General features: G+C 47.1%; 60 protein-coding genes, 4 pseudogenes and 1 riboswitch (1 of these 65 running past the window's edge). Of the genes and pseudogenes, 24 read left to right on the top strand and 40 right to left on the bottom strand.

Going from position 1 to position 57,671, the window contains the following annotated elements:
* Positions 1-490: 490 nt before the first annotated feature.
* Together skT53_RS15300 and acnA are read right to left on the bottom strand one after the other, a co-directional pair.
* The gene (locus skT53_RS15300) at positions 491-1,477 is read right to left on the bottom strand and encodes an NADPH:quinone oxidoreductase family protein (protein WP_200758604.1); all 987 of its coding nucleotides are present in this window, start codon (positions 1,475-1,477) and stop codon (positions 491-493) included.
* A 138-nt stretch (positions 1,478-1,615) separates the two neighbouring features.
* Positions 1,616-4,330 carry an aconitate hydratase AcnA gene (gene acnA, locus skT53_RS15295; RefSeq protein ID WP_200758596.1) on the bottom strand — a complete coding sequence of 905 codons (2,715 nt, stop codon included), beginning with the start codon at positions 4,328-4,330 and terminating at the stop codon, positions 1,616-1,618.
* 292 nt (positions 4,331-4,622) lie between these two features.
* Here acnA and skT53_RS15290 point away from each other — a divergent pair, with 292 nt between their 5' ends.
* The 4 genes from skT53_RS15290 to skT53_RS15275 all read left to right on the top strand — a co-directional run bounded on the left by skT53_RS15290 (position 4,623) and on the right by skT53_RS15275 (position 7,888).
* Complete coding sequence (locus skT53_RS15290) at positions 4,623-5,045, top strand: hypothetical protein (RefSeq protein ID WP_200758594.1); 423 nt, start codon at positions 4,623-4,625, stop codon at positions 5,043-5,045.
* 169 nt (positions 5,046-5,214) lie between these two features.
* Positions 5,215-6,021, top strand: a complete 807-nt coding sequence (motA, locus tag skT53_RS15285) for a flagellar motor stator protein MotA (protein WP_200758592.1) — start codon at positions 5,215-5,217, stop codon at positions 6,019-6,021.
* Positions 6,018-6,752: a flagellar motor protein MotB gene (gene motB, locus skT53_RS15280; protein ID WP_200758590.1), complete on the top strand. Its 735-nt coding sequence runs from the start codon at positions 6,018-6,020 to the stop codon at positions 6,750-6,752. The genes motA and motB overlap by 4 nt, the downstream gene beginning before the upstream one ends.
* A gap of 98 nt (positions 6,753-6,850) precedes the next feature.
* Positions 6,851-7,888, top strand: coding sequence for a peptidase MA family metallohydrolase (locus skT53_RS15275; RefSeq protein ID WP_200758587.1), 1,038 nt, complete (start codon positions 6,851-6,853; stop codon positions 7,886-7,888).
* 44 nt (positions 7,889-7,932) lie between these two features.
* Here skT53_RS15275 and skT53_RS15270 read toward each other — a convergent pair whose 3' ends face one another.
* From skT53_RS15270 to skT53_RS15255, 4 genes are all read right to left on the bottom strand, one after another.
* Positions 7,933-9,519 (bottom strand): PAS domain S-box protein, encoded by a 1,587-nt coding sequence (locus skT53_RS15270; protein ID WP_200758585.1) that lies wholly within the window; start codon positions 9,517-9,519, stop codon positions 7,933-7,935.
* 81 nt (positions 9,520-9,600) lie between these two features.
* The gene (locus skT53_RS15265; protein WP_200758583.1) at positions 9,601-10,140 is read right to left on the bottom strand and encodes a chromate efflux transporter ChrA; all 540 of its coding nucleotides are present in this window, start codon (positions 10,138-10,140) and stop codon (positions 9,601-9,603) included.
* Positions 10,137-10,721, bottom strand: coding sequence for a chromate efflux transporter ChrB (locus skT53_RS15260; RefSeq protein ID WP_200758581.1), 585 nt, complete (start codon positions 10,719-10,721; stop codon positions 10,137-10,139). The genes skT53_RS15265 and skT53_RS15260 overlap by 4 nt, the downstream gene beginning before the upstream one ends.
* A 246-nt stretch (positions 10,722-10,967) precedes the next feature.
* Complete coding sequence (locus skT53_RS15255) at positions 10,968-12,647, bottom strand: thiamine pyrophosphate-binding protein (protein ID WP_226375246.1); 1,680 nt, start codon at positions 12,645-12,647, stop codon at positions 10,968-10,970.
* Positions 12,648-12,908: 261 nt separating this feature from the next.
* On the opposite strand from skT53_RS15255, the gene skT53_RS15250 reads away from it, so the two are divergent.
* The 4 genes and pseudogenes from skT53_RS15250 to skT53_RS18605 all read left to right on the top strand — a co-directional run bounded on the left by skT53_RS15250 (position 12,909) and on the right by skT53_RS18605 (position 16,215).
* Positions 12,909-13,340 (top strand): CocE/NonD family hydrolase, encoded by a 432-nt coding sequence (locus skT53_RS15250; protein ID WP_200758577.1) that lies wholly within the window; start codon positions 12,909-12,911, stop codon positions 13,338-13,340.
* On the top strand, positions 13,289-13,627 hold the full coding sequence (locus skT53_RS15245; RefSeq protein WP_200758574.1) for a CocE/NonD family hydrolase: 339 nt from the start codon (positions 13,289-13,291) through the stop codon (positions 13,625-13,627). The genes skT53_RS15250 and skT53_RS15245 overlap by 52 nt, the downstream gene beginning before the upstream one ends.
* A gap of 112 nt (positions 13,628-13,739) precedes the next feature.
* On the top strand, positions 13,740-15,344 hold the full coding sequence (locus tag skT53_RS15240; protein WP_200758565.1) for an FMN-binding glutamate synthase family protein: 1,605 nt from the start codon (positions 13,740-13,742) through the stop codon (positions 15,342-15,344).
* A gap of 64 nt (positions 15,345-15,408) precedes the next feature.
* A pseudogene (locus skT53_RS18605) lies at positions 15,409-16,215 on the top strand (LysR family transcriptional regulator).
* On the opposite strand, the gene skT53_RS15225 reads toward skT53_RS18605, so the two are convergent.
* The 4 genes and pseudogenes from skT53_RS15225 to skT53_RS15210 all read right to left on the bottom strand — a co-directional run bounded on the left by skT53_RS15225 (position 16,179) and on the right by skT53_RS15210 (position 18,011).
* On the bottom strand, positions 16,179-16,502 hold the full coding sequence (locus tag skT53_RS15225; RefSeq protein ID WP_200758559.1) for an NAD(P)-binding domain-containing protein: 324 nt from the start codon (positions 16,500-16,502) through the stop codon (positions 16,179-16,181). The pseudogene skT53_RS18605 and the gene skT53_RS15225 overlap by 37 nt on opposite strands.
* 38 nt (positions 16,503-16,540) lie before the next feature.
* Positions 16,541-16,789, bottom strand: a pseudogene (locus skT53_RS15220) (alpha/beta fold hydrolase); the annotation flags it as partial.
* Between the two features lie 21 nt (positions 16,790-16,810).
* Entirely contained in the window at positions 16,811-17,449 is a 639-nt protein-coding gene (locus skT53_RS15215; RefSeq protein WP_200758555.1) for an alpha/beta hydrolase, read from the bottom strand.
* Entirely contained in the window at positions 17,418-18,011 is a 594-nt protein-coding gene (locus skT53_RS15210) for an AbrB family transcriptional regulator (protein WP_226375457.1), read from the bottom strand. Before skT53_RS15210 ends, skT53_RS15215 begins: the two co-directional genes overlap by 32 nt.
* Before the next feature lie 137 nt (positions 18,012-18,148).
* Here skT53_RS15210 and skT53_RS15205 point away from each other — a divergent pair, with 137 nt between their 5' ends.
* Positions 18,149-19,162: an NAD(P)-dependent oxidoreductase gene (locus skT53_RS15205; RefSeq protein ID WP_200758551.1), complete on the top strand. Its 1,014-nt coding sequence runs from the start codon at positions 18,149-18,151 to the stop codon at positions 19,160-19,162.
* A 45-nt stretch (positions 19,163-19,207) separates the two neighbouring features.
* Here skT53_RS15205 and phnC read toward each other — a convergent pair whose 3' ends face one another.
* From phnC to skT53_RS15180, 5 genes are all read right to left on the bottom strand, one after another.
* Positions 19,208-20,002, bottom strand: coding sequence for a phosphonate ABC transporter ATP-binding protein (gene phnC / locus skT53_RS15200; protein WP_200758550.1), 795 nt, complete (start codon positions 20,000-20,002; stop codon positions 19,208-19,210).
* Positions 20,002-20,766 carry a phosphonate ABC transporter, permease protein PhnE gene (gene phnE, locus skT53_RS15195; protein ID WP_200758549.1) on the bottom strand — a complete coding sequence of 255 codons (765 nt, stop codon included), beginning with the start codon at positions 20,764-20,766 and terminating at the stop codon, positions 20,002-20,004. Before phnE ends, phnC begins: the two co-directional genes overlap by 1 nt.
* Before the next feature lie 29 nt (positions 20,767-20,795).
* Entirely contained in the window at positions 20,796-21,731 is a 936-nt protein-coding gene (gene phnD / locus skT53_RS15190; RefSeq protein WP_226375244.1) for a phosphate/phosphite/phosphonate ABC transporter substrate-binding protein, read from the bottom strand.
* A gap of 104 nt (positions 21,732-21,835) precedes the next feature.
* The gene (locus skT53_RS15185; RefSeq protein ID WP_226375243.1) at positions 21,836-22,720 is read right to left on the bottom strand and encodes a polysaccharide deacetylase family protein; all 885 of its coding nucleotides are present in this window, start codon (positions 22,718-22,720) and stop codon (positions 21,836-21,838) included.
* Entirely contained in the window at positions 22,717-23,937 is a 1,221-nt protein-coding gene (locus tag skT53_RS15180; protein ID WP_226375456.1) for an MFS transporter, read from the bottom strand. The genes skT53_RS15185 and skT53_RS15180 overlap by 4 nt, the downstream gene beginning before the upstream one ends.
* A gap of 162 nt (positions 23,938-24,099) precedes the next feature.
* On the opposite strand from skT53_RS15180, the gene aepX reads away from it, so the two are divergent.
* Genes aepX through skT53_RS19260 form a run of 5 tightly spaced genes read left to right on the top strand, consistent with a single transcriptional unit; the run spans position 24,100 to position 28,294 of the window.
* Complete coding sequence (gene aepX / locus skT53_RS15175) at positions 24,100-24,999, top strand: phosphoenolpyruvate mutase (protein WP_200758547.1); 900 nt, start codon at positions 24,100-24,102, stop codon at positions 24,997-24,999.
* The gene (aepY, locus tag skT53_RS15170) at positions 24,996-26,159 is read left to right on the top strand and encodes a phosphonopyruvate decarboxylase (protein ID WP_200758539.1); all 1,164 of its coding nucleotides are present in this window, start codon (positions 24,996-24,998) and stop codon (positions 26,157-26,159) included. Before aepX ends, aepY begins: the two co-directional genes overlap by 4 nt.
* On the top strand, positions 26,156-27,280 hold the full coding sequence (locus skT53_RS15165) for a 2-aminoethylphosphonate aminotransferase (protein WP_200758531.1): 1,125 nt from the start codon (positions 26,156-26,158) through the stop codon (positions 27,278-27,280). The genes aepY and skT53_RS15165 overlap by 4 nt, the downstream gene beginning before the upstream one ends.
* 3 nt (positions 27,281-27,283) lie before the next feature.
* Positions 27,284-28,030, top strand: a complete 747-nt coding sequence (locus skT53_RS15160) for a YheC/YheD family protein (RefSeq protein WP_200758529.1) — start codon at positions 27,284-27,286, stop codon at positions 28,028-28,030.
* A gap of 33 nt (positions 28,031-28,063) precedes the next feature.
* Positions 28,064-28,294, top strand: coding sequence for a YheC/YheD family protein (locus tag skT53_RS19260; protein ID WP_404828884.1), 231 nt, complete (start codon positions 28,064-28,066; stop codon positions 28,292-28,294).
* 34 nt (positions 28,295-28,328) lie between these two features.
* Here the strand turns inward: skT53_RS19260 and skT53_RS15155 are convergent, their stop codons facing one another.
* The 3 genes from skT53_RS15155 to skT53_RS15145 form a co-directional block, all read right to left on the bottom strand.
* Positions 28,329-28,934, bottom strand: a complete 606-nt coding sequence (locus tag skT53_RS15155) for a TetR/AcrR family transcriptional regulator (protein ID WP_200758527.1) — start codon at positions 28,932-28,934, stop codon at positions 28,329-28,331.
* Between the two features lie 20 nt (positions 28,935-28,954).
* Complete coding sequence (locus skT53_RS15150) at positions 28,955-29,743, bottom strand: enoyl-CoA hydratase/isomerase family protein (RefSeq protein ID WP_226375242.1); 789 nt, start codon at positions 29,741-29,743, stop codon at positions 28,955-28,957.
* A 130-nt stretch (positions 29,744-29,873) separates the two neighbouring features.
* A complete protein-coding gene (locus skT53_RS15145) occupies positions 29,874-31,178 on the bottom strand; it encodes an MFS transporter (RefSeq protein ID WP_200758525.1) in 1,305 nt (434 codons plus the stop codon).
* A gap of 82 nt (positions 31,179-31,260) precedes the next feature.
* Here skT53_RS15145 and skT53_RS15140 point away from each other — a divergent pair, with 82 nt between their 5' ends.
* Complete coding sequence (locus skT53_RS15140; RefSeq protein ID WP_200761014.1) at positions 31,261-31,575, top strand: Mpo1-like protein; 315 nt, start codon at positions 31,261-31,263, stop codon at positions 31,573-31,575.
* Between the two features lie 20 nt (positions 31,576-31,595).
* Here skT53_RS15140 and skT53_RS15135 read toward each other — a convergent pair whose 3' ends face one another.
* The 6 genes from skT53_RS15135 to skT53_RS15110 form a co-directional block, all read right to left on the bottom strand.
* A complete protein-coding gene (locus tag skT53_RS15135; protein ID WP_200758524.1) occupies positions 31,596-33,149 on the bottom strand; it encodes a class I adenylate-forming enzyme family protein in 1,554 nt (517 codons plus the stop codon).
* Between the two features lie 52 nt (positions 33,150-33,201).
* Positions 33,202-33,978, bottom strand: a complete 777-nt coding sequence (locus skT53_RS15130) for a crotonase/enoyl-CoA hydratase family protein (RefSeq protein WP_200758523.1) — start codon at positions 33,976-33,978, stop codon at positions 33,202-33,204.
* A gap of 58 nt (positions 33,979-34,036) precedes the next feature.
* Positions 34,037-34,627, bottom strand: a complete 591-nt coding sequence (locus tag skT53_RS15125; protein ID WP_226375241.1) for a TetR/AcrR family transcriptional regulator — start codon at positions 34,625-34,627, stop codon at positions 34,037-34,039.
* A gap of 101 nt (positions 34,628-34,728) precedes the next feature.
* A complete protein-coding gene (gene rarD, locus skT53_RS15120) occupies positions 34,729-35,616 on the bottom strand; it encodes an EamA family transporter RarD (protein WP_200758522.1) in 888 nt (295 codons plus the stop codon).
* 52 nt (positions 35,617-35,668) lie between these two features.
* Positions 35,669-36,271, bottom strand: a complete 603-nt coding sequence (locus tag skT53_RS15115; protein ID WP_200758521.1) for a DsbA family oxidoreductase — start codon at positions 36,269-36,271, stop codon at positions 35,669-35,671.
* Between the two features lie 190 nt (positions 36,272-36,461).
* On the bottom strand, positions 36,462-37,337 hold the full coding sequence (locus skT53_RS15110) for a LysR family transcriptional regulator (RefSeq protein ID WP_200758519.1): 876 nt from the start codon (positions 37,335-37,337) through the stop codon (positions 36,462-36,464).
* A 112-nt stretch (positions 37,338-37,449) separates the two neighbouring features.
* Here skT53_RS15110 and skT53_RS15105 point away from each other — a divergent pair, with 112 nt between their 5' ends.
* Genes skT53_RS15105 through skT53_RS15095 form a run of 3 tightly spaced genes read left to right on the top strand, consistent with a single transcriptional unit; the run spans position 37,450 to position 39,255 of the window.
* On the top strand, positions 37,450-38,184 hold the full coding sequence (locus skT53_RS15105) for an HlyD family secretion protein (protein WP_200758517.1): 735 nt from the start codon (positions 37,450-37,452) through the stop codon (positions 38,182-38,184).
* A gap of 34 nt (positions 38,185-38,218) precedes the next feature.
* The gene (locus skT53_RS15100; protein WP_404828882.1) at positions 38,219-38,485 is read left to right on the top strand and encodes an HlyD family efflux transporter periplasmic adaptor subunit; all 267 of its coding nucleotides are present in this window, start codon (positions 38,219-38,221) and stop codon (positions 38,483-38,485) included.
* Positions 38,455-39,255 (top strand): ABC transporter permease, encoded by an 801-nt coding sequence (locus tag skT53_RS15095; RefSeq protein WP_200758513.1) that lies wholly within the window; start codon positions 38,455-38,457, stop codon positions 39,253-39,255. Before skT53_RS15100 ends, skT53_RS15095 begins: the two co-directional genes overlap by 31 nt.
* A 181-nt stretch (positions 39,256-39,436) precedes the next feature.
* On the opposite strand, the gene skT53_RS15090 is transcribed toward skT53_RS15095, so the two are convergent.
* From skT53_RS15090 to skT53_RS18905, 4 genes are all read right to left on the bottom strand, one after another.
* Positions 39,437-40,261: a MetQ/NlpA family ABC transporter substrate-binding protein gene (locus skT53_RS15090; protein WP_200758511.1), complete on the bottom strand. Its 825-nt coding sequence runs from the start codon at positions 40,259-40,261 to the stop codon at positions 39,437-39,439.
* Positions 40,262-40,316: 55 nt separating this feature from the next.
* Positions 40,317-40,985 carry a methionine ABC transporter permease gene (locus skT53_RS15085; RefSeq protein WP_200758509.1) on the bottom strand — a complete coding sequence of 223 codons (669 nt, stop codon included), beginning with the start codon at positions 40,983-40,985 and terminating at the stop codon, positions 40,317-40,319.
* The gene (locus tag skT53_RS15080; RefSeq protein WP_200758507.1) at positions 40,973-41,998 is read right to left on the bottom strand and encodes a methionine ABC transporter ATP-binding protein; all 1,026 of its coding nucleotides are present in this window, start codon (positions 41,996-41,998) and stop codon (positions 40,973-40,975) included. Before skT53_RS15080 ends, skT53_RS15085 begins: the two co-directional genes overlap by 13 nt.
* Before the next feature lie 68 nt (positions 41,999-42,066).
* Positions 42,067-42,189: riboswitch (SAM riboswitch) on the bottom strand.
* Positions 42,190-42,395: 206 nt separating this feature from the next.
* On the bottom strand, positions 42,396-42,524 hold the full coding sequence (locus tag skT53_RS18905; protein ID WP_264175974.1) for a hypothetical protein: 129 nt from the start codon (positions 42,522-42,524) through the stop codon (positions 42,396-42,398).
* Positions 42,525-42,737: 213 nt separating this feature from the next.
* Here skT53_RS18905 and skT53_RS15075 point away from each other — a divergent pair, with 213 nt between their 5' ends.
* Positions 42,738-43,361: a DNA cytosine methyltransferase gene (locus skT53_RS15075; RefSeq protein WP_226375240.1), complete on the top strand. Its 624-nt coding sequence runs from the start codon at positions 42,738-42,740 to the stop codon at positions 43,359-43,361.
* A 31-nt stretch (positions 43,362-43,392) separates the two neighbouring features.
* On the opposite strand, the gene skT53_RS15070 is transcribed toward skT53_RS15075, so the two are convergent.
* A complete protein-coding gene (locus tag skT53_RS15070) occupies positions 43,393-44,865 on the bottom strand; it encodes a transposase (RefSeq protein WP_404828881.1) in 1,473 nt (490 codons plus the stop codon).
* A 595-nt stretch (positions 44,866-45,460) separates the two neighbouring features.
* The gene (locus skT53_RS15065) at positions 45,461-45,622 is read right to left on the bottom strand and encodes a putative motility protein (protein WP_200758505.1); all 162 of its coding nucleotides are present in this window, start codon (positions 45,620-45,622) and stop codon (positions 45,461-45,463) included.
* Positions 45,623-45,924: 302 nt separating this feature from the next.
* Here skT53_RS15065 and skT53_RS19255 point away from each other — a divergent pair, with 302 nt between their 5' ends.
* The gene (locus skT53_RS19255; RefSeq protein ID WP_226375239.1) at positions 45,925-46,371 is read left to right on the top strand and encodes an IS3 family transposase; all 447 of its coding nucleotides are present in this window, start codon (positions 45,925-45,927) and stop codon (positions 46,369-46,371) included.
* Positions 46,372-46,426: 55 nt separating this feature from the next.
* Positions 46,427-46,555 (top strand): annotated as a pseudogene (locus skT53_RS19250) (IS3 family transposase); the annotation flags it as partial.
* An 819-nt stretch (positions 46,556-47,374) separates the two neighbouring features.
* Here the strand turns inward: skT53_RS19250 and skT53_RS15050 are convergent.
* Positions 47,375-49,006: a methyl-accepting chemotaxis protein gene (locus skT53_RS15050; RefSeq protein WP_200758501.1), complete on the bottom strand. Its 1,632-nt coding sequence runs from the start codon at positions 49,004-49,006 to the stop codon at positions 47,375-47,377.
* Between the two features lie 375 nt (positions 49,007-49,381).
* A pseudogene (locus skT53_RS18600) lies at positions 49,382-49,852 on the bottom strand (LysR substrate-binding domain-containing protein); the annotation flags it as partial.
* Between the two features lie 200 nt (positions 49,853-50,052).
* Between skT53_RS18600 and skT53_RS15035 the strand changes: the two are divergent.
* The 3 genes from skT53_RS15035 (at position 50,053) to skT53_RS15025 (ending at position 52,315) form a co-directional block, all read left to right on the top strand.
* Positions 50,053-50,427, top strand: coding sequence for a CidA/LrgA family protein (locus skT53_RS15035; protein ID WP_200758492.1), 375 nt, complete (start codon positions 50,053-50,055; stop codon positions 50,425-50,427).
* Positions 50,424-50,792: an LrgB family protein gene (locus skT53_RS15030; protein ID WP_200758490.1), complete on the top strand. Its 369-nt coding sequence runs from the start codon at positions 50,424-50,426 to the stop codon at positions 50,790-50,792. Before skT53_RS15035 ends, skT53_RS15030 begins: the two co-directional genes overlap by 4 nt.
* A 128-nt stretch (positions 50,793-50,920) precedes the next feature.
* Positions 50,921-52,315, top strand: coding sequence for an MFS transporter (locus tag skT53_RS15025; RefSeq protein WP_200758488.1), 1,395 nt, complete (start codon positions 50,921-50,923; stop codon positions 52,313-52,315).
* Between the two features lie 78 nt (positions 52,316-52,393).
* Here skT53_RS15025 and skT53_RS15020 read toward each other — a convergent pair whose 3' ends face one another.
* From skT53_RS15020 to selB, 8 genes are all read right to left on the bottom strand, one after another.
* Positions 52,394-52,948, bottom strand: a complete 555-nt coding sequence (locus tag skT53_RS15020) for a DJ-1/PfpI family protein (protein WP_200758486.1) — start codon at positions 52,946-52,948, stop codon at positions 52,394-52,396.
* A gap of 135 nt (positions 52,949-53,083) precedes the next feature.
* Entirely contained in the window at positions 53,084-53,398 is a 315-nt protein-coding gene (locus skT53_RS15015) for a hypothetical protein (RefSeq protein WP_200758484.1), read from the bottom strand.
* Positions 53,399-53,400: 2 nt separating this feature from the next.
* Positions 53,401-53,658 (bottom strand): HPr family phosphocarrier protein, encoded by a 258-nt coding sequence (locus tag skT53_RS15010; RefSeq protein ID WP_318978566.1) that lies wholly within the window; start codon positions 53,656-53,658, stop codon positions 53,401-53,403.
* Positions 53,655-54,587, bottom strand: a complete 933-nt coding sequence (whiA, locus tag skT53_RS15005) for a DNA-binding protein WhiA (RefSeq protein ID WP_200758482.1) — start codon at positions 54,585-54,587, stop codon at positions 53,655-53,657. Before whiA ends, skT53_RS15010 begins: the two co-directional genes overlap by 4 nt.
* 26 nt (positions 54,588-54,613) lie before the next feature.
* Positions 54,614-55,765 carry a gluconeogenesis factor YvcK family protein gene (locus skT53_RS15000; protein WP_200758480.1) on the bottom strand — a complete coding sequence of 384 codons (1,152 nt, stop codon included), beginning with the start codon at positions 55,763-55,765 and terminating at the stop codon, positions 54,614-54,616.
* Position 55,766: 1 nt separating this feature from the next.
* Positions 55,767-56,636: an RNase adapter RapZ gene (gene rapZ / locus skT53_RS14995; RefSeq protein WP_200758478.1), complete on the bottom strand. Its 870-nt coding sequence runs from the start codon at positions 56,634-56,636 to the stop codon at positions 55,767-55,769.
* A gap of 178 nt (positions 56,637-56,814) precedes the next feature.
* A complete protein-coding gene (locus skT53_RS14990; RefSeq protein ID WP_200758476.1) occupies positions 56,815-57,288 on the bottom strand; it encodes an 8-oxo-dGTP diphosphatase in 474 nt (157 codons plus the stop codon).
* A 182-nt stretch (positions 57,289-57,470) separates the two neighbouring features.
* Positions 57,471-57,671 carry the final stretch of a selenocysteine-specific translation elongation factor gene (gene selB, locus skT53_RS14985; protein ID WP_200758474.1) on the bottom strand. Its footprint extends 1,710 nt past the window's final position, so 201 of the gene's 1,911 nt are visible here — the last part of the coding sequence; the start codon falls outside the window, past its right edge; it ends in the stop codon at positions 57,471-57,473.

Here is a 57,671-nt window from a genome sequence, read left to right as displayed (position 1 = left end):
TAAAGGGGATATTGTATCCGAAAAATCGTATTGCGCTATTCCCCATTAGTGAAGCAACTCTCTGAGTCTTAAACCAAAACAGACTCTTACATCGTGATCAATACACAATGTAAGAGCCCTTATTTCGTCAGTTTTCTCCAGTCACTGCTCGCTTCATTTATTCAGTTTGTTCATTCATGCACCGTTCACATTCATACATGACGGCTTCTCGCTGCTGGTTCATTTCCGATCCGCAACTTGTGCACTCCGAGATGATTTTCCGAATACCGGTTTGTTGTGTTGTGGTCCAGCCATAGAATTCCGCGATTGACATTTTGGATCCGCCCCTTTGATCTCGTTTCTTGAATTCATTGTACTATAACAGTATTAATTTGTAAACATCTGTATTACTACATATTTGTATAGTTTCTGAAAAATACCTCTTTTTTATGCAAAAAAGTCGCCACGCTGCTGCGTGACGACCCTATCTTCTGTTGTAAATCCCTTTGCCCTACAAAGCGACTATTGTCCGGCCGCGAACGGCTCCTTTTAAAATCTTCGCCACCGTATCGGGCAGTTCGCTAAGACCAATTTCATATCCGATACTGTCTAACAATCCTTCCGGCTTTAAGTCAGACCCCATTCGTTCCCACAATTTTAAGCGGGTTTCCATCGGACAATAAACAGAATCGATTCCGAACAGGTTTACCCCTCGCAATATGAACGGGAACACGGTAGTGTGCAGATCCGCTCCTCCTGTCAAACCACTGACCGCCACGCCACCGCCGTACTTGGTGGTGCTCAATAAATATGCCAATGTATTTCCGCCGACCGGATCGACCGCACCCGCCCATAATTCTTTTTGCAAAGGGCGGCTGGTGTCTGACACTTCGTCACGGCCAATAATTTCTTTTGCCCCCAATTGCTCGAGGTATCCATGTTCGGATGATTTGCCCGTACTGGCAACGACATGGTAACCGCGCTTCGCCAACATGGAGACGGCCGTACTTCCGACACCGCCTGTCGCGCCGGTAACAATCACTTTTCCTTGATCGGGGAGCAGCCCGTTTTCCTCCAATCGCTGCACGGACAACGCGGCGGTAAATCCTGCTGTTCCCAATGCCATCGCCTCTTTTAAAGTAAGCCCTTTCGGCAACGGAACCACCCATTTTGCGGGAACACGAGCGTATTCACTGAATCCCCCGAAATGGGAAACACCCAGTTCATAGCTGGTGACAATCACTTCGTCCCCTTCTTTAAAACGGCTATCGGCAGACGATACAACCGTGCCCGACAAATCAATACCAGGCACAAACGGATACGATCTGACGATTTTACCGTTTGGCGAACAGGCCAAACCGTCTTTATAGTTGACGCTCGAATACGCAACCCGAATCGTTACCTCGCCTTCCGGCAAATCCTCCATTGATAGTTCCTGAACGTTTAAAGTAAAAGAATCTTCCGTCTTATTCACGACCAATGCACGGAACTTGCTCAAAAGAATCCCCCCAAACGAATGGTTGTATGTACAAACACATTGTATCACAGACTAAGGCGCCTGCTGGACGCTTAAACGTAAAAATTCCCATCTTTGACAGATGGGAATTTGGGAATTTTTCATTTCAACAAGCAGAATTTAGGCTTGCTTTGCCAACTGGCGCAATACCTTTTGCAGAATGCCGCCATTTTGGTAGTAATCGATTTCAACGACGCTGTCAAGACGAACGAGCACGTCAAATTCGAATTTCGAGCCGTCCGGACGGGTGGCTGTAACTTTCGCTTTTGCACCCGGTTTAATCGAATCAGACAGGTCGCTAATATCAAACGTTTCATCACCTTTGATGCCGAGCGACTGCCAGCTTTGGCCGTCTGTGAATTGCAGCGGAAGCACGCCCATGCCGACCAGATTGCTGCGGTGAATCCGTTCGAAGCTTTCTGCGATAACCGCTTTTACGCCAAGCAGGAAGGTTCCTTTTGCCGCCCAGTCACGGGAACTTCCGGTACCGTATTCTTTACCCGCAATCACAATCAGCGGAGTTTTGTTTTCCTGATACTTCATCGAAGCGTCATAGACGGACATAATCTCGCCCGTCGGCAAGTACTTCGTTACGCCGCCCTCGGTTCCGGGAGCCACATGGTTACGGATGCGGATATTCGCAAATGTGCCGCGCATCATCACTTCGTGGTTGCCTCGGCGAGAACCGTAAGAGTTGAAATCAACCGGCTTCACGCCATGTTCCTGCAGATAACGGCCTGCCGGGCTGTCTGCCTTAATGCTGCCCGCCGGGGAGATGTGGTCAGTTGTAACCGAATCGCCCAACAGCAGAAGCGTTTTTGCACCATTAATATTCGAAATGCTGTTCAATTGTTCGCCAAGATCTTTAAAGAATGACGGTTCCTGAATATAGGTCGAATTCTCATCCCAGTTGTAGAGCATGCCCTCCGGAGAATCGATGTGATTCCAAATTTCGTTTCCGCTGAACACATTACTGTAGCGTTGACGGAACAGTTCCGGACGAACCGCTTTGCTGATCGCCGCTTTGATTTCTTCCGAAGACGGCCAAATGTCTTTCAGATAAACCGGTTGGTTGTCGGTTCCATAGCCGATCGGTTCATTAGCCATATCAATGTCGACTGTGCCAGCCAGCGCGTATGCAATAACGAGCGGCGGCGAAGCCAGATAGTTCGCTTTCACCTGCGGATGAATCCGTCCTTCGAAGTTCCGGTTGCCCGACAAGACAGCCGCTACAGTCAGATCATTGTCGGCAATCGCTTGGCTGATTTCATCAGGCAGCGGACCGGAGTTCCCGATACAGGTTGCGCAACCATACCCGGCTACATGGAAACCAACCGCTTCCAGAGCGTCCATCAGACCCGCTTCAATCAGGTAGTCGGTAACAACGCGAGAACCAGGGGTTAAGCTGCTTTTTACGTAAGCCGGTTTTTGGAGTCCTTTTTCAACCGCTTTTTTAGCCAGCAGACCGGCTGCAATCAAAACGCTCGGATTCGATGTGTTGGTACAGCTGGTGATCGCGGTAATAACGACCGCACCGTTGCGCAACTTGGATGTTTGCCCGTTCGGATGCTTCACTTCCACTTCTTTCTTCAGATCTGCCTCTGACAATCCAAAGCCGCCTTGATCGACTGGCGTCCGGACCGTTGAGTTGAAGTTTTCCTTCATTTTTGTCAATTCGATGCGATCCTGCGGACGCTTCGGACCGGCTAAAGAAGGAACCACATCTGCCAGATTCAGTTCAATCGTATCGGTGAATACCGGATCTGCCATATCGTCCGTACGGAACATGTTTTGCGCTTTATAGTAGGCTTCCACCAACGCAATTTGTTCTTCATCGCGTCCCGTCAAGCGGAGATAGTTGAGTGTTTCCTGGTCAACCGGGAAGAATCCCATCGTTGCGCCGTATTCCGGTGCCATGTTGGCAACCGTAGCGCGGTCTGCCAAGCTCATGGAGCTGATGCCCGGTCCGTAAAACTCAACAAATTTGCCAACTACGCCTTTTTTCCGCAGCATGTTGGTAACTGTAAGCGCCAAGTCAGTTGCGGTCGCGCCTTCTGCCAATGTGCCGGTCAATTTAAAACCGACCACTTGCGGAATTACAAAATACAGCGGTTGCCCCAGCATACCCGCTTCTGCCTCGATACCGCCAACGCCCCATCCGACAACGCCAAGGCCGTTAATCATGGTCGTATGAGAGTCTGTTCCTACAAGCGAATCAGGGAATACTTGCAGCTCCCCGTTTTCTTCTTTTGTCATGGCCACAGATGCCAAATATTCCAGGTTCACCTGGTGAACAATACCGGTTGCTGGCGGAACCGCCCGGAAATTGTTAAAAGCGGTCTGTGCCCAGCGGAGAAAACGGTAACGCTCTCCGTTTCGTTCAAATTCCAGCTTCATGTTCTGCTCAAGCGCGTCTTTCGAACCAAACACGTCGACCATCACCGAGTGGTCTATTACAAGGTCAACCGGCACAAGCGGATTGATCTTGTCCGGATTTTTCCCCATTTTCTGCATCGCAGAACGCATCGCAGCCAGATCAACGACTGCCGGCACTCCTGTAAAATCCTGCAGAACGATGCGCGACATCATAAATGGAATTTCCTGGTTGAAGTCACGTTCGTTCGCCCAGTTCGCAATTTTTTTAACGTGATCTTCGGTAATTGCTACACCGTCAAACTGACGTACAGCCGCTTCCAGAAGAACCTTGATGGAAAAAGGCAGTTTGGCAATATCACCGAGTTTGTTTTCTTGCAACGCAGGCAACGAGTAGTACGTATAGGTTTTATTGTTTACCTGCAGTTGACGACGAGCAGAAAATTTGTCTTGAGCCGCCATGTCAATACCCCCCTTGATGCAACCACGCATCGCGATTTATTTGTTTCATACTATGAAACGCCGTTTCATTAAATGATATTCCATATGTATTATAGATGATTTTCAATCTGATTTCGATAGCCTTTTTGAAAAATTTTCTGTTTCTCTTTACCGCGCTTCTGCCAATCCACTGCATTGGGCGTCTTTACAGGGTGTCTTTATAGATTGTTTCCCAAGTCCGATTTTTATTGTATCATTTGGATGTAAACTACCTTTGAATTGATTTTAAACATTAAATAGGGAGGATGTTTTCGTGAAACGATTGTTGACATCTGTGCTGCTTCTTACAGCGGTCGGTCTTGCCGGTTGCGCAGGCAGTCAGCCCGCCGCCAACCCGAATCTGTATTGGACCACTCAAAAAGCGGCACAACCCGCACAGACAGGTTCTCCGGTTCAAATGAAAGTCGCCAGCATGCTGAGTTTTATGGCACAACTCTCCAATGCGAACGCCAATAAAGCAGCCGACACCAAATCATACGGGGATGACGTGCAAAAACTTTGGAACGATATTGCAAACGACGTTAAAGCGCAATCCCCTTCCGACTATGAGAAAATCAACGGATTGATTACGAGCACGATCCCCATGGCGCTCGATCCGAAAGACAGGGCAGCGCTTGCCAAGTCGTCAGACGAACTCTCGAAAGCGCTCAAAGAGTTGCAAGGCAAATTGAAATAACACAACAACCGCACATGCTGCGACTGTCAACAAAGCCGACATATAAGTGATATGTCGGTTTTTTTCGTTCTCTTATACCTTTTTTTACCTTTATTTTGTAGGAATATGTATTTTTTTGTCGAATTTAATTATCGGGATCAGCATTTCACACGGTCAAAGGGGAATGAGGATGGACAAATCATCAGTTATTGGTATTATTCTCGGCGTAATTGCGGTCGGAACAGGCATGGTGTTAAAGGGAGCCAGCCTTAGCGCATTGGTGAATCCGGCCGCATTTCTGATTATACTTGTCGGAACAACCGCTGCTGTTCTCATTGCGTTCCCAATGAAGGACATCAAGAAAATCCCTAAGCTGTTCAAAATGATTTTTACGGAACAAAAGCTTCCGGATAAAAAAGCTTTGATTAAACAATTGTCCGAATGGGCTTCTGTTGCCCGTCGTGAGGGCATCCTGAGTCTTGAAGAAAAAGTGCTCGACTATGAAGACCCGTTTGTCAAAAAAGGTATGCAGATGGTGATTGACGGCGGCGAATCTGATTATATCCGCGCCGTGCTGGAAGAAGAAATTGCAGCCATGGAAGAACGTCATGCAGTCGGAGCGCAAATTTTCTCACAAGCTGGCGCCTATGCGCCGACACTCGGGGTGTTGGGGGCAGTGGTCGGTCTGATTTCCGCGCTGGGCAATTTGAAAAACGTGGAACAGGTAGGACATTCCATTTCAGCCGCATTTATCGCCACCCTGCTGGGGATTTTCACCGGTTACGTATTGTGGCATCCGTTTGCCAACAAATTGAAACGGAAATCAAAAGAGGAAATCGAACTGAAGATCATCACCATGGAAGGGATTTTATCGATACAGTCGGGCGAAACTCCGCAAGCAATCGAAGAAAAACTGCTGAGTTATCTGCCGGTCAACGAACGATCATCAGAAGAATCGAATGACGCCGATGCAGTCGCAAAGGAGATTGAAGCATGAGCAAAAAACGGCATCGGCATGAAAATCATATTGACGAGACCTGGCTGCTTCCTTACTCGGACTTGTTGACTCTATTATTGGCCCTGTTTATTGTGTTGTTTGCCATGAGTACGATTGACGCGAAAAAATTTGAACAGATGGTACAATCGTTTGACTCGGCATTAAACGGTGGAACACGAATATTTGAACAGCCTAGTCCGGTTCAGTCACCGAACCCCACCTCTGCACAGCCGCCAGAATCGGCCAAAAACCAGACACAACACCCCGATACAACTGCAAAACCTGAAGATCTTGACAAGTTGAAACAAAAGTTGGACGCTTATATTAAAGAGAATCAATTGACGGGACAGATAGAGACGGTGATGCTTCCGGATGGACTGAACGTAATCATCCGGGATGTTGCCTTTTTCCGTTCAGGCAGTGCGGATATACGACCGGAAACGAGAAAACTGGCTACCACGATGTCTGAGATTTTGGCTCAATTTCCAAGACAAATGGCAGTTTCCGGATATACGGACAACGTTCCTATTCACAACTCGGAGTTCGACTCAAACTGGGATTTGAGCGCCAAGCGGGCAATCAATTTTATGAAAGAATTATTGAAGAATCCCAGGCTGGATCCGAAAAATTTCAGTGCAACCGGATACGGAGAATATCGCCCGGTAACAAACAACGACACCGAAGAAAATCGGGCGATGAACCGCCGTGTGGAATTATTTATCGCGCGTTGACAATCGTTCATTCCATTTAAATATTTTTTAAGGATTGTTTGCCAAGATCATCTATGAACTAGACTAGTTGAATGTTCCGTTGTAAGGAGGCCGATTTTATGAAAGGGTTGATGTTGGCCGGTTTGATTTTTGCCTTTCCGGCACATGGGCAGATTGAATCGGCACCAATCATCCAACAAATACAATATACCCCGCAGCAGATCCAGCAAATCGAACAGCAATTCTGGAATGATTGGAACACTTTACTGAATTCCCTGCTCCAATCCGACCCGCAACAGCAAACGGTGAGCCAGCAATTGGAGCGCGTTCTGAATGATATGGATCATATCAACCAATTGTTGAATGACCAAAATTTGGTGCGTCATTCCGGCATCCATAGACTGCCTTCCGCTCCATCCGGCGGCAGCGTTACGCAGTCGGGCATTGAAATCAGCGCAGGGGATTCGAACGTTTCCCAACAGACGCTGCAATCGGCTGCCCGCATCATTCGTCAAATCTCGCTGCCGATTCTTGCCCAAAATATTTCCGGTCAAACTCCAAATGCAAGCATTGTTCTGTACTCGTCTCGCCGTACCTATAGGGACGCATTGGCACAAGCGGGTTTTCAAGCAAATGAAATTCCCTCTATCGTCGCACAAACAGGCGGTATTACGGTAGGATCGCAAATTTGGATTCCTTTGTATATGTCACCAGATAAGTCTTCTCTTGCAAACGTGCTGACACATGAATTGACGCATGTGGCGTTCAATCAGATGGGGATTGGCGACCAACTGCCGACGTGGATCAATGAGGGAATCGCCTGGCAAATGGGGTTGACCGCTGAAGCGCAGTTAAACAGCGACGCAGTGCAGCGGGAAACAAACGCTCTTAACAGTCAGCTGCGTAAGGCAATTCAAACGGGCAGCCTGCTTCCGCTATCCGCCAGTGAGAGTGATATGCTGAACGCTTCCTACAATGTCGAATGGCAAGATTATCTGGCGGTGAAAAATTTGATCAATACCAGCGGCAGCCAGAATTTCAAACAGTTTTTGAGCGATGCGGTCTCTGTCGGTGTCGACCGCAGTTTTCAAAATATCTACCAGATGAGTTTGCAAGAGTACGAAAACCAATTCAATAGCGCGCTGCAAAATCTGTAAACGCCATTCATGTCCGCGATTTCCGGTAGCGGACTTTTTATTTTTCAGTCAATCGGCAAAAAAACATCGACAATCGTTCCCTGATTGATTTTACTCTGGAATTTAATCTGACCGCGATGATTCTCCACAATCTTAAAACTGACCATCAATCCTAATCCGGTTCCTTTATCTTTCGTTGTATAGAAAGGCTCTCCCAGCTTTGCCAAACGTTCTTCCGAAATTCCCTGCCCCTGATCGATAAACCGGATGCGCACCTGATCGTCACCGTGTCGACAAATTTGTACGACAATCTGCCCGCCATTTGGCATCGATTCAATTCCGTTTTTTAGAAGGTTGATCACAACCTGCTTGATTTGGTTTTCTTCACATCTGACGAGGGGCAAATCCGCTTCCATTTCTGTAACGATCTGCACATTGTGAAGAATCGCTTGAGCGTTCAACAGTATCGTAATGTTATCGAGAATCGTTCCGAGGTCTCTTTTCTCAAAACGGGTGGCCTGCGGCTTGGCTAGCATCAAAAGCTCGCCGACAATACTGTTGATTCTGTCCAGTTCGGACAGCATGATTTCATGGTACTTGTGATATTCACTTCCCATTGACTGCATCAGTTGGACGAACCCTCTGATCGCTGTCAGGGGATTACGTATTTCATGCGCCACCCCGGCAGCCAATTCCCCAATAAAAGACATCATCTCGTGCTTTCGCAAAAGCTCTTCCGATCTTTTCCGCTCGGTAACGTCTGTGGCAACACCGTACACGCCGTTGATTCTGCCATCCTGCAGAATGGGCAGCGCCCTGATTTTCACTTCTATCCGGTCTCCCGACCTGTGCAGGACAGTCACTTCGACAGTCTGCGACCCTCCTTGCATAACCTTTTGAAAATATTCCTTCGCCATCTTCCGCTGCCCGGGTGCCACAATCGAAACACCCGGTCGATTGACAACTTCCTCCGGCAGATATCCGGTGATCTTCGTAAAAGCGGGATTCACGCTGACAAAATTCCCATCGAGATCAATCGAAAAAATGATGTCCGGATTCAGTTCAAACAGCACATGAAGCCGATCATTCTGTTTGCGAAGCAGCAGTTCCCTCTCAATCGAATCGGCGACCGTGCAAAGCATTGTCAGAAGCAAGGGAGTTTGGTGCTCAATCGTTGTCATAATCGTCAGGGCACCCAACAGACGATCGGTTTCCAAGTCTCGTAAAACCACCGAACAACAAACAACGTTGCGCAAACATTCATGAAAGTGATCTTCGCCTACCAACTCTATGGGCCGTTGATATCGAAGCGCGAGCCCTGCCGAGTTGACCCCGCTCAACTCTTCCCGAAGCTGGATTCCTTTCCTGATTCCCAACCGGTTGATCATATGTGTAATGCTCTCGTCCCCGGCCAGACCGAGAACCGTTCCCTGCTCATCGGAAAACACCACGACCAGAGGGGTTCCTTCCATCTGTTCAAGCACCTTTTTAATAAAAAAATCGGTTACAGTCAGAATTTCACGGAAGTTTTCTGACTTCTCCCGAAATTCGTCAACTGAAACTATCCCATACGAAGGAACAGACTGCGGATCCAGGCCCTGTACCGCACATTTTTGTTTGGCTTCTGTGATGTACCATGCTTCTTTACGCATTTTAACGCCCCGAGTCTGCAATATAAAGAATAGTTTTAAATAGAATTTACTGTGTTTAGTATAACTGAAAATATCCGTTGTTTACAAAATCCCGGAAGAAAAAATGCCCCCATACAGGAATGCGGCCACGATGATTAACGCCGGATGGATGCGTCCTTTTGTCATGGCCCATAATGAGATTGCCGCTATAATCAGTGTTTGCAACCATCCCAATCCTTCTATTGAGTCCCGCCCCAACTGCCATGTCAAAATCATCATCATCACCGCAATCACGGGCTGGATCAGCAGCGTCATTCCTTTCACGACAGAAGATTGCCTGTACCGATCAAGTAAACGCAGCAGGAGAATCAAGCCTGCCGCAGACGGAATTACGGTTGCAGCCAGAGCAATTAACAATCCCAACCAGCCGGCAACAGCATATCCGACAAAAGAGGCAATTTTGGTGGCAATCGGTCCCGGCAATGCGTTGCCCAGTGCCAATACGTCAGCAAATTTGGAATTGGTCAACCAGCCGTAATGAGTCACAATTTCTTGCTGCATCAAGGGGATCGAAGCAGGACCGCCCCCGTACCCCAACAGGTTAGCGATGAAAAAACCCCAAAACAAAAACAGCAAACTCATCGGGCTCCCCCTTCCTGTTTACGCTTTTGAATCTGATCCATCAAGCGAAAATGTACGGACCCATAGGCCAGAAACAGAATAATGACGAGAGCCGAATGTACATGAAACACAGCGAGCAGCAAAAATACCAGTAAAAGAAAGCCGATCGTCAAAAATTTGCCGAGCCCTTTCCACGCCTTTTGGGCGAACTCATATGCCATTAATCCGAGCATGACGGCAATCACCGGATCAACCGCATTAATCATTCCCTCGACCACTTTTGAACTGCGGAAGAAGTCCAATAGGCCAAAAAACAGCACCATCGCAATCGAAGTCGGAAAAATATGAGCAAGCACCGCTACCAACGCTCCGGACGACCCCTTCACCCGATACCCCAGATACGCCGCCATTTTAGTTGCAATCGGACCGGGAAGCGCATTTGCCAATGCCAGGATTTCACCAAATTCTTCATCATTGATCCATTTATAGCGGTTCACTGCTTCATGCCGGATCAAGGGAATAACCGATGGACCTCCTCCATACCCTAAAATACCTGTCCGAAACATCCCGTAGAAAAGTTCTTTATAACCTGTCAGGCTCATTTTTTGAGTGGCTCCTTTATGTCGAGAAATAATCAATCAACTGCCGAAAATAAACGCTTCGCCAAAAAAAAGTTTTTTCCTGCCTAATCAATAGGATACATGATATAAATTCCTATCGCCCGCCGAAAACACGACCTTACCGCTCGTCCGACCAGTTTATAACCCTCTGCGTGTAAAAGTCGGCAGATCAAACCGCCGACTCCTTGCAACAAGTTCCAAGCTGAAAGCGGCCTACGATTGGATAGGCTACTGCAAAAAAACCTTGACCGTCCGGTCTATCACACAATCGATTAAAATCGGACGACGCTCTGAAAACGCGTGTTGCAGCGCGTGCTGCAATTCTTCCGGTTTCTCCGCCCGAATCGCCTCAACGCCAAACGAACGGGCACAGGCTGTCAAATCCACTTCCGGTCCCACCAGATCCATGCCCGGATAAACCCCTTTTTGTGCGGCGGAACCGTTCATTCTTTGCAAACCGCCTTTCAGGATCATATAACTGGTGTTGTTCACAATCAGAAACACAACCGGCAGCTGATACTTGGCCGCATTCCACAACGATTGAATATAGTAGAGCGCCGATCCGTCCCCAATGATTGCTACGACCCGTTCATCAGGACGCGCTAACTGTGCTCCCAGCGCGGCAGGCATGCCATATCCAAGTCCGCCGCCTTTCAAGCTGATCAAACTGTTGGGCCGCCGAATATCCAGATAACTGTGCACATATCTCCCCGTTGTCACCGATTCGTCGACCACAAACGTCCGATCGTCCAAAAATCGGTTTAACTGCTCCATCACAAACGCAGGCGAAAGCGGAACCTGATCCTTCGTGTCGGCGGCTTCTTTTTGCAACTGCCGGAAACGCTCCTGCTTCAACTGCTCTATCGCATGGCGACGCTGGCCGATCGCTGCGGCTACTTCGGTCTGCGTACTGATTTTCCCATCCAGGAAACGGTTCAACGCTGCGATTGTGCTTTTAATGTCCGCCAGGATGGCGCAGTCCACGTGCATATTTTTCGCAAGTTCCCATTCACTGCAGTCTATATGAATCACTTTTGCCGTTTCACCCACAAGCGGTTCGGCAAAATAAAGCAACGGCGCTTGGCTGCTGATGCCAAGCATCAACACCACATCCGCATCGGCCAAAATCGTACGGATAAACGGGCCGTTTGGCAGGCATCGCCCCAGATGCTGCGGATGCCGGTAGGGGAAGTTATAGCCGGAACTTTGGTGCTCCCCATACACTTTCGCGCCGGTAAGCTCCGCCAAGCGAACCGTCTCTTCCACCGCATTCATACGTCCCACACGATCTCCGATCAGAAACACAGGGTTGTTCGCCTTTAAAAGCAGCTCGCCTGCCAGCTCCAAATCTTCCCGGGCCGGTGTGTTTCTTTGTCGGATCGTGGTAAGCGGCAATGGTTTGGCATCGACCTCCTGCATCATTACATCGCCTGGCAGAGACAGGAAGACAGGCCCGCGCGGTTCGGTCATCGCCACTTTAAACGCACGCTGCAGGGCTATCGGCAGCTCCTCCACTTTTTGAACTTCCCAACACCATTTTGTATAAGGCTTCACCATCGATACGAGATCACCCCATAAGGCGGGTTCCTGAATCGCCAGTCGGCTTTCATGCTGGCCAGCGGTTATGATCAGCGGAACACCTGCTTTGTACGCATCGTAAATATTCCCAAGGCCATGCGCAAGGCCGGGAGCCACATGCAGATTGACAACTCCCGGTTTACCGGTTGCCTGCGCATAACCAGCCGCCATTCCGACAGCAATGTCCTCATGCAGTGCCAATATGTATTCAATGTCGGGGTAATCCACCAATCCATCCATCACCGGAAGCTCGGTCGTTCCCGGGTTCCCAAACAGATACTTGACCCCATATTCTCGCAGCGCACTCAGAAAAACGTCTCTTCCTAACATTCGGTCTACCCCCATTTCATCCGATTTCTCTATATACAATATTCGGAATTGAGGCAATACTTCCTCCCCACCACCAATAAACTACAGTTTACACCTCTAGCATCTATCGCAATTTTCTAAATATAATAGCGTTGGTAGTTATATCCTACGTATTTGCCGATGCGCCAAACAAACCAGCCCCTCCACAAACACCGCCTGCCAACAATAAGGCGAGTCAGGCCACTGCCTCCTACACTGTCCAGCAAAATCTTGATGGTTCCCATGAGAGATAGAGTCAGTTTGGCAACCGACCTGTATCTTCCTTCCAACGGTGGACCCAAATTCCCAACCCTGGTCATCCGGACTCCGTATGGAAAGCCAAGCAATACAGCTGCCCCTGTCAGCACAGCCGTATATCTTGCCCAACATGGCTATGCGGTCGTCGTTCAGGATGTTCGGGGAAGAGGTTTGTCGGAAGGAATCTATTATCCTTTTACAAATGACGGTAAAGATGGATATAACACAATCGAATGGGCGGCCAAACAGGATTGGAGCAACGGACAGGCGGGAACATTGTCCGGTTACACCGGTCTGCAAACGAAGGGCGATACCGATTTTACAGTCAAAATTACGTATGTCGCTCCAGACGGCACGTCTACAATTTGGAAGCCGGAATTATCAGAGCGAAGTTCCGGAACGGACAGGATAAAATAGAACTGATGAAATCCGGTGAGATTTATCCCGTTACTGTGGACTTGGTCGGAATCAGCCGCCAGTTCAAGCAGGGACACCGGATCCGGGTGGACATCGCCAGCTCCAACTGTCCTCGGTTCGACCGCAACACCAACACGGGACATCGCGAGGGAATTGACGGCCCGAACGATGTGGTGATTGCGCAGAATACGATTTATCATGACAGCGATCATCCGTCCGCCATTTTCTTTCCTGTGCTGCCAGGCGAGGGCATGTTTGGCAACGACAAACCAATTCCGCGCAAATAACAGAGCGTAGCCCCAATATCCCCATATCACCATTTTTAGGTGGCATGGGGATTTATTGTTGGTTTACAATTAAACTGCATGCAAAATTTTCAGGAAAGAGGGGGTTCTTTACATGAACGCTGCAATCCTGATCATCCTGATGGTGGTATTTTTAGTCGGGCCCGCCTGTTTGTTGCTGTTTTTGTACATCGCTTCCCGAAAACCTCAGCATTCTATCATCCGCGCCCATCCGTATTTAGGATGGCTGCGTTATTTTCTGGAGAAATTGGGTCCTGAATTCAGGCAATATCTGTTCGACAGCGACAATGAAAGTCAGCCTTTTTCACGCAGCGATTTTCTCGGTGTTGTCTTTTCGGCAAAATATCGCAATGATTTGGTCAGTTTCGGTTCCAAACGCGATTTTGAAAAATCGGGCTATTTTCTTGCCAACGCCTTATTCCCCTTGCTTACAGAGGAATTGCGCGTTGACAATCAGGAAAAAATTCATGCCATGAAATACAAGATTGATAAAGAGGGTTTGTTTACACGACATGAACATATCGAGGCAGATGAAACAGTCCGCTGGCTGTATCCGGAGGAAGACGCCATCATCATCGGGCCGGAACGCAAACAGCCCTGGAAACTGCGCGGGATGTTTGGCGCTTCTGCAACCTCTTACGGAGCGGTAGGAGAACATTATATTCTGTCCACAGGCAATGGCGTGCAGAAGGCTGGCGGTTCCTGGATCAATACGGGGGAAGGCGGCGTTGCGCCGGAACATCTGCAAACAGGCGCTGACGTCGTAGCCCAGATTGGCCCCGGACTGTTTGGGTTTCGATACGAAAACGGACATTTCTCAATGGAAGAGTTTTTGCAAAAGGCGGCCGAACCTTCCATAAAAGCGTTTGAGCTGAAACTGGCACAAGGAGCCAAAATTCGCGGCGGTCATCTGGAAGGTTCAAAAGTTCTTCCAAAGGTAGCCGCCATTCGGAAAGTGCCGGTCGGTCAAACGATCAATTCCCCCAATCGTTTTTCTTTTCTAAAGAATACAGAGGAACTGCTGCACTTTGTCCATTTGTTGCAAGAAGCGGGCGGCAAGCCGATTGGCATTAAAATCGTGGTTGGTTCCTCCCACCAACTGGATACGTTGTTTCAGACCATGCTGCGGATGGGCATTTTCCCCGATTTTATAACGGTGGACGGCGGCGAAGGAGGGTCTGGGGCGACTTACAAATCGATGGCGGATTCGATGGGGCTTCCGCTGTACCCCGCATTGCTTACGTTCGTAGACGCGGCTTATAAATACGGCGTCCGTGATAAATTCAAAATCTTTGCCTCCGGAAAACTGATATCGGCAGATAAAGTAGCTGTCGCTTTGGCGATGGGAGCCGATGCTGTGAATTCCGCACGCGGTTTTATGGTGGCAAACGGCTGTATCATGGCGATGCAGTGCCATACTGGAAGGTGTCCGACAGGTATCACGACTACTCATCCGAAATATCAGGACGCGCTGGTTCCGGAAGAAAAACAGTGGCGTGTCATGAATTATATATTGAGCATGCGGCAAGGCCTATACGCACTGGCAGCCGCCTGCGGTATCGATACGCCTCGCAAATTCAGCCGGGAGCATATCGTATTTAAAGATGACCGGGGACGGACAATCCGGTTGAGCGAACTGTTTCCGCTCCCTAACGATAGCGGTGGGCACCTAGCCGATGGGAAGGGCATTGTAGGATAACCGAGAGGGGAAAACAGCATGGTGACCATACAGCAGTTACGATATTTTATTGCATTAATCAAACATAAGTTTCTCGAAAGCTGCAGAGGCATTGTTTGTTTCACAGCCCGCTTTGAGCAAACAAATTTCAATTTTGGAAAGAACCCTGCAGATTTCCCTTTTTGAACGAACTTCAAAAGGAATCAATCTTACAGAAAAGGGAAAACAGTTCTATGCGCGGATCGAGCCGTTAATCCAGGAAGTCGATATGGTTTTGGAGGAATTCGTGCTTCCAGAAGAGTTTCGGATTGGCGCTTTGCCAAGCATTTCATCCTATTATTTGCCGACAGTAATGAATCTGCTGGGTTCCATGAAATTAAAGACATTCGTCGAAAACACAAGCGATGAATTACTGGAGAAGGTGCAATCCGGCGAGCTTGACCTGGCAATTGTCCAGGACCGTCATCAATACGGAAACCTGAAGCATCTGTACTTGTTTGAAGAACCGTACGTAGTCGCGCTGCCGGACAATCATCCGCTCGTTGACAAAGAATGGCTGGAGATGAAGGATTTCCATGCGGAATAAATGATTCTCCCGCAATCTCCTTGTGATATCCGCGACCCATTGGAAGCGGGCTTTCAAAAACACGATGTGGCGCCACTCGTTTCTTTTGAAGCACCGCTTAATGAGTCGATTTTGAGCTATTCGGCAAACGGTATGGGGATTTCGTTTGTTCCGGAAATGGTGGTATCCCATGTTTCACTTAAAAACATCGTGTATAAAAAGATTAAAGGGAATCCGGTCACGCGAACCATTCATCTTTTCTCTCGTACGAAGGCTGTTTTTGACAGGTTCTATTCATCCATCCCGAACAAACGAAATGACACATAAAGAATGTATTTTTGAAAGCTCCCACCACAATCGTATCGGGCAGTGTTTTTTGCAATTCTTCGGCAGCCGATGTTCCCCAATCCGTTACCAAAATGGAAAATCACTTCCGAATCCAAAGCCTCCTCGTAGGTCACCGCTTGCACGTTTTTATAATTGTTTTCTTCGATTAATTTGGCCGCCCGTTCAACCGAACGAGACCCCCACCGGATTTCGGACATATAGGGCGACAGCACTTTGACAAGACCTTTTCCCATGCGACCTGTGCCCAGTACACTTACGTTTGCCATACGAACCACCTGCCATTTCATGTAGGATAAATGAATTTTTAAGGCAAATTCAGTTTTGCGATTTCAGCAAGAATCTCGTCTGGCGCTTCAAACGGAACAAAATGTCCCACACCAGGCAGAATGCGAAGCGAAACGTCTGGAAAATATTCCTGCACCCGATCTGACCAAGCGGCTAAAATGACCGGATCGGCCTCTCCCCATAAAATCCGGGTTGGCTGCTTGATGATCATACTGCCCGGATCCGCAGACCATTTCAATCCACGCATCCGCGAGGGATGCGACAGTAATAATGTCCAACGTAAACCCTCCTAATTTCCTTCGCCCTTTCGGGCACCTGCACGAGCTCTGTAGTAGTAAATGCTTTTTGCAAAAGCATCCGGTTTCGCATACATATCGATGATGACTTCCAGTTCTTCCTCCCGCAAAGCGTCCTTTCTGCCGGTCCAATGATTATAAAAATAGGTCAGATAGATTTTTACCGTAGCCCGATTATACCCGACAAGTTGTTCTGCGATTGGCAGATTATGGAAATTTTGATACCAGAACTCTTTTTGCGCGGAAGGAAGAAAACGTCTGTCGCCAATTCCCGGGTAGGGGGGATTCAGCAGGAGCAAGGATTGCACCCGATCCGGATACTCTCTCGCCATTACCTGTGCTACCGTTGACCCAATGTCATGTGCCACGATGATGACCGGCCCAATTTTAAGATGGTCAAGCAGTGCAATCAAATCCTTTGCAAGGACCTGTGGCGTATAAAACTCTGCCGGATCTCCGTTTGGTTTATCCGAGTTCCCGAATCCCCGAAAATCGGGAGCGATCACACGAAACGATTGGGATAATTCCGGAATGATGCGACGCCAATCATACGAAAAGCCCGGCCAACCATGCAAAAGAAGTACGGTTGCTCCGTTTCCTTCACCAACGCTTCCTTCGCAAACATAATGCAAGCGGACCCCGCCAAAACCAGGTCGTAAGAATCGGTGACACTACAAACATGATGATGAACAATTGCGACAGGTTAACCAATGCGGGAGGTACGTGCGGAGCTCCTCCGCCTAACCAGATGGATGCAATCGCTGTTGCCAGCAAGGGGCCGGAAATGTGAGAAGAAGGCAGATGGATTCGCCGTCCTGCCCAAGCCCCGAGGATAGCAATCACCAAATAGAGCGCCACATGAGTGATTGTCGGGAGTGCACTTGAAATCATGGAATACGTTTGGTCTGTAACGGCAGTATCATGCCTGATCCAGTGAACAGCCAGAAAAGGTGCCAGAAAAACGATTGTCAAGAGACGCATGGTCTGCATAAGCGTTACGGCTGTAACATCCACATTTTGAATTTCCTGACTTAACGACACCATCTGCACCAATCCGCCCGGGACATTTCCAAATACGCCGCTGGCAACATTCATCCCACATCGCACGGCAATCCAATACCCCATAGCCACGCTTACAATGACTGTGCCAGTCGTTGACAACATCATGGGGAAAAGTTGGTGCGTGACGGTCAGAATGTGATATTCATCCAGGAAATACCGTAATATTATAGAGGAATAACCAATCGTTATGTCCGCTTGGAAATGATTGTAATAAAATTTCCGGTTTGCTATGATGGTTCCATCATCAAGAAGGTTGAAAGGAGAAAAGCATGTATCGCCCGAAGGTTTTTATCTCGCAGTGGATGCCTCCAATCGGAGTGGACATGATTCGGCAATATTGTGACGTGGATTACTACAACGGAACCACTCCTCTTTCAAAGCAGGATTTTATTTCCCGCGCGAAAGAGGCGGATGCTCTGCTGATCTTTATGTGCGATACGATTGACGGTCAGATTGTTCAATCGATTCCCAATGTACGCGTAATCAGCAGCTTTGGAAAAGGGTATGACAACATCGATGTGACAGCATGCACCGCACAAAATATCCTTGTTACGATTAATCCCGACGCCTTGACCGATTCTACGGCGGATATCGCGATTGGTTTGATTCTTTCTCTGGCCCGCAATATCCTTCCCAGCGACAGTTCTATTCGCAGCGGTAAATTTAACGGATGGCATGCCACCAATTTTTTGGGACGGGATTTTCACCACAGCCGGTTGGGGATTATCGGATTTGGTGCCATAGGGCAAGCGATCGCCCGGCGGGCGAAAGGATTTGATACTGAAATCTGCTACTACGATGTGGTACGGCAAACTGCCGCTGAGCAAGAGTTGGGCGCTGTCTATAAGCCTTTGGAAGAATTGCTGAATCAAAGCGACTTTCTCGTGGTAGCTGTCAATTTACAACCGGACACGATCCATCTGCTAAGCCGTAACGAACTACAACAGGTAAAACCGGGAAGTTTTCTGATTAACATCTCGCGCGGTTCCATAGTGGATGAGCAAGCGGTTGCAGAAGCGCTCGATGATGGCAGGTTGCAGGGATATGCGGCAGATGTGTTTGAATTTGAAGATCGAATGGTGCCGCAGCGACCCTCGTACATTCCGTCCTCCCTACTGGAAATGCGGGAAAAAACGGTGTTTACCCCCCACATCGGCACCGGTACAATAGAAGCGCGCGAACGTTTGGCTGTTTCCAGCGCCAATCAGCTTCTGGCAGCGTTACACGGACAGATTCCATCCGGTGCAGTCAATCGGGTAAACCCGCCAAAGCTGCTGCCCTGAATTAAAAAACCACCATCCGAAAACCAATTCGAGTGGTGGTTCGTTTTATATACGGGACAACAGTTTGATCGCCTTGGTTGTCACAGCCGGATCCACCTTTCGATCCGGTTTATAGATCTGGGCCAACACCGTCTCACTCAACCCCTCCGGACTCCCGTCGTACACCACCTGACCATTGGCAATGCCTATGATTCGGTTGGCATACTGTACAGCAATTTCCACACTATGCAGGTTGAGTATCATGGTAATTCCTTCTTTTTCGTTGATGCTTTTCAAAAGTTCCATGACATCTACAGCCGTAACCGGATCCAAATTGGAAATCGGTTCATCCCCCAGAATCAGTTCCGGTTTCTGGGCCAACGCGCGAGCTATCGCTACACGCTGACGCTGACCGCCGCTTAGTTGATCGGCCCGCACTCGCTTAAACTCCACCATTCCGACGCGTAAAAGCGCTTCTTCCGCTATCTGCAGATCTTCGCGCGTGTACTGCTGCAATAGAACCCGCCACATCGGGGTCGTTCCGAAACGCCCTGCCAAAACATTTTGCAGCACGGAAAGCCGATCGATCAAATTAAAGTTTTGAAATATCATTCCTACCTGCCGCCGATAAGCTCGCAGAGCTTTTCCACGCTTCCCCAGAACCGGCTGATCATGCCACAAAATCTCCCCTGATGTCGGAAGAACCAATTGATTGATACAGCGTATCAAAGTGGATTTTCCCGCACCGCTTAAACCTAGTACGGCAATGAATTCCCCTTTTTCGACAGTCAGGTTAATACCATCCAGAGCCGGTCTGGGGCTTTTGGCATACTTTTTTTTCAAATCCTGGATTATTAACATCAGATCACCCTCGAACGAATAAGCGCGCCAAAATAGTCAACTGCCAAAACCAAAATCATAATCACCAAAACATCCACGGAAACGGCAGCATATTCCCGCAGGTTAAAGTCAATGAACAGCTTGTTTCCAATCCCACCGGCTCCTATGAAACCAAGGATGAGAGATGTGCGTACCCCGACTTCCAACCGGTAAAAATAATGCGAAAATATATTAGGAATAATCTGCGGGATAATTCCGTATAGAATCACCAACAGCCAGCCCGCTCCCGTGGATGCGACAGCTTCCTGCTGCCCTTGTTCGGCCGACTCGACCAACTCGGACAACAATTTGCCAAGCACCCCGACATTGTGTAAAAAAATGGCTACTACGCCGGCAAAAGGCCCCAATCCCAAAGTCGGCACAAATAACAATCCCCATACAATTTCGGGCACAGACCGTATAAAGCTTAAAATCGTTCGCATGACGTTGTATACCACAAGATTCGGCGCAGTATTCCAAGCTGCCAGAAACGCAAGCGGCAATGCGACAACGACTGCAAAGAACGTGCCCATGATAGCAATCTGAGCGGTTAACACTCCCAATCCAGCAGCTTCCTTGAGAGTTGACCAATCGGGCGGAAACCATTTATCCGCAATGAATTTGAATGTCAACCCGATGTCTTGCAAACGGCGAGGATCGCTTTCCGTCCCAATTGCACTCCATAATATGATTAACAATACAGCGATGAGTATAACCCATCGCTGTACTTTCCGTCGTAAGTCCATTGTAAATCCTCACTTTAACGGTTATTGCCTTATTGTTTCGGCTTAATGCGACCGTCCGCAATAGCAGCCTTGCGGATCGAATCATAATCTTTGTCGCTGGCTTTTACAAAACCATCTGCGGCAAACGATTTTAAGATATCCGGATCTTTCAGCGATATAAAAGCATCTTGCAATTTGGCAATCGTGTCATTGTCGGTTCCTTTGCGAATCACAAACGGATATTGGAACAAATCTTCCGATGTCCAGATAATCTTGTAGTCCTCTCTTTTCGCTTTGCCATCTCGAATCATCGAGTCAAAATAAGCACTGTCGATGGCACCCGCATCCACTTGCTTGCTGGCAACTGCGACAGCTGTTACATTATGGGCGCCGGTGAACGTCACTTTCTTGAATTTGCTGTCGTTTGGTCCCTTGTAGACGCCCAATTCCTTTAATTTCATGCTGGGAACCAAGGAACCGGAAGTGGAGTTGGGATCCCCGAAGGCGAACGAAATTTTTCCCGCATTCGCCACAAGATCATCAATACTGTTATATGGAGAATCTGCCGGCACAATAATTAACGAATGATAAAACGGTTTGCCGTCATAGGTTTTGGCCAAAATCGCCTGAGCGCCGCTTTCATTGTGCGCCATCACATAAGTAAGCGGCCCGAGGTACGCCAGGTCCAGCTTGCCGTAGTTGAGCGCTTCGACAACCCCGTTATAGTTCGGGTAGGTACTGGCTTTTACCGGTCGGCCCAATTTTCCCGTCAAATAGGTTTCCAGTTTTTTCAAGACATCGTCGCCAATTTTGGTTTCGGCCGGAATAATGCCAAACGTAAAGGTACTATTGTTGTTTTGCAGTGCAGCTTGTTTATTTTGGTCGGCCGGGGCGCCTGCATTATTGCCTCCGCCGCAAGCAGTCACTACCATAGCCAATAAGAAAGCAAAAATAAAACCAAGTGATAATTTTGCCTTTCTTTTCACGTTTCTAACCTCCGTTTAAAAGTTGATTATTCCACTATTAATTTCCCATAATTATAAGCATCATAACTATTTGTTGCAAGAGTCTAAAATACAAAGACCGGCGATTACATCGCCGGTCTGATGTTTAACATTTGCGGAACCGTTAGAAACGTATACCCCTGCCGCTTCAATGTGGCAATGATTTGAGGCAATGCATCGATCGTATTCTGCCGGTTGTCATTTTTGCCACCCGCGCTATGCTGTAGAATAATACCGCCAGGACGCAGTTCCTGGTGGATATAGGCGAGCATCTGCGCCGGCGGTGTGCCTGCCCAATCTCTTGTATCGACCGACCAGTCGATGATTTTATATCCCATACCGCCAATTTCATTGACTATTGCTGGATTCGTCAAACCGTAAGGCGGACGGAAAATAGACGGTCGATACCCCACTATCTGCTGTAAAACCGTTTCCGCTTGATTCACTTCACCTCGCACCTGATCAGGTGTCAGTTTGATCAGTTTTGGATGATCCCATGAGTGATTTCCAATCGCATGTCCTTCCCGTACAATCCGCCTGACCATTTCAGGGTGTGCGCTGGCCCGATTGCCGATCAGGAAAAATGTCGCAGGAACCCGATTTTGCTTTAGAATATCAAGAACTTGAGCGGTCGTATGCACATCTGGACCATCATCAAATGTGAGCGCCACATGTTTGCCAGGACCTGTTCCCGAATGGAAAAGAATACCCGGAATGGTTACTGATAATCTGCGATCTACTGTCCGATTCTCCGCTTCTGAACCACCTGCCAGATCGGGCGTGACTGCCGCCTGGTGGCGTATTTGCTGATTGCCATTTTTTGGGGTGGGCGCAGATGTTGTAGCACACCCCAATAACAATACGCTGACAACAGCAATCGAAATGTACGTACGTGATTTATGCAGAAAAACTCCCCCTTCACAACAATTCATGCCTATTGTTTGTAAAGGGGGAATTTTCATGCAGATCATTTCGCTTGATACCAACCCACAGCCAAAATCGCCATGATTCCCGTGGTTCCCCAAATGATCATAGACACCCCCGCCAAACGCTCAGCCGCGTACCCTAAAAATGGACCGAGTGCCGCTCCGGTATCCATAACGACCGTGTAAAAGGTCATGATCGCGATTTTAGAAGAACCCTCCGCAAGATCTGAGACGAACGCGTCCATTACGGTCACCAGCATACTGGCAACCAAAAGTATGGACAATACAACCATCAACCACATAAGAATCGGCATCGTAACCGGTACCAACCCCAGAAACACAGATGACAAACCGAGCAACATTACCAAAATCCGTTTCCGTCCCACCCTCCCGTCCGTAACTTTTCCGATCCACGGTGAAAGCCATGGTCCCAAACACCATCGAACCGCTTGCAGGCTCCCCGCCACTGTAGCAGCCCCCAGTGCCATTCCCGCAATTACGAGATTCGGATAATACACTTCTATGATGTGGCTCAAAGTGGCTGTAACCATTCCATCCAGCGACATGCCGACCAGAAACACGGTCACAAAAATCCCTAACAGACCTCTATTCATCAGGGGCCTGTCGATCTCTCCAATAACAGCGGCAGTTTCGGGAGATTCCGATTCGTTAAAGTGGGACAGGTATCGAAACACGCAAGGCACTGCCAAAAAAGCAAGTATCCCAAAAACGGTTGCCACCAAACGAATTCCGTAAATGTCTGCAAGCACACCCCCGGCCAGCATGCCAATCAGACTCCCTATCCGGTACATCCCGTTATAGGTTCCCATCCGTTCTCCCCGATTTCGGTCGGTCGACAGCTTCAAAATTGACAAATAGGCTCCCAATTTGAAAAACGACCACGCCAGCCCCCACATGGATCGCAAAACGATCCATAACCAAACCCCTTTGGCATATCCGTATAACGTGGTTGTGATTCCCGCCAGCACAACCGCAAACAAAATTCCATTTTTAAGACGGATCCTTTTATAAAGAAATCCAATCAGCGGATTTAAAGGCAGCCGCACAAACCGGTTGATGGATAAAAGCACCCCTACTTCCAACAATGACGTCAGCCCTGCCTCCTTCCAATGCGTGGGCAACACCACATACAACATAGAATCCCCCAGCAAACAAACAGCGGTTATCAAGGCAAGGGCTACCACAGATTTTTTGTTTTTGTCTCCCCTTATCCCACTTGGCCTAAGAAAAATCGGCTCCATCTCCTCTCTGTTACAGCCAGAACGCCCCATTTGACTTATGTTATGCACGATTTTAACCTTTTTTTTCTTTAATCAACATACGCCTTTCCAACCATGGGAGAAATTCATATATGTAAAAAAAGGGATATAGAGCCAAGTTAAGTTACAGAAGGGATGCATGCAATGAAAAAAACAGCTCAATTGAAGCGGTTGATCCATTCGCAAGACCTTGAGTTTTTAATGGAGGCCCATAACGGTTTGTCGGCAAAAATTGTGGAAGAGGCCGGATTTAAAGGGATTTGGGCCAGCGGATTGTCAATATCGGCGTCAATGGGTGTAAGGGACAACAATGAAGCTTCGTGGACGCAGGTGCTGGATGTATTGGAGTTTATGAGCGATGCGACGACGATTCCCATTTTGTTGGATGGAGACACCGGATATGGAAACTTCAATAATGCGCGACGATTGGTGAAAAAATTGGAGCAGCGCCAAATCGCAGGGGTATGTATTGAAGATAAGCTCTTTCCGAAAATAAACTCTTTTATTAATGGCGAAGCCCAACCCCTTGCCGATATCGATGAGTTTTGCGGCAAGATTAAAGCGATGAAGGACTCCCAAATTGATGAAGATTTTATAGTTGCAGCAAGAGTCGAGGCCTTTATTGCGGGCTATGGCCTGGAAGAGGCAGTGAAGCGTGCAGAAGCTTACCGGCAGGCAGGTGCGGACGCCATCCTGATCCACAGCAAAAGGTCGGACATCACGGAAATTGAATCATTTATGAAAGAATGGAACGGAAGACATCCCGTGATCATTGTGCCTACCAAATATTATTCCACTCCGACAGGCCGATTTCAAGAAATGGGGGTCGCTGTTGTAATCTGGGCCAATCATAATTTGCGGGCATCCATTGACGCCATGCAAAAGATATCTCAAAAAATATTTCGAGATGAAAGTTTGGTAGATGTAGAAGGCCGCGTTGCAACCGTGGAAGAGATTTTTCGGCTGCAGCAGGCGGAGGAGCTTCAAGCGGCAGAACGGAAGTATCTCCCTTACACGAAAAGGATGCAAGGTGATCGCCTATGATCCATACAAAAAGATTCGGAGAAGCATTGCAAAAATTAGGGTTTACGTTTTATACCGGGGTACCGTGCTCATTTCTGAAAAACCTGATTAATTACGCCATCAATGAATGCGAATATATTGGGGCGACTAACGAGGGGGATGCGATGGCGATTGCGTCTGGAGCCTTTTTGGGAGGAAAAAGACCGGTTGTTCTGATGCAAAATTCGGGTCTGACGAATGCGGTTTCACCTTTGGTGTCGCTCAACTATCCGTTTCGGATTCCGTTACTCGGATTTGTCAGTCTGCGCGGCGAACCGGGTGTGCCTGACGAACCGCAGCATGAATTAATGGGGCAAATTACAACGCAGATGTTGGAACTGATGCAGGTGCAGTGGCAGTTTCTGTCTTCCGATTTGGCGGAAGCGAAGCAGCAACTGGTACACGCCGCACATGTGATAGAGCAGAATCTCCCTTTTTTCTTTGTGGTGAAAAAAGGAACATTTGAACAAGAGATATTGCAAAAACAGGAACAATTCCTGACACCGAATCAAGTTAAACAAGTTAAAAACAAGGCGGACCAATTGCCTTCCCGCTATGAAGCACTGTCTGTGATTAATGCCATGAAAGACAGTACAACTGTCCAGCTTGCCACAACTGGAAAAACCGGGCGGGAATTGTATGAAATCGAAGATGATAAAAGCAATTTTTATATGGTGGGTTCCATGGGGTGTGTAAGTTCCCTTGGACTGGGTCTGGCACTGACCCAACAAAACACCGATATCGTCGTTATTGATGGAGACGCTTCCCTGCTTATGCGCATGGGGTGTTTAGCTATAAACGGATACTATCACCCCCCCAATATGCTTCATATTTTGCTTGACAATAACGCCCACGATTCGACAGGCGGACAAAAAACGGTTTCGCACAATATCGATTTTGTGGAGATTGCCGCTTCCTGCGGCTACATGAAATCCATTTACGTTCACAGCTTGGAAGAGCTGGAAACCTCCATCAAGGAGTGGAAAACAACAAAAGGGTTGACCTTCCTCCATATGAAGATTGCCACAGGTTCCCGTGAGTCGCTCGGTCGTCCTGGCATAAAACCACATGCGGTGAAAGAACGGCTGCAGATGTTTTTGCACAGTAAGTCCCCCAGGTTAAGAGGGGTGGACCAAACATGAAGAAGATAAAAAGAAACATTTTGCTCAATCCTGGTCCTGCCACAACGACGGATACCGTAAAATACGCCCAGGTGGTTCCGGATATTTGTCCGCGCGAAACGGAATTTGGCATTCTGATGGAATACGTATCGACGGAGTTGACCCGGTTTGTTGCAGATCCGGAGCATTATAGCGCCATTTTGTTGGGCGGTTCGGGAACGGCGGCCGTTGAATCGATTTTAAGTTCTGTGGTCGATGAGGATGTCGTGGTCATTATTAATAATGGCGCGTATGGAAAACGGATGTGTGAAATTGCGGCCGCATACGGTTCGAATTTCCTTGAATTTCGCAGCCGACCTGATGAAGCGATCGATTTGGCCGCTTTAGAAAAATTGATCCAAAATACCAACCGAAATGTATCCCATCTCGCCGTAGTTCACCACGAGACCACTACCGGTCTATTAAACGATATCGAGTCGATTGGAGCACTGTGCAAAAAACATCACGTAGATCTGATCGTGGACGCGATCAGCTCATATGGGGCCATACCTATTCAAATGGAGAAAATGAACGTCAGTTACATGGCTGCAAGCTCGAACAAAAATCTTCAAGGCATGCCCGGGGTTTCGTTTGTCATCGCGGACAAAAGCAAATTGGAAAACGTACGCCACAACAAACCGAGAAATTATTACCTGGATCTGTACACCCAATACAAGTATTTTTCAGAAAACCGCCAAATGCGCTTCACACCGCCGGTACAAACCCTGTACGCCCTGAAACAGGCCATCGAAGAATTAAAACAGGAAGGTATAGAAGCAAGATACGCAAGGTATGCAAAGTCATGGAAAACCTTAACCAACGGTATCGCTCGCTTTGGATTGCAACATATAGTTTTGGAAAAGCACCATTCCAAACTCGTTACTTCTGTTATCGAACCGGATTGCGCCGGTTATGATTTTCAGAAAATGCATGATTATTTTTACCACAGAGGTTTTACGATTTATCCGGGCAAGCTTGAGAAATTAAATACGTTTCGGATCGCCAATATCGGAGATATAACTTACAAAGATATCGAAGCTTTTTTGGAGTTGCTGGAACAATATTTGAGAGGCATCGGGTATCCATTGCGAAAGGGCGGCTGACTGATGAGAAAATCGGCCAGAAGAAATAAATGGCTCAAATACAAGTTCATGCGCAGTTTCGAAGAATTAGCTCCTTACCTTCCGGAAACCGAATTGATGACGAAAAGCTCTTTCTGGCATTTTATGGACAAATATGGGCGGGCAGTCGTGAAACCGACACGCGGCAGGCGGGGGCGCAACGTAATTCTGGTATCAGATCCGGGAAACGGTAAATACAAGTTACACGTCGAGAAAAGAAAAATAAAACTGCGTGGCAAGCGTCGAACGTATCGCTATTTAAGAAAAAGAATGGGGATCCGCAGCTATATTGTCCAACGTTGGATTTCCCGTGCGAAAGTTGGGCGCCGTCCTTTTGACATGCGGGTGATTGTTCAGCGGAAAAGAAACTCTAATTTATGGAAGGTCACTGCAAAAGTGGCCAAAGTAGCCGGTAAAGGTTACATCGTCTCAAACATTGGAAGGAGTAAAGGAACGCTGCTGCGAGTGAAAACTGCCCTTAAACGCTCCTCTTTAAAAGATTTTTCCAAACGAACCTTGCAATCGAACGTTAATAAGGTAGCGATACTGTCCGCCGAGATACTCAGCAAATTATTCCCGCGCCATCGTATCTACGGATTGGATATGGCGCTTGATCGAAAGGGCCGTGTCTGGATCATTGAAGCGAATCTTTATCCATCGATGTCCCATTTCCTCAAGCTGAAGAGCAAAAAGATGTATCGTCGAATTTTGGCTTACAAAAGGAGTCGTTAATGCCGAAAGGTGGCACTCATAGGCAGAACAAAAATGAAAAAACACAAATGCTTAATAGGATCGAAACAATTAGCCCCACATGTGCCGGAAACACGCTGGATGACGCGAAGCAACGTTTGGGCACTTATCGAGAAATCTGGCCAGGTGATCCTCAAACCTCTCGGTGGCAGCCGTGGGGTTGGCGTAATTCAGGTATCCTCGATTGGAAACGATGATAAGGATAGGCAACGGCCCCGAAAAAGTACGGGGCTGTCTCAAAAGTAGTAATATCCTTGAGGGACAGCTCCCTCTTTTTTTCCTACCAAATGGTTTCACATTGCAGCAGTGTCTGAACGTATTTCTTCAAATGATCCACCGCATCCCGCATGTATTGCGGGTCTACGTATAACCGGCTCAGCATCAAAGCCCCTTCTAACATCGACACAAAAACGGTCGCAACAGCTTGCCCATTTACTTCTGGACGGATTTCCCTTCTTTGGATTCCTTTTTTTACGGTAGACTCGATCAGCGACCGCAAACCATCCATGGCGTCCCGCGCCTCCTTACACAAAGCAGGGTGCGCATCGTCAGATTCGATGGCCACATTCATGATGGGACAGCCGCCCGGTATAGGACGATCTTCGGCCAAATCCTGAAAAACGGTTATCACCGCCAGCAAGCGATCTGCCGCTGTTTCTTTTTCTTTTATCGTATTTCGGATATGTTTGCGAATCTGATCGACAGCAAACTGAAACGTTTGCCGGACCAATTCTTCTTTGCTCTCAAAGTGGTTGTAGATGCCCCCTTTTTTCAATCCGGTTTTTTTCATCACATCAAAAATGGAAGATGCCAAGTACCCTTGTTGGTTAAACAAACTCACCGATTCCGCAAGGATCATTTGTTTGGTTCGTTCGCCTTTTCGCATTGTTATCCTCGGGCGTACCGTCACTCACCGCGAAATACCGGACGGCGCTTTTCCAGAAAAGCCTGTACTGCTTCACGTGTGTCTCCGCTGGCAAAACATTTGTGAATCGAAGCAAGTTCACGCTTCAGTTGGGTTACCAGATCTGCGTCCTGCGCTTCCGCCAACATCCGCTTGGAAAGAGTCATTGCGATCGGCGGGCCTGCCGCCAGCGTTTCCGCAAACCGGCGAACGCCTTCTTCAAATTCCTCCTCCTCAAATACAGCATTCGCTAGCCCCAGCCGTTCCGCTTCCTCCGCCAAAATGTCTCTGCCCGTCAAAATCAACTCGGTTGCTTTCGCCAATCCTACCAGGCGCGGCAAAAAATAGGTCATTCCCGCATCCGGACTCAGGCCGTTTCGAATATATCCAGTGGTAATCTTGGCACTTGCTTTCAGCACTCGAAAATCACATGCCAAAGCCATCGCCAGCCCCGCTCCTGCCGCCGCACCGTTAATGGCAGCAATAACCGGTTTGTCGTTATGTACAATGCTTAACGTAAGGCGCCCTACCCATTCGAGATCATCAAGACGCTCGTGGCGGCTTTTCTGCCTGCTCGTCAACTCGCTTACAGCCGTCAAATCCAACCCGCTGCAAAATCCTCGTCCTTCTCCCGTGATGACAACAACACGTACTTCGTCATCGGCAGACGCCTGCTGCAACGCATCGATCAATTGAGAGCTTAACGGAGAAGTGAAAGCGTTCAGCCGTTCCGGACGATTGAGCCGCAGTGTCCGAATCCCGTTTTGTGTTTCAATCATTAATTCTGACATAGACAACCCCCCGGTTTATAAGATTCCTTATTCTTACTCCAATCACAACCCCATTTCCTGCTTCTTTGTAAAAAAGTCCTATCCTAAGACCATCCGGTCTTTTAATTATATATGCGATGATTCCGAATTGCTACCCAACGGGATTCTCCCTCCTTCCAGGCTTCACAAACATCATCGCGATCATGCCAATTGCAGCGGCAACCGCAGCGGCAACGAACATCGCCTGATAACCGCTGCCTGCAACGAGTCTGCCTGTCAAAGTCGGTGCTACAACGGTTGCAATATTTGTAAAGAAATGAGTAACTCCGCCAAATGTCCCCGCTTTTGAAGGCTCCGTATCGACAATGACCGTCCAATAAACCGAATTCGGCAAGAAATTGAACGCATTTCCAACAGCCATCAAAAGTAAGACGGCTCCCACACTGTGAACAGTTGGAATCAAAAGAAAACAGATCGCAGTTAACAAAAGAGAAATAACCGCAAGCCCGGATCTGGCAACCCGTAAACTTCCTGTACGGCGGCGCAGAAAATCAGAAAGTCTGCCGCCTAACAAAACAGTAAAGCACGCCCCTATCCAAGGAATCATTCCTAAATACCAAAGGGAGGCCAATTTGAAATGGAACGTATCCTGCAGGTATTTGGGTGTCCAGGTCAAAATCAAAAAGTTAACATACTGGAAAGCAAAGTACCCCACCGCATTCATAATCAAAGTGGGATTGTTAAAAAAGTGATACCACGGAACATGAGCTCGGTTCGACTGTTCCAACGTCACCTCAGTGTTTAACAATTCTTTTGACGAACGAATTTCCGCTACTTCTTCTTTGGAAACGCGCGGGTGATTTTCGGGTAAATCGGTAAACATACGGGACCAGATCAAAACCCAGAGGAGACCGGCAATACCCAGAATGATAAACATCGTTCGCCAATTTACAATCGACAATAGAGCGACCGCAATCGGGGCTGTTAACAGCGCCCCGAGCGGCGTTCCCAGGAGCCCAATCGATGCGGCAAACCCACGTTCTTTCGGAGCTGCCCAGTTCGCCATCGTCCGATTGATCGTTGAGAAAACAGGACCCTCTGTCAACCCGAACAAAATTCGAAACAGCGCAAAACCGGCCAACGCGCTTCCGCCAAACAGGGCCATCCCAATATTTCCAGCATAAGCTGTCCCGATTTCAAAAATCGACCACAACGTCCCCGCCAACAGCCATACAAATTTGGGTCCCTTCTTATCCGCCAAGGCCCCGCCAAACAATGCTCCAAACATATAGCCGTATCCGAAGTAACCTAATACATCTCCCCATGTTACCGGATTTAGGCCAAATTCTTTAATAATCGCTGCCTGCGCATAGGAAATGGCGCCGCGATCCACATAATTAATAACGGTCATCAATACAATCATACCCATGATCACATAACGAAACGGCCTGTTCATATAGTTGCTCCTTTAATAGTGGATTCCTGAGAAATTCTTATTTCATTCAACTTTATTGACCTAACCAAAAAGAAAACCGTTTATACATTATGTTTCACAGCATCTTAAATTCGCCACTCGACTGCTGCATTTTGTCGGTACAACCTGCGTATATCTCTGCCTGATCGCAGCATTTATTACTCATATATGGTGGTTTGTTATGGCTGCACCGGTAATCGTCTATGGATTTGCCTGGTTTAGCCACTTTGTCTTTGAAGGAAATAAGCCTGCTACTTTCGGACATCCCTGGTGGTCTCTGCGGGCCGATTTTCAAATGTATGGCTACATCCTGACAGGCCGCATGGGAAATGAGATTCGCAAATCAACGATTGTCCGGAAACCAGGTACAAGCATCTAGTTTGGCAGTGGGAAAAGCCACTAGATTTTTCTCTGTTTCCCTTCCCAGTAAGGATCCCGGAGTAAGCGCCTTACGACCTTGCCTACAGCACTTTTGGGCAGGGATTCTACAAACTCCACACTGGACGGTTTTTTATACGATGCCAGCCGTTCTTTGCAAAAAGCGATGATTTCGTCTTCCGACACTGTGCTTCCCGGTCGAAGCACGACAAATGCCTTGACCGATTCGACCCATTTTTCATCCGGTACGCCAACGACCGCCGCTTCCATAACAGCAGGGTGTTGATACAACACCTCCTCCACCTCACGGGGATATACATTAAACCCACCGGTAATAATCATGTCCGATTTGCGGTCAACGAGAAACAAATATCCATCCTCGTCTAGATACCCCATATCCCGTGTATACACCCACCCGTCCCGGATCGTATCAGCCGTCAATTCCGGAGCTTTCCAGTACCCGACCATCGCCTGGTCCGTTTTCACCGCAATTTCACCAGTCATCCCGGTTGCCACCGGCTCCCCGTCCTCCCCAACAATTTTTACAAGTGCGGAAGCAACCGGGCGACCGCAAGACAGCAGCCGTTGTTCTGTTTGTGCGTCATCCCCAAGATGCTCTTTTTTCCCCAGCAGCGTCAAAATTAAAGGTGCCTCCGTCTGTCCATAATACTGTATAAACTTGGGACCCCAGAGCGCCAGTCCTCGCCGTAACGCTTCTCGCGGCATGGGAGATGCTCCGTAGATTATATTTCGCACCGATTCGAAAGAATATTGTTCTATGTTCGGAGTGTTTAATAGCATGACAATCATCGTGGGAACAAGGTTGAGTGTTGTCGGTTTCTGATGGTGGATACATTCAGCGTACTCTTGTGGGTTAAATCCGGGTAGGACGGCGTTAGTAGCACCACGAACCCAGTGCGGCAGCACGAGTGTGCCGGATGCGTGCGTCATCGGTGCCGCATGCAGCATGATATCCCCTTCCATGATGTCGAGTGAGGACAAAATGTTATTGCAAATCGCAGACCACGTCTCTTGCGTATGTACAGCCGCTTTTAGCTTCCCTGTTGTCCCTGATGTATACTGTATGGTGGCCAGATCCTGTTCACCCACGATTATGGGCGGTTCATCTTCCGTGCTGCCTTGGACGAGATCAGCTGACCCTGTCACCCAAGACAATCTGACAGAGCCATTCGTCTGGCAAAAAAGATCCACACCTGGGAGCCTTAGCTTAAGGGCTGTTACCCGTTCCAGGAACTCTTCCGTAAATAGAATCGCCTTCGCCTCCGTCTCGTTGATCATATGAAAATGTTCGTCCTCAGACAGCCGCGTGTTCAGCGGAACCCGCACGAATCCGGCCAACAGCAGTGCGAAGTCAATTTCCACACTTTGCACAGAGTTTGCAAGCAAGAATGCCACGCGATCCCCTTTTTTCAGCCCTAACCGCAAAAGCCCATTAGCCAACCGGTTGCTGTTTCTCAGCACTTGATCAAATGTGAGCGTTTCACCTTGGTAGGTGACCGCTTTATGATTCGGAAAAGATTTTCCCCCTCGTTTGATCAGTTCGGCTGCGTACATCCTACATTCCTCCCCATGTAATTTTTTGTAACAAAAATCCCTACAGTGCAAATTAGAACTCCCCATGCCTGCCTTGTCCATCTGAAAATCGCTTGGCGCCCTCCTCTGTTTGCCCGCTCCGGATCGAATGCAAGCCTAACATGAACTCCAACTGCATTGCCTTGCCAAAGTCCATGTCAAATCCACGATAGACCGCCTCTCGGTCACTTCGCATACAAATCTGAGGAAATTCCGCAATTTGGGCAGCTAACGTTTCCGCCTCTTTCCTTGCCGTACCGGGGTCAACTACCCGGTTGGCCAACCCGATTGCAAGCGCTTCTTCTGCCCCGACCGGTCTGCCCGTTAGAATCAAATCAAGGGCGCGGCTCATGCCGATCAGTCGAGGCAGGCGCTGTGTGCCCCCGTCGATCAACGGAACACCGAAACGGCGACAGAACACTCCAAATACGGCGTCACGATCAACTACACGCAGATCGCACCAGATCGCCAATTCCAATCCTCCGGCTACCGCGTATCCCGAGACCGCGGCGATGACCGGTTTGGACAGATGCATACGGGAAGGCCCCATTGGCCCATCCTTTAACATGTCTGGCTCCAGCCTGTTCCCACCATCTTCCGACAATTTTGCAACTTCCTTCAAGTCCGCGCCGGCACAAAACGTGCCACCCGCGCCACAGAGCACTGCTACGTTCAACTCCTTGTCCGCTTCAAATACGCGAAATGCGTCCGCGAGCTGTTGCGCCGTTTCCCGGTTGACAGCATTGCGTACCTCAGGACGATTGATGATAATCGTACAAACTTTTCCTTTTTTCTCAACGAGGATTTCCATTGATTGACCTCCTTTGGGTAGTATGTCGATTCATTGCGGCGCCGTGCTGTGCGGATGGTCAGTCAATGTATCTGCTAATGAGGTCCTTTAGACTTACGTCCATCTCCTCAATTGAAAATGAGTTGCGATCGAGCGTCCACATGATGCCGAGTCCCATTCCGAGCGCCAAAAGGATCGTAGGAAGATGCCAGAGTCGGACATCGGCAAAGGTGCCGCCGGTTAAATCAGTTGATAAATACCGGTTGGCATAGGATGTAAGGTTACTGAGAAACTTGGTGACGATCTTATGAATCTCAGGGTTATGAGGAGCCTGGCCTAAGTAGTTGAGTAACACAATGTAAAAATCGGGGTTCTCTTTCGGAACAGCGTTAATGTTCTCCAGGTGTTTCAACAGCTTTTCCCTGGATTGCCGCAATGGCTCCACCGTATCCATCACTCGTTCGTGCGATTTGCGAAAGGATTCTTTAAGCACCTGCAGCAACAAATCCTCTTTATTTTTAAAATAGTGGTATATGATACCCGTACTGACCCCTGCTTCCACAGCAATATCCTTCATTGACATCTGGGAGAGGCCTTTTTTCACAATGCAACGCATAGTTGCCTCGATCACTTGTTGCTGACGCACTTCCTTCATACCAACCTTTGGCATCACGTTCTCCTTCATTTATTTATAATGAATGTTCAATATAAAAATATCCTGAGTCGGGCCTTTGATCAAGTCCCAATTTAATACCCGACATAATGTCCCCGTTAAACACCCGTTGCTTCTATACGATGCGTTGCTTGTTTTCGTGTCATTTGGAACATATATACTACCAATGCAATCCAAATAAGTCCAAAACTGAGGATATCGGTTTTCGTAAAGTCTTCATGGTACACAAACAAACCTAATAGAAGAGTAATAGTTGGTGATAAATACTGAATAAATCCTAGCACAGACAATGGTAATCGTTTCGTAGCTTCTGCAAACCACAAGAGAGGCAAGGCTGTCGCAACCCCAGACAAGAGAAGCACAATCATTTGCCAGCCGGACAATACATGCCACCCGGTTCCTCCATGTTCGAATCCAATCAAATAAATCAAAGCAAGCGGAAATACCACAATGGTTTCAAGGGTTAAACCAGCTATTGTATCGGCCCGAACCTTCTTCTTGGCTAATCCATAGAAACCGAACGAAAAAGCTAACGAAAGCGCGATCCACGGAAAGTGTCCGTAGCTGAACGTCAGGATCAATACACCCATTGTCGCCAGACCGATCGCACCCCACTGCAGTTTCCGTAACCGTTCCCGCAGAAAAAATACACCAAGCAAAACACTAACAAGCGGATTCATGTAATATCCAAGACTGGCTTCCACCATATGTCCGTTGTTAACTGCCCAAATGTAAGTGACCCAGTTTGCGCTAATAAGAATCGAACTTATCATAACGAGTCCCTTGCTTTTCCAATCCGGAATTGCTGCTTTAATTGCATTCCGTTTATTTAAAACAGCCGCAAGCAACAGAACAAAAACCACCGACCAGATAATGCGATGGGATAAAATTTCCCATGCGCTGACTTCTGAAAACAGTTTCCAGTACATGGGCAGCACCCCCCAAATCGCATACGTTAAAATGGCATATATATAACCTGCATTCACCCAGATAACCCTCTTTCCAAGCAAATATGTTAAAAAGGCGGAATTTCCGCCCTCATCTGCATCGCGCTATTTCTTCATCAATCACTTTCTCTAACTGCTCTTTCGGAAGAAGTCCCGGAATCTGATACCGCCCGATAATAAATGTGGGAACGGCTGTAATCTGTACTCCCTCATACGCATGTTGCAATTCCTTTTGGTGCGCTTCTTTATATTTTCGTGTTTCCAACGCATCACGAAACTCTTTCTGATCGAGCCCAATTTCACCAGCCAACCTGGTAAGCACATCAATTTTTCCAATATCCAGTTCATCCTGGAAAAAAGCTGTGAACATACGATGGTTGTACTCATTCCCCTTGCCATGCTCTTTCGCATATTGAAAGCCCTCAAATGCTAAATGCGTATAAGGTTGCGGGGATACCTTCGGCAATACAATCTTCACGCCAAAACGTTCAGCGGTTGGATACACATTGTTTTCCCATCCCTTTTGTAAATACTCTCCTTCCGGACGAAGCGTTTCATTTGGATAGGGACGCAGTTCAAATGGCATCCATTCAACTTCCACGTCTTTTCCCTTAATTGCCTCCTGCAGCGGAAACTCCGCTATAAAGCAGTACGGTCAGACATAATCGGAATATACTTGAATTTTTAGTGTCATTATGATTCCTCCATACATGCAACATGGATCCTGTTGCCCATTTTTGAACTTGATGACTCCCATCCTCGCGCTTGTAATATCTTGCCCTTTTTAAAATTATCCCATTAAAAGGCTGGTAATAAAAGACTGTTGTGGTGTTATCTTGGATTTTGAACCCCTGGGGATTTACACAGCGATTTAGACCTTAAAGCTAGAAATAATTTGTCATAAAATGATAAAAAGCTTGCGCCGCTTTGGATAAATAACGCCCTTTTAATCGCGCCACGCCAATGGTTCGTTGACAATTTGGTTCAATGATTCGCAATACATGCAATCTGTTTTGCAACAGGTCAGACACTCTCCTCCACGTCAGTTCAGAGACAAAAGACACTCCGAGACCTAAACTAACCATTTCTCCAATTACTAACGGGTCGTTTCCTTCAAGTGTTATGTTTGGCGTAAAGCCTGCTTCTAAACATTTATCTGTGATATCTCGAATGTCATAACTGGTATGCATATTGATGAAATTTTCATTTGCAACCTCACGGAGATATATTTCACTTCTGTGAATAAAACGGTCCTCTCGCGGAACAAGCAATAAAAGTTCTTCCGTTACCAGTTTTTTCCATTCAATATCAGTACCTTCTATAGGTGTATTGGAAATACAAAAATCAACCTCTCCATTCTCAAGTTGGCGCCTCAGAATTAAGGGTGATTGAAGGTACTGACGGAAATGAACTTCCGGGTGTCGGGCCAAAAACGAACTTAATAATGCCGGCAGTATACTTGCATTCGTTATACCGATTGAAACAATACCCTGATCAAGTCCTGCCAAATCCCGAATTTTACGTTCCGCTTCTTCTAATTCTGCAAAAGCTCTTTCCAGGTGGCTAAGAAATACTTTCCCGAATGAATTCAGCCGAATTTGACGGCCTTTCCTGTCGAATAAATGAACCCCAAGATCTTCTTCCAATCGAGAAATTGTCCTGCTGAGAGCCGGTTGTGTGACGTTCAGTTCATCGGCTGCTTGTGTCATATGTTCCAGTCGGGCAACAGTTTGAAAATATTGCAGCTGGAGCAGTTCCATAACTAACGTCTCCTTAACCATTCTTTTTATATACTGTAAGTAATCATTTTATGATCAATTATAAATTAGATATTATGTAAAATAAAGCTTATGATGAAAATAGGAAAACGTGATGGGAGCAGGTGGAATACATGAAAAAAATACTGTCATCATTCTTATTTTAACGATAGCTCTTTGTTTAGGAAGTCTCGGTTTGTGGATAGGCGGGAAGGACGCCGTTTCTTTGGCCTTAGAGCAAAAAGGAAGTATTCTTACCGCTGGGCAGGTCAATGTGTCCTTCCAGCAGGTAAGTGGGAAGGTAGCGGATGTGAAAGTCCAGGAAGAACAAAGGGTAAAAAAGGGCGATGTTTTAATGACGCTTGACCCAACAGATATTGATTTACAAATCGCGCAACTCAAATCCAATATCGAGTCGACAGATATTAAAATTAAACAAACAGAGGATTCAATCCGGGTTGATCAAGAAAAAATCAGAACGCATGCGGCTCAAGCTGAGCTGAATATTGCTACGGCTGAAAGTAACGAGAGTAAGGTATTACAGGGGCCTAGAGAAGAGGATATGGAAAAGCAAAGATTAGCGGTTGAAGCAGCAAAAGAAACATTCAATAATGCGCAGTTAAATTACAATCGGACAAAAGCATTGTTCGATAGTGGAGCGGTTCCTAAAACTACATTGGATTCTGCCCAACTGCAACTGACCTCAGCTCAAAATACGTTGCAGCAACAAGAAGCAACCTATCAACAATGTCAGCCGGCGCTCAGCAGCAGGATAAAGACCAGGCACATCAAGCCACGGAAAAAGTCAGGCTGGGGCTCGATGCTGTCGCACAGGCGCAGGGCGATTTGAACAACAATGCCATGAATATCAACTTGTTGTAAATGTGATTCCAAAGGTTTGGGAAAATGTGTCAGCTGGTTCTCCCGTTATCGCATTAGAGACAAATCAAGTGTACTATGACTTTTATGTCGATGAAAAACAGATGAATAAATTTAAGGTAGACGGCAAAGTTACCGGACATTTAATTTCTGCCAACCGGGATATTGACGGAAAAGTAAGGTTTATTACGGCAGCTCCACAGTTTGCAAGTCTGCGAATGAGCCGTGAGATGAAACCTATATGGCAGTGTTATATCTTCCACATGGATTAGAACAAAATCGTTATCAGGGGAAGCCTAGCAATATCGGTTTCTTGGTGGACTATACAATCCCTTCGGCAACCAGCAATTTAAGGTCTGCGCTGGTGGAAGGCCTAGCTGCTGAAAATTCCAGCGCTCCTGCACTGGGAAAGTTGAAAGCCATGGGGATGTCGAACGAACAGATCGGAGGTATGGTATCAAGCCTTACCCTACAACAACGCTTGCTGTTTAATCCCACGAACGACTATATAAATCTTTTGGATATCGGGTATATCAGCATTCTCTCACTAGGTATTTTATATGGAGGTACGATCACCATCGTGCCTCGTTTAAGGGAAGAAGGAAAACTGGCAGAGGAAATCATGCGTCCTGCTGGCCTCTTTTTGAGAGTGTTGCCATACACCTTTGTCTATCTGATTTCGATGATTTTGTCGTTAGCAGCCTTGAAACAAGTAGAGGGCTTGCGTTTTGTCGGGAACCCGTTAGCGTTTATGATTCCGTTGGCATTATTTTGTTTGATCAGCTCCTTGTTGGGGCTTGTAGTGGGCTGGAATGCTCCCAATCAGTTCAAGGCCTCAGGACGAGCGCAATTGTTAGTCTCTCCCGCCTTCTTGTTATCCGGGGTGATTTCTCCTATTGCGCTGTTCCCTGAATCGGTTCAAAAAATCAGTGACATCATTCCCGTAACATGGTATTTCAAGTTTTTTAGGGGAATGGGATTACGCGGGGGCAGTTTGCGTTATTTTTGGGTAGATTTAAGTGTTTTATGCGGATGCTGGTGATTATTCTGTCATTTTTAATGATTTTGGTTTTCAAAGAAGCAAAAAAACAAAAAGATCAGAATCCTTTATCAACTGCTGAAAGTCGCCGTTTTCTGCCAACAGCGCCGATAATCTTACCACGATCAAAAAAGCCATAGCCCGGTTGAATACCGAGCTATGGCTTGTGCTTGATTTAAGATGATTAGAATGCCGGTACAACCGCTCCGTTATATTTCTCTTGAATAAATTTCTTTACTTCCGGACTGTTCAAAGCTTTTGCCAACTTCTGGATGCCTTCCGAATCCTTGTTATCCGGACGGGCAACCAGGATGTTGACATAAGGAGAATCACTGCCTTCAATCGCAAGAGAATCTTTTGTCGGGTTCAGCTTGGCTTCCAGCGCATAGTTCGTGTTTATCAGCGCAATATCCACATCATCGAGCGCCCTCGGCAGCATCGGAGCTTCCAACTGTTTGAATTCAAGCTTCTTCGGATTGTCAGTAATATCCTTGACTGTAGCGGTAATTCCCGCGTTTTCCTTCAGCTTGATCAGACCCTTTTTCTCCAGCAGCAGGAGGGCGCGACCGCCGTTGGTTGCATCGTTCGGAATGGCTACTTTCGCGCCTTCTTTCAGTTCATTAAGATTTTTGATTTTCTTCGAGTAGACTCCAAACGGTTCTACATGAACACCTATTACTTTCACCAGATCGGCTTTGTTTTTCTTATTAAAGTCATTCAGATAGGGCTCGTGCTGGAAGAAGTTTGCGTCCAACTGCTTTTCCTGAAGCTGGACGTTGGGCTGCACATAGTCGGAGAATTCCTTAATCTCAAGATTTACACCCTGTTCCTTTAATTTGTCTTTTATGGATTTCAAAATCTCAGCATGTGGTACTGCAGTAGCCCCCACTTTAACGGTCACTTCTTTTTTGTCCGCACCTTGAACCGGAGCTGCTGCCTCTTTCTTGCCGCATCCCGCCAGAGAGAATGCAAGTGTTAAGGACAATGCAGGCACAAGCCATTTTTTCATGTTCTGTTTCCCCTTCCATTTTAATTCAGTTCTGCCAAACTTATACTTTGGTGGATCATTTTCTGCTGAATCGCAGCACCAACCAATCGCCAAATGTCTGTATCATCTGAACCAACATCAGCAGAATAATCACCGTGACGACTGCCACATCAGTCTGAAAACGCTGATACCCGTATCGGATTGCAAGGTCCCCGAGACCGCCTGCCCCCACTGCACCCGCCATTGCCGTGTAAGAAACAAGGGCGACAGTAGTCATTGTAATTCCCGCAATCAATCCTGGTCGAGCTTCCGGCAGCAACACTTTCCAGATAATCTGCCAGTTGGTGGCGCCCATCGATTGGGCTGCTTCCACGACTCCCCGATCCACTTCACGCAGAGAGATTTCTACCATTCTAGCGAAGAACGGAGCCGCTCCTATCACAAGCGACGGGATGGCTCCCTCGACTCCCATCGAAGTTCCCATGATGATTTTGGTAAAGGGAATCAGCAAAATCATCAGGATGATGAAGGGTACGGACCGCAAAATATTAACAACGATGGAAGCGATCGAATAAAACGTCTGGTTTTGCAGCAGTTGTCCACGGGAAGTGAGGAACAGTAGCACGCCCAGCGGCAATCCGATGACGATTGCAAAGAATGTCGACCAAACCAGCATCGAAAGGGTATTTACCGTTTCTGTGCCGATCTCTAGCCAGTCCAGATTCTGAAAACTCAGCCAGCCCATTCGATCACCTCCACATCGAGTCCGTGCAAACGAAGCATTTTCACTGCGTTTTCCACCCTGCTTTCGTCGCCTTCCAGTTCAGCTACCAGTTGTCCATACGGTGTATCCTTCATGCGGGAGATCGTCCCCTGCAGAATGCTGAACGGCACATCGGTTTCCTTCATCGTCTGGAACAAAATGGGCTGGTAGGTTTGCTCACCCAGGAAGGTGATCCGGACAATCGTACGCTGTTCGGCTGATTTTTCCCGTACCACCGCTTCCTGCAAATCCGCAAAATCCGCCACCTGTTCAATAAATTCACGGGTAGTGGAATGCTGCGGTTTAAGGAAAACATCAGCCACCTTTCCCATCTCTACAATTTTCCCGCCGTCAATCACCCCCACGCGGTCACATATCGATCGGATGACATGCATTTCATGCGTAATCAGCACGATGGTAATGTGAAGTTTTTTATTGATATCCAGTAACAAAGTCAGGATCGAATTTGTGGTCTGGGGATCCAGAGCGGAAGTCGCCTCATCACATAATAAAACTTTGGGGTCGTTTGCCAATGCCCGGGCTATCCCCACCCTCTGCTTCTGCCCGCCGGACAACTGCGCAGGATATTTATCCTGATGGGCTTCCAGCCCCACAAGTGCAAGCAGTTCGTTCACCTTACGCCGGATTTCGACCTTTGGCCGTTTCGCCAGTTCCAGTGGAAACGCGACATTTTCGGCAACTGTGGCGGAGGACAGCAGATTGAAATGCTGGAAAATCATCCCCATATAGCGCCGTTGCTCCTGCAGACTGCGGGCATCCAGTGAAGTCAGGTCGACACCGTCTACAATTACTTTTCCAGATGTCGGCCGCTCCAAAAGATTGATACAGCGAATCAGTGTACTCTTCCCTGCGCCCGAATGACCGATTACACCGAAGATTTCGCCTTTCTCTATATTCATATTAATTCCTGTCAGAGCCGGAATTGAGTGTTTCCCCGCCCGGTATTCCTTATGAAGATTCTGTAACTGAATCAATGTTCCACCCCCTTCAAACGAAAAAACCCCTTTTTTCGCAAACGAAAAAGGGGATATCTTAACGTCCCTTCTCATCTGCCAGAACCTCAGGTTCTGAAGGAATTGGCACCATCATACCCTTCACGCTGATTGCCTGCAGGGCCGGTTGCCGGGCTTCATTGGGCCTGTCCCTCCGCCTCTCTTGATAAGAAGAAGTAACCAAATCTATTTGGTTTTACATCTCGTTTAATCAACCGCAGTATATATCAATTACCAACAAAACTCAACAAAAAATTTTAATGCTATCTCTATTTTGAATTGGATCGAATTCGACCTTTTGCTTGATCGGTTGATAATATAATGTACCTTGGTGACAAATGGCGGTTCTTCGTGATGTTTTGATCCATGATTATATGGGTCACCCTGACTGAATTTTCGCCCGTTTCCACAAGAAACGCACGACCTGTACAATCTCGTCACCTGCTCCTTCATCAACCACTCCAAAAACGCCTTCCTGGTGCAGCGAAAAACCTGCATGAAATAACATGCCCCTCTTGTGAAAAAAGAAAGTTGGAAACCTTTCCGGTCATTTATTAAGAAGAGACGACCACTAAGACACACCTCACCAACCTCTCGGGTCCATTTCGGGAATTTTGGAATCGTAAGAAAAAACGAATAGGGCAATTCGAATATTCTCGAAGGTACAAAGATGCTTGCAATACAATTAGACGCAATCAGGCAGTGATCAACTGGTCGCTATTTGAAACTGACATTCGTAAGTTTGATTTTTCTCCTTACGCTGAAAAAAATAAATCTACTAGCAGGCGGTCCGCCATGTCAACCTTTTTCCATTGGCGGTAAACATCAGGGATACCTAGATGAAAGGGATATGTTTCCGGAAATGATTCGAGCCGTTCGAGAAATACGGCCGGAAGTTATCTTGATTGAAAATGTAAAGGGTTTGCTTAGGAAATCATTCAGTACATATTTAGAGTACATTTTACTTCAAATTACATATCCGGAAACCGTCCTGCCTAATCCTGAATTTGAGGACATTGGCAATATGATTCCTAACCATGAATATCGACCCGGTGCGAGAGTATACCCAGGGCATACAGGAAGTTTATTGGACGAACCTGCTAAGACATTGAAGGCTGGGGATCATGGGGTTCCCGGTGGAGAGAACATGTTGGTTCGTTTGGATGGCAGTGTACTTTACGACCCAGGGAGTGGCCGATACAACCAGAAACGGTCTCTTTGGGATGTAATACATCCTGGTAGATCTTGGGCTTTAAAACTTCAAGACCGCAAAGATCGATGCAAGAAATACTTACAAAAATCGAACAGTTCCTCGATAAGTAAACTATATGCTTTCAAAGAGTAGCATTTAGACTTTAGACATACGAGGCTATGTCCTAGAAGTCCGGTGAAAAATGCCGGTTTACGGTGTGGAATGGCCTTATGCACGAAAAAATAGCTGAACATAACCTGGAAATGGCAGAGGTTAGAGTTTCTTCCCTGATCACGGATTCCGGATTTTGGCATGCCAAACTACCGGTTTGAGGTCGTTTTTTCTTAAACCGGCATAACCTTTTCAGATTTTGGACGATGGCGGTCAGCAGTGTCTGCTCTTGCATATTCTCCAGACCCCTACTCCGTGCACGATCCAGCCCGTGCACCGTTTTTGCTTCTGCAAAGGCATGTTCGCAACGAGTACGCCTTTTTTGGATCTGTCGATACTTGCCTTCCAGTTGGATTCGTTTGGCTTTGTTTTTGATCAGAACTTCTTGTACTTTGACCTCTCTTTTTTGCTGTTTTTCCGCCTCATGGGTTTGTCTCTTCCAGGTTGGGATCGGTTCCAGTTCCAGATTCCGAAGCGAAACGAGCGGAATCATCCCTTGTGCAAATAATGCGCCAAGATATTCCGGGGTTCCATATGCTTTGTCGGCGGATACGGTGCGAATCCGAATCGTCGGATGTTGAAAACGAAGGGCTGTCAGTTGTCGAAGGCTGATCTCCCGTTCCGCCGTGCCCGCCGCAAGACTTGCCTGCGTTGACAAAATGACGCCGGAAGTCACATCGACGACGTTATGGACCAAATAGCGCAAATAGGCTTCCTGCCCTTTGCTCTTCTTGTATAACCGGGCGTCCGGATCGGTTACGCTTCGGTGTGTCGCATTGGAAAACTTCTTACCGTGAAAGTCTTCATGGACAGCCTCTTCTTGTAAGCGTGTCGTCTCTGAAGCGGACCTTACGGAGGACGACGGAGGGGGATCGGAATCCTCCTTTTTCGGGTCCACAGGCATTTCGTCTTGATCCTGACGAGCTAATTCTGACAAGTACTCCTCAATGGAATGCACCGGGGCCAATGTGATTTCCTGCAGACTGTGAACGGATGCGTTGGCTCGTACCTGCGATCCGTCCACCCCTGCGTGGACGTCCGGTTTTACCAAGCCAGCCGCAATGCACTGATCGACAACATGGATCATCATTTGCTCGAAAATCCCATGCTTTCGCCACAATTTGCGGGTCTTAACCAAGGTCGTTCGATCCGGAAGGGAGGGGCGGTTCGGACTCGGTCGCTGAACGGATTCGAAATCCAGCCCGCAAAACCACAAATAGCCCGCATGCATAGATAGCAATTGATACAATTCCCGTTCGGAGTGGTTGAACAGGTAGGAAAGCAGCATCAATCGAACCATCCGCTCCGGGTCAGCCGCCGGGCGGCCGGTACGTTCCGTGTACAGCGGCGCCACCCAGTCATGGACAACGGAAAAATCAAGCGCTTCGTTCAGTTGGCGCAGGATATGCTTTTTGGGCACCAGTTCGTCCATGTCCACAAATTGGAACATCTGAGGCTGGATGGCCGATGACTTACGAGCTTTCATGTTCAATCACTCTTTCGATGGTTTGTTATAGTATCAATTCGGCAAACCCGTGGTAAAAGCCTGCTAAGGCGGGCTTTTTCACCGGACTTCTAGTAGTCTCGGATTATGAAAAAATCCCCGGACTAAGTCGTGAGCCATACCGCTTTGCTACCTTGCGCGATACCGTATCTTGGTGTGACTGGCGATTATACGGTAATATGGGCTTGCATAGGTATGGTTTTTCTTGGTATAAGCGCTTGCTTTGTGAGTTGAAACATGGGCTGCATTTATGTACTTGTGCGATGTTTTAGGGGATTGAACGGCTCCGCTGACCCCGAGCAAGTCCGAGAATGCCAGAAACAATGAGACTCCCACATGCAACCACCACATATTATCACCCTCCCCCAAAACCGGCAGTGGAATTACAATCCACCCGAGGCTTTTAATCACGCTATTCACAGCTCTTTCCTTGACTTGTACCTTTTGTTGGAGAACCATTTCATCGTAATTCTTTGTTGCACGTCTACTGAACTATATACCTTTGTTGAGTATGAAATACCTGCAAAATAAAAAGCACCGCTTTCACGATGCTGTCATTTCGCAGTACGTCTTGTTTTTAAATTCGAATATCGACATTTTGTCCTTTACCAGGTTCGTTTATCGATACAGTCTGCGGCAACGCTGCCAGTAGATTTTGCATGTTTGTTGTTTCCATATTCATAGCCTTTTTCTGCAGCAACAGTTGAACTTGAGATTGGAGTGACGATATGTCCATCATTTTCACCGCCTTTTGTAAATCATTCGCTGCTATTTTCCAAAATCCTGCTACAGATTTTGTTTCGCCTCTTTAAAAGGTAATATTTGGAATAAAATTTTATTTTAATAAATTACTCAACTTTCGGTGCGACCAGGCCTAGGTTGTGAAGTTTAGCAGGAGGAGTACTTTTACAATTATGAAAAAACAGAGCAATTGCTTTGTCGTAAACTATGAGGTGAAAAGGAGTTAGAAATTGCCATCTCGCGTGATCTCGTAAAAAAGAAAAACCCTCACTTGCTGACAGACTTGAAAATAGCGCATAAGTGGATCACGGACGGGTACAGTGTTTCCATCGTACTCCGCATTGTGGGGTTTCTCGATCCACGTATTATAACTGGTTGCAGCCGCCGAAGAAGAAAGAAAAACACGATTCGAAACCCGTCGGTCGCCCCATTCCAGGATATTGTTTCACAAAACAAGGCAAGAAAGTCAGTGATGAACAGATCAAGGAATGGATCATGGAAGCGATCGCAGGTGACGGATATTCCTATGGATATATGAAACCCACACATCATTTACGACAGGAATATGGCCTTGTCATCAATAAGAAACGAGTCTATCGACTCTGTAAAGAGCTGGATATTTTAAAACCCCAACGGGAAAGGAAATCCATCTATCCAGGAACCGAGACATTACAGCCCCCAATCAGCTATGGGAAGTGGATATCAAATATGGATATATCACAGGGAGGCATTTCATCGTTGGTTTGAGGAAGACTGTTTATCTCGATACGAATTTCAAACGTATTAAGAAGCATATCGAGCCGTCGTAGAATACAAGGAGTATTATAACAATCGGCGAATTCACTCAAGTTTGCATTATTTATCACCTAAATCGTTCTATCAGCAGCATATAGAAAATGGGTTGATGCCAGTAAAAGCCATACGAGTGTAGGTTGAGTTGGGCGTAGCATACCATTTACGGTCAGAACGATCGAGTATACTCGCACCTGCCGGTGCGTCAAGAGAGTCCTGAGTTCAAAACATTCGCATCGACCTTGATTTCGGGAGGCTCACCGTCAATGGCCAACGACAGGGAGAAAAGCTTGATACGAAATGTAACGAAAATGACTCAAAATAGAAGGTATGTCCAAATCTCGCGGCAGCGGTCTACCTTAGGTACGTTCGTGTGTAATTGAGCAGCCATCTTGGGCACACTCAGGCCCTCAGCATCAAGCAATATCATACGAGCACGTTCAGCGTGACAAACTTGGGCGGTTCGAGATTGACTGATTTGTCGAAGCATAGTCTGTTCTTCTTCTGAAAGTACAAGTACAGGTTTTTTATAGTAGGCGGCCATTGGTATCCTCTCCCGACTGGATCTTATACCAAGGATATCGTATTCTGGCATAAACTTATAGTATTTTCAAAACGTTTTACTAGACAATAAACGTTTCCTTCAGCCATTTACAGAAAAGCATCTAACTCATAGAGGTCGTCCTACAATCCCGAGTACGGTTTAGGTCGAAGCCGGTATAGGGGCTTTGTCGGCACTAAACCCTGGATAGGGTTCGGAATATGGGTACATAATCTTAGAAGAGCTGCCCAATTGCAATAAAGCATAAAACGGAAATAAGAGTAAAATCCGAACCCCCGAATAATGGGACAACAACCAATCATGCGCTTACTGCGCTAAAAATACGAAACAAATTTCAAAGAGGCTGACCTCCGCCAACCTCTTTGAAAGTGCGCTTTTGATTTCTTATTCCACTGCTTACAACTTAAATTTTTGTACTACTTTCTGCAGTTCTTCCGCCATTTTTGATAGGGTACTCGCAGAAGAGGCAATTTCCTCCATTGAGGCTAATTGCTCTTGGGACGTCGCCGATATATTCTGGATACCGCTTGCTGATTCTTCCATAACGGTTGTAATCCGGTGAATCGTTTTTACCAATTCTTCGGCTCCTGCTGACATTTCTTGTACAGCAGCAGAAACTTCCTGAATTTGGGTGGTCACCTGATTCACGGAGTCTTCAATCTTATCGAAAGAATCACCCGCCACCTGGACCACTTCAATCCCCTTCGCAACTTCCTGTGAGCCGATTTCCATACCGCGAACCGCACTTTTGATTTCGTTTTGGATTGTACCAATTAAATCTTCAATTTGGTGAGCGGACTGCGCGGATTGTTCTGCCAGTTTTCGTACCTCGTCGGCAACCACTGCAAATCCTCTGCCATGTTCACCTGCCCTTGCCGCTTCAATCGCAGCATTTAACGCCAGCAGATTCGTTTGTTCCGCAATCCCTGTAATGGCCCCGATAATATCCCCGATTTGATCGGATCGTTCGCCCAACCCTTTGACCACGTCGGACAACCCGCGTACCGTGTTGCTGATCGAATTCATTTGTTCCACTGCACTGTTGATTGCGATATGACCTTCTTGCGCCATATCTGATGCTTGGATTGCAGAAGTTGCAACATGATTGGCATTGACTGAAATTTTCTTCACCACCGATGCCATTTGGGCAACGGTTTGATCGGTGTCCTCGATCGAACGGGTGATTTGCTCGGATCCTACTGCCATTTGCTGAATTGTAGTAGCCGCATGCTCCGTTGCCCTAGTGGTTTGTTCCGACCCAGCCGTCAATTCTTCCGAGGATGCCGCGACCTGTTCCGCACTGGTTGCCACTTGCCGAATTATCTTTTTAAGGGATGTCAGCATTACATTAAAATCTCTTGCCAAACTGCCGATTTCATCCCGATTTTTTACTTCTACAGGTTCAATTGTTAGATCACCATTAGACACCTGTTCCACTTGCTTCGCAATTTGCAGAATGGGCGTTGTAATGCGTTTTGCAAATACCCATGTGATCACGGCCCCGACAATTAAGGAAACGCCAAGGACAATTAACAAAAAATATAATATTTGGTTGGCTGCACCGTTGTAGTCTGTCAAATAGGAACCGGCACATACAATCCATCCCCAATGCGGGTCCATTTCGGAATAAGTAATTTTAATGTCAGTTTTGTTTGGATTGGATGCGAGAGGCCACTCGTAAGTTGTATAACCTCCCCCGTTCGAACCGGCCTTAATCACGTCCTGTATAAAAAACGTGCCATCTTTCGCTTGCGAACTCCATAAATTTTTCCCTTCGGATGTTGGACTTGCAAGCGACATCCCTTGCTTATCAAGTACAAAAAAGAATCCGTTTGCCCCGAGATCAAACCGTGTATTGATCGGTCGATACCCATTCGCCGGTTTCGCACCCAAAATTTCTTGTTTGACGAGTTCCTGGGCATCCTCGAGCTTTAAATTTCCGCTGTCAACCTGGCGATTGAGAGCATCAATCATGGAAATCACAAGCCGAACGTCATTTTTCAATTGTACGCGTCCGGCTTGATCCAATCCATTTTTTGCCTCCTGATATCCAATAGTTCCCACAACGATGCTTGGAATTGCAAGAAGAAGAAGACAAACAAAGATAAATTTAGTTCGTAATGAGTTCATACCTAGCCATTGCACTGAAAACATCCCACCTCATCAATTGTAGTTTCCCTAGCTGTCGAATGGAATATTCTGTCATACCTCCTATAACGACTCTGATATCGCCTCCTTCTTCCACTAATTAAAGAGCTAAAATTATCCTAAGTCAACAAAAAACGACAAATAGTTACAATTATTTACAATGACCTCCGGGTTTGTATACTAACTTTTAAAGATCAATACAAGGCGCGGATGCAGCCATATACATTGGCTAGCACAATTATTTCTATAAAGGGTCTAAGACGATATTGGTTGTTCCAGCAGAGAGCGTGTTACCTTAATGAATTCCTTGGTAGTGAAAGAAACATATTGATTTTTTGGCCATATCATGCATAAATTCCAAGGAATGGAGTCCAGCAAGGGAATGATCACGACTTCCTTGTCAGAAAGTTTCTTGCAAATGATTTCGGGCAGCAATGCAATGCCAAGATCGGCAGCCACCATCTCTCCAATAAAATCCCATTGAGAACTTTTGCATGCCACTTTTGGGGTATAGCCCAATTGAACACAAGCGTTGATAATCCGATCATGCAAAGCAAAATCCTCACGGAATCAAATGAATGACTTGTTAACTAATTCAGATAAAGAAACCTCTCTTTTATCCGCTAAACGGTGGTTTGGATGAACCAGCAGCATGAGGTTTTCACTGACAAAGGAGAACGAATCAAACATGGCGTCATTTATCGGCATCAATACAACTCCCAGGTCAAATTTCCCTCTTCCACACCCTCAGCTACGGCAACAGCTCCCTTGCTTTGCTGTTTCAATGAAATAATTCAAGTGGTGAAGATCCAAGAAAAGCCCCCTCTCAATCCATAGATTTTTTGCATAATTTATATTCTATATATGTATTTTACGTATCTATCATCCCTTCGTATACTGATGCTATTCACGAAGGGATGATCGAAATGAGGGGATTTATTAAAGTTATCGTGCAAGTCTTGGGATTGGTTTTATTTTCGTGCCTTGTAAATTATATAGCGCATAAAATCAATTTAAAAATTCCAGGAAGTATACTGGCACTGATTTTGGTATTTATTCTGCTTAAATTAAAAATTGTTCGGTTGGAATGGCTCGAAGCGGGAGCGAATTGGCTTCTTGCAGCATTACTTTTATTCTTCATTCCATCTTCTGTTGGAATCGTACAATACGGAGAATTATTAACGACTGAGGGTTTTAGACTTTTAATTGATATAGTGTTTAGTACTCTAATTGTTATGACACTCACAGATATAATAACGGAATTTCTAATGAAGCATCGTAAGGAGGCGAACTCCAAATGATAGGGATTATAAGTCTTATTACCACCATAGCGGTTTATTATGCAACCATAAAAATCTATCGCCGTTGGTCATTTGTCTGGTTGTCACCAATGATTACAAGCGTATTCATTTTGGTGCTGTTTTTGTCTGTTACCCACGTATCCTATACTGATTATTTGTCGGGAGCTAAGTGGTTAAACGACATGTTGGGTCCGGCAACGGTTGCTTTCGCTATTCCATTGTACAAATACAGTCATTTATTGAAAAAATATGGCACTGCCATAGTAGCAAGTTTGTTGGCAGGCGCATTCATTGCCATCATTTCCACTGCTTTATTGGGAAAATGTGTCCATCTAAGTCCTGAAATCATTCACATCCCGAAATGAGATGTGGGATTCAATCTCATAACCTAGAAAATGCCCCTATAATGGGGGGTTCTTATTTGTCAATCCTTTTCTTATTGTTTAAAAAATTCTATTATGTAATTAAAATATTTTCTCTAGGTGGTGGTTTCATGCAGGCAGAATCCGTTTCATCGCGTATGGATCGTCTTCCGATTAGTCCTGTACACAGAAAAGCCATGTTTTTGATTGGAATTGGTATGTTTTTCGATCTGTATGACATTTTTCTGTCAGGTACACTGGGCTCCGTTTTGACGAAACAGTTCCATGTGAGCAGCGCACAGCTCCCTTTGTTATTGGGATCGAGTTTCCTCGGCATGTTTATCGGATCCATTGTGCTAAACAACCTGGCCGATCGCGTCGGCCGCAAAAAAGCGTTTATGATCAATCTTGGCATTTATTCGATTTTTACATTTCTTGGTGCATTTAGCCCCAACGCGACTTTGCTGATTCTGTTCCGCTTTCTGGCTGGTCTTGGACTCGGTGCGGAACTGCCGCTCAGTGACACGTATTTAAGCGAACTTCTGCCCGCCAAAAATCGCGGTCGTTACATTGCTTGGGCGTATACGTTTGGGTTTCTCGGAGTTCCTTGTATCGGGTTCCTAGCGCGTGGATTGGTGCCCATGCAGCCAATGGGATTCGACGGCTGGCGTTGGCTGTTTGTAATTGGAGCAATCGGAGCGGTGATCATCTGGCTGCTTCGCGGCAGTCTTCCGGAATCTCCCCGTTGGCTGGAATCGGTTGGACGTGTACAGGAGGCCCATCAACTGGTCGATCAGTTTGAGAAGAACAATCGGTTGACTTCTTCTGGCGCTTCCCGCGCATCTGCTGTTTCCGAAACTCACCGGGCAACGTCCGTTCCGACCCGTCTGTTGTTCAGTCCGACTTATCGGAAACGAACGGTGATGTTATGGATCTTCCAAATTTTGCAAACCATCGGATACTACGGATTCGGTTCACTGGTTCCGATTGTTCTGGGCCAAAAAGGATACACGATTGTCAGTTCGCTGGAATTTACCGCTTTGACCTTTATCGGCTACCCGATCGGTTCGTTCCTTTCTCTGTTTGTGATTGAGCGAATCGACCGCAAATGGTTAATTGTTTTTTCCGCGTTGGGTATGGCGGTGTTCGGTCTGTTGTTCGGGTATTCCACTTCAGAAAACAGCATTGTTCTGTTCGGATTCCTGTATACGTTAATCAGCAACGTGTTTTCCAATGGGTTGCATACCTACCAGGCTGAAATTTTCCCTACTTCGATTCGCGCTACGGCGGCTGGTACCGCTTACAGCCTGAGCCGTTTGACAAGTGGTTTGATGCCGTTGGTAATGCTGCCGGTACTGAAAAATTACGGGGCAACCAGTATGTTTGGTGTGGTCGCAGCCGCCATGGTTCTGATCATGTTAGACATTGGCATTTTAGGACCTCGTACGACCGGACGGTCACTGGAAGCTGTCAACCAGCCTGGCGAAGCGGACTCTGCAGCTTCCGGCACTTCCCGCTCGCTGTAATATCCGATCTAAATGGGACAAGAATAGAGAGAGTCGCCCAAACTGGCGGCTCTTTCTATTCTATTGTCTTTCCGTCCTTTATCGGTTTAATACCCGGAAGAATTCCCGCATGAATCCTGGCAAATCCGGCCATGCGAAAGCGGAAACCAACTGTCCGTCCACATGCACACGGTCATTTACGTAAGTGGCGCCGCAAGCTTCCACATCCGGTTTAATACCGATCACGGCACTCACCTTACGTCCCTCCAGATACGGTTTTACGACCGTAAATACTTGAGCGGCATGGCAAATGGCTCCGATCGGTTTATTTGCTTCAAAGAAATGCGCGATGATCTTTGGCAGATTCGGATCGAGCCGGATGTATTCAGGCGCCCGTCCGCCCGGGATAATCAGACCGTCATAGTCAGCCGGATTCACATCCCGAAATGAGATATGGGAGTCAATTGCATAACCCGGTTTTTCCGTAGATGTTTCAATTCCTTCCGTGCGATCATGAACAACGGTATACAATTTTTTCTTGTTGGGAGATGCGATCGTGACGTCGATGCCTTCCTCCAAACAACGGTAATACGGATACATCAATTCCAATACTTCCACTGCGTCCCCCGTAACAATCAACACTCTTTTGCTCATTTCATTCCCTCCCCCTATGGAATCCGCAAATTCATCCCCAGTTTATCACAAAGACACTGTTCATTCCGTAATCCATCTTCCATTTTTGTACTCATACAAAAAAGCATGCTGTTTTTCGCATGCCAATCGCTTGCTTTACCCTTCGGAATTTTGTTTTTCCCACTCTTTCAGAAACGCTTTTTCCCGTTCTACCAGGTCCGGATGTGTGTCCAAAAACCAGCGAAGCTGCTTCTCTTCCCACGCATCCCGATCCACGCCCCGAATGATTTCCGGGTTCAACCAGCCAATCTCCCGGTCGTACAAAATTTCCTGCTGCCTGGCTTGTCCGTTTTCCACAAACCGGGACACCTGCATAAAAATTTTTTCCCGGCCTTCTTCGTCCTTACCGATATACATCATCATTTCGTTGTCATCCCACGCATGGGTCCAATCGAGCGGATTCATAACCATCCCTATTCTTCCCGGCTGATCATTTCAGCCAACGTTTCAACTGCCTGTTCTTCATCCGATCCGTTTGCCCGAATAATAACGGTCGATCCCTTTGCAATAGCCAGCGACATAATTCCCATAATGCTTTTCGCATTAACCGGCTTACCTGCTTTTTCAACCACAATCTCACTAGAAAAGCGATTTGCTGCCTGCACGAACAGGGCCGCCGGACGTGCATGCAAACCTGCCCGCAGGTTGACCTGGACGCTTTTCTCTATCACACGGATCCCTCCCTTAACTTCTCAGCCATTTGTTCCAATTTGCGCAATCGATGATTGACTCCCGATTTTGAAACATTTCCCGCCAGCATCGAACCTAATTCTTTCAAATTGATGTCTGGATATTTTAATCGGAGTTCCGCCACCTCTTTTAAGTGCGGCGGTAAATTTCCCAGACCGATTTGCTGCTCAACCAATCGGATATTCTCGATTTGGCGGACAGCGGCATGAATCGTCTTGTTCAGATTGGCCGTTTCACAGTTGACTAACCGATTGACTTGATTTCTCATGCCTTTTAAAATACGGACATCCTCAAACCGCAGGAGTGCCTGATGCGCTCCTATAATATTCAAAAACTCAATAATCTTCTCGCCTTCCTTGATGTACACCACGTGCACCCGTTTCCGTTCGATCAGTTTGGCGTGCAGATCGAATTCATTGACGAGTTCCAACAATGAATGCGCATACATGGAACTGTTAAGGGCGATTTCCAAATGGTAGGAATTGCTCTCCGGATCATTGACCGATCCGGCGGCCAGAAAGGCCCCTCGCAAATAGGAACGCTTGCAACAGGATTTTGCAAATAATTCCTGATCGATTCCCTGTTTATATTTTACACCGTTTTCGGCAATTTTCAATTCAGAAAGGATCTCCTGCACCCGAAACGGTACTCGGACCATGTAGATGTTGTTTTTCTTGAGGCGCATTTTTTTGCGGACCAACACTTCTGCGTGAACGTCGAACATCTTTCGCATCAACGTATAAATTCGCCGCGCAATGGCAGCATTCTCCGTTGATATATCCAAAACGGGGCGTCGACCTTCCGACAGTTGCCCGTTTAAACGGACCATTGCTGACAACTCCGCTTTCTGACAGCATACTTTTGTCTCCAGCTGGGTCAGTTCCTTTTTTGTTCGAGATGCAAATGACATAGCTGCCTCCTGGGTGCCGTCATTTCTTATATATTCTTCGTCAAGATAGACAATACCTGTTCACTGATCTGTTTCGCGTCGTGACGGGCATAAATTGCGTAATGCAGAAAATTTCGCGCGACAACTTGCAGGCCCATCTGTTGCAGATTCCAAGTATCCGCCTCTACAGGCGCCGCCCGTTTTTCCCGGTATTGTTCAATAACGGCAGGCGGTATCGGAGCGGAGTTGACAAACACATAATCAAACAAGCCGCTTCCCACATGATCATGGATCGCTTTTAGATGCATCGAGGCTGTATAATCGTCTGTTTCACCCGGTTGTGTCATCACATTGCAGATATACACTTTTTTCGCTTTGGAAGCACGGATTGTATCCGCCATGCCGGGGACCAACAGATTCGGCAGAATGCTGGTGTAAAGACTGCCCGGACCGACCAGAATCGCATCCGCCTGTTGTAACGCATGAATCACTTCCGGAAGCGGGCTCGCATCAGCCGGCTCGATTTCTACTTTTTCAATCTTTTTGCCCACATTTGGTATTTGCGATTCACCGGCTACGATTGTTCCATCCGTCATATGCGCTTTCAACACAATCTCCTGCCCGGAAGCCGGCAGCACGCGCCCGCGAACAGCCAACACGCGGGATGTTTCCCGGATCGCCGTTTCAAAGTCACCCGTTACGTCCGTCATGGCGGCAATGAACAGATTTCCAAAACTGTGTCCCGCCAACCCTTCACCCGTTTGAAATCGCTGCTGAAAAAGCTTTTCCAGCAACGGTTCTGTGTCTGCGAGAGCCACCAGGCAGTTACGGATATCGCCCGGCGGCGGGATACGCAAATCGGATCGAAGCCTGCCGGAAGACCCGCCGTCATCCGCCACGGTTACTACAGCCGTAATATCCACTTCATATTCTTTTAATCCCCGGAGCAGGACGGACAACCCGGTGCCGCCCCCGATTACGACAATCTTGGGACGCCCCAGCTTTGCCAACAGTTCCTTTCGCCCAAGCTGTTCATCCCGCCACCAACCGAGCGACAACAGTCCTGATCCAACCAGCAGACAGGCTAATCCGATTACCGATGCCTGCCCCGTAACCGATTTAAGTCCCGCTCCCGCCGTGATCAGACCCAGGCCAAACACGCACAGTGTCCAGGCAAGCAGCCACCACTTTTTTATCATCTTATCGTTCCTTTTCACAGTCGCGGTGAATCACGACGACCATCCCTTTTTTTTGCAGATGATTGTATAGCAGTTCTGCAATCGAAACAGAACGGTGTTGACCGCCCGTACAGCCGATTGCGATCACAACCTGCTGTTTGCCTTCTTTCTCAAAATGGGGCAGTAAAAAGTCCACCATATCGATTAATTTTTCGACAAACTGTTGAGTAACCGGCCATTTCATTACATAGTCGTACACTTCCTGATTTTTGCCGGTTAGCGGGCGCAAGGATTCCACATAATGCGGATTCGGCAGGAACCGCACGTCAAATACCAGATCCGCATCAATCGGAACCCCATGTTTGAACCCAAACGATAGAATCTGTATGTTCAGCTTGGATTCATCCGCATAGGAAAACCGTTCAATAATCTGATTTCGCAGCTCGGTTGGCTTCATCCTGCTGGTGTTTATGATCCAGTCCGCACGGCCACGCATTTCTTCAAGTTTTTTGCGCTCTCTTGCAATTCCTTCTGTAATCCGCCCCTCCGGCGCCAGGGGATGCCTTCGTCTCGTCTCTTTGTAGCGGCTGACCAGCGTTTCATCGTCTGCTTCCATATAGATCACCTGGCACGTAATTCCGCTGTGTTCCTCTAGCTCTTTCACCGCGTCAAACAGTTCTTTATCAAAGGCACGTGCCCGCAAATCGCAGACAAGAGCCACTTTTGCCACTTTCCCGTCCGATTGATAAACCAAGTCTCCCAACTTTGGAATCAAAGCGGGCGGCAGATTGTCAATACAGAAAAATCCGAGGTCTTCGAAACATTGCAACGCGACCGATTTTCCCGCCCCGGAAAGTCCTGTCAGAACGAGAATTTTAACAGATGTATGCATGTGTACCACCCCGCCTTACACCTTTTAATAGTAGTATAACATAAAGAAAACTTGGCTTCGTCAAGCCGTTTGCGAGGCGGAAGCCAAGTGTACTGATACTGCCGCATACTTCGAAATATGCTTCCTATAGTGAAAATAAAAAACGCCATATACAACTTATATGACGCTTCCGTTTTAATCATCGCAATACAGGCAACGGAGATTCCTGATTCCAATCGATCAGTTGATAATCCGGCGTATATATAAACTTTCCGGTTAATAAAGAGTTTTCCCGCAGGACGTGTCGGAGGAAGTACCGATCGCCTTCCGCCATCGGCCGCTTGTTCAGCGAATTCACAGCCACCCACTCCAGATGCCCTTCTTCGCTCTCTTTATGAAGCTTACCTTGAAAGGACTCGGCATAAAAGGTAAACAGCATCCAGTGATTCATCATTTGTCCGTTTTCTTCCAAAACAATCGTGAAAACACCGCGCAACTGAGGTTCCAACAGAGTTAATCCGGTTTCTTCTCTAAATTCCCGGACAACCGTCTCTAACAACGACTCGCCCGCCTCTACCTTTCCGCCTGGCGCAACCCACCAGCCGCGTCTCGGTTTCTGCAGCATTAAAATCCGATCGCCTTGGCGCAATATGCAATTCGCTACCATCTGCATAGCTTTAATCAACTCCTGCTTTTCTAGCATATCATGCCAAAACGATCAAAACAACGCAAAAAAAGAGTGACGTGACTTTTCACTCACGCCACTATATGAAAAAGGGGGTCAAATGTGTACGTTCTCAGTGTATCCCAGTTTTATTAATTTTATATAAGGAAAGGGTTACAAATTTGTGAACCTTATTTTTTAAGCAGAACGCGTCGATCTTCTACCCGTTTTGTAACCTTCGTACGGTCCAGATACTCAAGCAGCCCTAAGGCAAATTTTCTTGATGTGCCGACCCGATCACGAAATTCCGCCACCGTGAATCCTGCCTCCGTGCCAATCTCGGATAGTATTGTCGGCGCTTGTTCAATCGCTTGACGGCTGAACAGCAATCC

The sequence above is a fragment of the Effusibacillus dendaii genome (genome assembly GCF_015097055.1).
Taxonomy (GTDB): domain Bacteria; phylum Bacillota; class Bacilli; order Tumebacillales; family Effusibacillaceae; genus Effusibacillus; species Effusibacillus dendaii.
Note: the sequence above shows the minus strand (reverse complement) of the source record. Positions and strands in the feature narration are given on the sequence as shown.

Bases quoted from the DNA above. Each gene is read 5' to 3' on its own strand.
- acnA (WP_200758596.1), bottom strand. From the start codon at position 4,330: ATGGCGGCTCAAGACAAATTTTCTGCTCGTCGTCAACTGCAGGTAAAC.
- motA (WP_200758592.1), top strand. From the start codon at position 5,215: ATGGACAAATCATCAGTTATTGGTATTATTCTCGGCGTAATTGCGGTC.
- motB (WP_200758590.1), top strand. From the start codon at position 6,018: ATGAGCAAAAAACGGCATCGGCATGAAAATCATATTGACGAGACCTGG.
- skT53_RS15275 (WP_200758587.1), top strand. From the start codon at position 6,851: ATGAAAGGGTTGATGTTGGCCGGTTTGATTTTTGCCTTTCCGGCACAT.
- skT53_RS15270 (WP_200758585.1), bottom strand. From the start codon at position 9,519: ATGCGTAAAGAAGCATGGTACATCACAGAAGCCAAACAAAAATGTGCG.
- skT53_RS15265 (WP_200758583.1), bottom strand. From the start codon at position 10,140: ATGAGTTTGCTGTTTTTGTTTTGGGGTTTTTTCATCGCTAACCTGTTG.
- skT53_RS15260 (WP_200758581.1), bottom strand. From the start codon at position 10,721: ATGAGCCTGACAGGTTATAAAGAACTTTTCTACGGGATGTTTCGGACA.
- skT53_RS15255 (WP_226375246.1), bottom strand. From the start codon at position 12,647: ATGTTAGGAAGAGACGTTTTTCTGAGTGCGCTGCGAGAATATGGGGTC.
- skT53_RS15250 (WP_200758577.1), top strand. From the start codon at position 12,909: ATGAGAGATAGAGTCAGTTTGGCAACCGACCTGTATCTTCCTTCCAAC.
- skT53_RS15240 (WP_200758565.1), top strand. From the start codon at position 13,740: ATGAACGCTGCAATCCTGATCATCCTGATGGTGGTATTTTTAGTCGGG.
- skT53_RS15225 (WP_200758559.1), bottom strand. From the start codon at position 16,502: ATGGCAAACGTAAGTGTACTGGGCACAGGTCGCATGGGAAAAGGTCTT.
- skT53_RS15205 (WP_200758551.1), top strand. From the start codon at position 18,149: ATGTATCGCCCGAAGGTTTTTATCTCGCAGTGGATGCCTCCAATCGGA.
- phnC (WP_200758550.1), bottom strand. From the start codon at position 20,002: ATGTTAATAATCCAGGATTTGAAAAAAAAGTATGCCAAAAGCCCCAGA.
- phnE (WP_200758549.1), bottom strand. From the start codon at position 20,766: ATGGACTTACGACGGAAAGTACAGCGATGGGTTATACTCATCGCTGTA.
- skT53_RS15185 (WP_226375243.1), bottom strand. From the start codon at position 22,720: ATGATCTGCATGAAAATTCCCCCTTTACAAACAATAGGCATGAATTGT.
- skT53_RS15180 (WP_226375456.1), bottom strand. From the start codon at position 23,937: ATGGAGCCGATTTTTCTTAGGCCAAGTGGGATAAGGGGAGACAAAAAC.
- aepX (WP_200758547.1), top strand. From the start codon at position 24,100: ATGAAAAAAACAGCTCAATTGAAGCGGTTGATCCATTCGCAAGACCTT.
- aepY (WP_200758539.1), top strand. From the start codon at position 24,996: ATGATCCATACAAAAAGATTCGGAGAAGCATTGCAAAAATTAGGGTTT.
- skT53_RS15165 (WP_200758531.1), top strand. From the start codon at position 26,156: ATGAAGAAGATAAAAAGAAACATTTTGCTCAATCCTGGTCCTGCCACA.
- skT53_RS15160 (WP_200758529.1), top strand. From the start codon at position 27,284: ATGAGAAAATCGGCCAGAAGAAATAAATGGCTCAAATACAAGTTCATG.
- skT53_RS19260 (WP_404828884.1), top strand. From the start codon at position 28,064: ATGAAAAAACACAAATGCTTAATAGGATCGAAACAATTAGCCCCACAT.
- skT53_RS15155 (WP_200758527.1), bottom strand. From the start codon at position 28,934: ATGCGAAAAGGCGAACGAACCAAACAAATGATCCTTGCGGAATCGGTG.
- skT53_RS15150 (WP_226375242.1), bottom strand. From the start codon at position 29,743: ATGTCAGAATTAATGATTGAAACACAAAACGGGATTCGGACACTGCGG.
- skT53_RS15145 (WP_200758525.1), bottom strand. From the start codon at position 31,178: ATGAACAGGCCGTTTCGTTATGTGATCATGGGTATGATTGTATTGATG.
- skT53_RS15135 (WP_200758524.1), bottom strand. From the start codon at position 33,149: ATGTACGCAGCCGAACTGATCAAACGAGGGGGAAAATCTTTTCCGAAT.
- skT53_RS15130 (WP_200758523.1), bottom strand. From the start codon at position 33,978: ATGGAAATCCTCGTTGAGAAAAAAGGAAAAGTTTGTACGATTATCATC.
- skT53_RS15125 (WP_226375241.1), bottom strand. From the start codon at position 34,627: ATGCCAAAGGTTGGTATGAAGGAAGTGCGTCAGCAACAAGTGATCGAG.
- skT53_RS15110 (WP_200758519.1), bottom strand. From the start codon at position 37,337: ATGGAACTGCTCCAGCTGCAATATTTTCAAACTGTTGCCCGACTGGAA.
- skT53_RS15105 (WP_200758517.1), top strand. From the start codon at position 37,450: ATGGGAGCAGGTGGAATACATGAAAAAAATACTGTCATCATTCTTATT.
- skT53_RS15095 (WP_200758513.1), top strand. From the start codon at position 38,455: ATGGCAGTGTTATATCTTCCACATGGATTAGAACAAAATCGTTATCAG.
- skT53_RS15090 (WP_200758511.1), bottom strand. From the start codon at position 40,261: ATGAAAAAATGGCTTGTGCCTGCATTGTCCTTAACACTTGCATTCTCT.
- skT53_RS15085 (WP_200758509.1), bottom strand. From the start codon at position 40,985: ATGGGCTGGCTGAGTTTTCAGAATCTGGACTGGCTAGAGATCGGCACA.
- skT53_RS18905 (WP_264175974.1), bottom strand. From the start codon at position 42,524: ATGTTATTTCATGCAGGTTTTTCGCTGCACCAGGAAGGCGTTTTTGGA.
- skT53_RS15070 (WP_404828881.1), bottom strand. From the start codon at position 44,865: ATGAAAGCTCGTAAGTCATCGGCCATCCAGCCTCAGATGTTCCAATTT.
- skT53_RS15065 (WP_200758505.1), bottom strand. From the start codon at position 45,622: ATGATGGACATATCGTCACTCCAATCTCAAGTTCAACTGTTGCTGCAG.
- skT53_RS15035 (WP_200758492.1), top strand. From the start codon at position 50,053: ATGAGGGGATTTATTAAAGTTATCGTGCAAGTCTTGGGATTGGTTTTA.
- skT53_RS15030 (WP_200758490.1), top strand. From the start codon at position 50,424: ATGATAGGGATTATAAGTCTTATTACCACCATAGCGGTTTATTATGCA.
- skT53_RS15025 (WP_200758488.1), top strand. From the start codon at position 50,921: ATGCAGGCAGAATCCGTTTCATCGCGTATGGATCGTCTTCCGATTAGT.
- skT53_RS15020 (WP_200758486.1), bottom strand. From the start codon at position 52,948: ATGAGCAAAAGAGTGTTGATTGTTACGGGGGACGCAGTGGAAGTATTG.
- skT53_RS15015 (WP_200758484.1), bottom strand. From the start codon at position 53,398: ATGGTTATGAATCCGCTCGATTGGACCCATGCGTGGGATGACAACGAA.
- whiA (WP_200758482.1), bottom strand. From the start codon at position 54,587: ATGTCATTTGCATCTCGAACAAAAAAGGAACTGACCCAGCTGGAGACA.
- skT53_RS15000 (WP_200758480.1), bottom strand. From the start codon at position 55,765: ATGATAAAAAAGTGGTGGCTGCTTGCCTGGACACTGTGCGTGTTTGGC.
- rapZ (WP_200758478.1), bottom strand. From the start codon at position 56,636: ATGCATACATCTGTTAAAATTCTCGTTCTGACAGGACTTTCCGGGGCG.
- skT53_RS14990 (WP_200758476.1), bottom strand. From the start codon at position 57,288: ATGCAGATGGTAGCGAATTGCATATTGCGCCAAGGCGATCGGATTTTA.